We start from the raw sequence: 56,427 nt of genomic DNA, 5'->3' as shown, positions 1-56,427 counted from the left end.
CGCGCCGACGCCTACGCCGAGCGGGAGCGGGCGAGCGAGGACGCGGGCCGGCTGCGGCGCGAGGCGCAGGACGAGTCGGAGGCCGCCAGGGCGCTCGCCGAGCGGACGACGACGGAGGCCATCGCCGAGGCCGAGCGGCTGCGTACGGAGGCGGCGGCGCACGCCCAGCGGGTGCGGACGGAGGCGTCGGACGCGCTGGCCGAGGCCGACCAGTCCGCGGCGCGCGCCCGTGCGGAGGCCCGGGACGACGCCAACCGGATCCGTTCGGACGCGGCGACGCAGGCGGACACGCTCATCACCGAGGCGCGCAACGAGGCCGAGCGGCTCCAGACCGAGACGATCGCCGAGGCGGAGCGGCTCCAGTCGGAGACGGCCACCGAGGCCGAGCGGGTACGGGCCGAGGCGGTGGCCAAGGCCGAGAAGCTCATCTCGGACGCCTCCGGCGACGCGGAGCGGCTGCGTGCCGAGGCGGCCGAGACGGTCGGGTCCGCACAGCAGCACGCGGAGCGGATCCGCACCGAGTCGCAGCGGCTCAAGGCGGACGCGGAGGCGGAGGCCGAGCGGAGGGTGTCGGCCGCCCGCGAGGAGTCCGAGCGGACGCTGGACGAGGCCCGCAAGGACGCCAACAAGCGGCGTTCGGAGGCGGCCGAGCAGGTCGACACGCTGATCACGGAGACCACGGCCGAGGCCGACAAGCTGCTGACCGAGGCGCAGCAGCAGGCGCAGAAGACCACCGCGGACGCCGAGGCGCAGGCCGACACGATGGTGGGCGTGGCTCGCCAGGAGGCCGAGCGCGTGGTGTCCGAGGCGCGGGTCGAGGGCAACTCCACGGTGGAGAAGGCCCGCACGGACGCGGACGAGCTGCTCGTCGGCGCCCGCCGGGACGCCACCGCGATCAGGGAGCGCGCGGAGGAACTGCGCGACCGGATCACGGCCGACATCGAGGGGCTGCACGAGCGGGCCCGCCGCGAGGCCGCCGAGACGATGAAGTCGACCGGCGACCGCTGCGACGCGCTGATCAAGGCCGCCGAGGAGCAGCACGCCAAGGCGCAGGCCAAGGCCAAGGAGATCGTCTCGGAGGCCAACTCCGAGGCGGGCAAGGTCCGTATCGCGGCGGTGAAGAAGGCGGAGGGGCTGCTCAAGGAGGCCGAGCAGAAGAAGTCCTCGCTCGTCAGGGAGGCCGAGGAGCTCAAGGCCGAGGCGATCCGCGAGGCGAGGCGGACGGTCGAGGAGGGCAAGCGCGAGCTGGAGGTCCTGGTGCGCCGGCGCGAGGACATCAACGCCGAGATCTCCCGTGTCCAGGACGTGCTGGAGGCGTTGGAGTCCTTTGAGACCCCGTCGTCCGGGAAGGACGGCGGAGTCAAGGCGGGTGCCACCGTGGGGCCGCCTCGATCGGGTGGCAAGTCGTCAGACAGCTAGCGGACAGGGTTGGTTCGATGTCTTCTGGGCGCTTTGGTCCGTCCTCGGCGAGATCATTTGCAACTCATCCGGGCGTCAGCCACTCAAAAGAGGTGTCATTCTCCAGATCAAACACGTATCCGCTCGATGACACACCGCTTCGGCCCCTAGGATTCGACCTATCACCTCACCGGTCTCATTCGACAGGAACCCCATGAGCGACACTTCCCCCTACGGCTTCGAGCTTGTGCGGCGTGGATACGACCGCGCTCAGGTGGACGAACGAATCTCCAAGCTCGTCTCCGACCGTGACAGCGCTCTCGCCCGCATCACCGCTCTGGAAAAGCGCATCGAAGAGCTCCACCTCGAGACGCAGAACGCCCAGGCCCAGATCACCGACGCGGAGCCGTCGTACGCGGGTCTCGGCGCGCGGGTCGAGAAGATCCTCCGCCTCGCCGAGGAAGAGGCCAAGGATCTGCGTGAGGAGGCCCGGCGCGCGGCCGAGCAGCACCGTGAGCTCGCGGAGTCGGCGGCCCAGCAGGTTCGCAACGACGCAGAATCGTTCGCTGCGGAGCGCAAGGCGAAGGCGGAGGACGAGGGCGTCCGGATCGTCGAGAAGGCCAAGAGCGACGCCTCCCAGCTGCGCTCCGAGGCGCAGAAGGACGCGCAGTCCAAGCGCGAGGAGGCGGACGCCCTCTTCGAGGAGACCCGCGCCAAGGCGGCGCAGGCCGCCGCCGACTTCGAGACGAACCTGGCCAAGCGCCGCGAGCAGTCCGAGCGCGACCTGGCCTCGCGTCAGCAGAAGGCGGAGAAGCGCCTCGCGGAGATCGAGCACCGCGCCGAGCAGCTGCGCCTGGAGGCGGAGAAGCTGCGCACCGACGCCGAGCGCCGTGCCCGCCAGACCGTCGAGACGGCCCAGCGCCAGGCCGAGGACATCGTGGCCGACGCCAACGCCAAGGCCGACCGCATCCGCTCGGAATCCGAGCGCGAGCTCGCGGCGCTGACCAACCGCCGCGACAGCATCAACGCCCAGCTGACGAACGTCCGCGAGATGCTCGCCACGCTCACGGGCGCCGCGGTGGCCGCGGCCGGTTCGCCGGCCGAGGACGAGCCGATCTCCCGCGGGGTGCCGGCCCAGCAGTCCCGGTAACACCCGGACGCTCGGCGACCGAACACAGCCGAAGCCCTCTGCCACTCCCCCGGTGGCAGGGGGCTTCGTCCCGTTCTAGCGTGACCGCATGATCGAGCTGGACGGGCTGACCAAGCGGTACGGCGAGACGCTGGCGGTGGACGGTCTGAGCTTCGCCGTGCGGCCGGGCATCGTCACGGGCTTCCTCGGGCCGAACGGGGCCGGGAAGTCCACGACCATGCGGATGATCCTGGGGCTCGACCATCCCACCGCCGGGGACGTCCGGATCGACGGCAGGCACTACGACCGGCTGAAGGACCCGCTGACGTACATCGGGGCGCTGCTGGACGCCAAGGCCGTGCACGGGGGCCGGAGCGCGTACAACCACCTGCTGTGCCTCGCGCAGAGCAACGGGGTCCCGAAGAGCCGGGTGCGGGAGGTGCTGGACACGGTCGGGCTGACCTCGGTGGCGCGGAAGAAGGCCAAGGGGTTCTCGCTGGGGATGGGGCAGCGGCTCGGGATCGCGGGGGCGCTGCTCGGCGATCCGCGGATCCTGATGTTCGACGAGCCGGTCAACGGGCTCGACCCGGAGGGCATCCACTGGATCCGCACCCTGATGAAATCGCTGGCCGCGCAGGGGCGGACGGTGTTCGTCTCGAGCCATCTGATGAGCGAGATGGCACTGACCGCCGATCATCTGGTGGTCATCGGGCAGGGGCGGCTGCTGGCGGACACCTCCATGGCCGAGTTCATCCGGCGGAACGCGCGGGCGTACGTGCGGGTCCGCTGTCCCGAACCGGAGCGGCTGCTGGACGTGCTGCACGGGGCCGGGATCACGGTCGTGGAGACGGGCGGCGGGGCGCTGGAGGTGGACGGCGGGAAGGCCGAGCTCATCGGCGAGCTGGCCGCCGAGCACCGGATCGCGCTGCACGAGCTGAGTCCGCAGCAGGCGTCCTTGGAGGAGGCGTTCATGAGGCTGACGGCGGAGTCGGTGGAGTACCACGCGCACAGCGACACCGCGCCCGTGCCGCGAGGCTGGGGCGCCGACCGGCAGAAGGGCGTGTGACGTCATGGCCGCCGTGGAGGTCGTCCGGTCCGAGTGGACCAAGATCCGGTCCGTCGCGTCCACGGTGTGGACGCTGTCCCTCGCCGTGGTGGTCACCGTCGCCCTCGGCGGGCTGATCTCGGCGTTGTCGAGGAGCCAGTACGACAGGATGCCGGTGCGGGAGCGGCTCTCCTACGACCCCACGCTGGTCAGTTTCGCGGGCATGACCCTCGGGCAGCTCGCGCTGATCGTGTTCGGGGTGCTGGTGGTGTCCAACGAGTACAGCACCGGCATGATCCGCACCTCGCTGGCGGCCGTACCGCGGCGCGGCACCTTCCTGTTCAGCAAGATCGCGGTGGCCGCCGGGCTCGCGCTGGTCGTCGCCTTCGCCACCAGCTTCGCCGCCTTCTTCCTCGGGCAGTCCGTGCTCGGCCCCCACCGGGCACAGCTGGGCGACCCCGGGGTGCTGCGCGCGGTGATCGGCGGCGGGCTCTACATGACCCTCATCACCGTCTTCTCCATGGGCGTCGCCGCGATGCTGCGCTCACCGATGCTGTCGCTCGGCATCCTGATGCCGTTCTTCTTCCTCATCTCCAACATCCTCGGCAACGTCGACGCCACGAAGAAGATCGGCCGCTACCTCCCCGACCAGGCCGGCAGCCGCATCATGCAGGTAGTCCCCCGCCTCGGCGACGACACCCCGTACGGCCCCTGGGGCGGGCTGGGGATCATGGCGCTGTGGGTGGTCGCGGCGGTGGCGGGCGGCTATGTCCTGCTGCGGAAGCGGGATGCCTAGCGCCCGCAGCGCCACTGCATCTGGCGCACGCTGCGCACGACTCCAGAAGACCGGCCGACACCCCCCGACCAGCACCGGCAACCGCATCACGCAGGCAGTCCCCCGCCTCGGCGACGACACCCCGTACGGCCCCTGGGGCGGGCTGGGGATCATGGCGCTGTGGGTGATCGCGGCGGTGGCGGGCGGCTATGTCCTGCTGCGGAAGCGGGATGCCTAGCGGTTGTCGGGATATGGGTGGTTAGCCTGCTATGTGCCGCGGAGAAGGCGGGGCGCATAGCGTTCGTAGCTTTACTCTCCCTTGGGCGGAACCGTCAGCGCCCGGATATCCTCCTAACCCTTACGGGGGCGTGTGCCCTGCTGTCCTGATCCTTTCGATGGGTGCGGAGCATGATCGAGGCTGTCGGCCTGACCAAGCGCTACGGCGACAAGACCGCCGTGTACAACCTTTCCTTCCAGGTGCGACCGGGCGCAGTGACCGGCTTCCTCGGGCCCAACGGCTCGGGCAAGTCGACCACCATGCGGATGATCCTCGGCCTGGACAACCCGACCGCGGGCACGGTGACGATCGGCGGCTATCCCTACCGCAAGCTGCCCAACGCACCCCGCCAGGTCGGCGCGCTGCTCGACGCCAAGGCCGTGCACGGCGGCCGGCACGCCCGCAACCACCTGCTGTGCCTGGCCCAGCTGTCGGGCATCCCGGCCCGCCGGGTGGACGAGGTGCTCGGGGTCGTCGGCCTTCAGGAAGTGGCGAAGAAGCGGTCGAAGGGCTTCTCCCTCGGCATGGGGCAGCGCCTCGGCATCGCGGCCGCGCTGCTCGGCGACCCGCAGGTGCTGCTGTTCGACGAGCCGGTCAACGGCCTCGACCCCGAGGGCATCCTCTGGGTCCGCAACCTGATGAAGGCGCTGGCGGCGGAGGGACGGACCGTGTTCGTCTCCAGCCACCTGATGAGCGAGATGGCACTGACCGCCGACCACCTCATCGTCATCGGCCGCGGACAGCTGCTCGCCGACATGAGCGTGAAGGACTTCATCTCGGCCAACTCGGCCGACTTCGCGCGGGTCCGCACGCCGGACACCGAGCCGCAGCTGCGGGAGAAGCTGACCTCCGCGCTCACCGAGGCCGGCGGACACGTGCTGCCGGAGCAGGACGGCGCGCTGCGTATCACCGGGCTGCCGCTGCCCCGCATCAGCGACCTCGCGCACGAGGCGGACGTACGGCTGTGGGAGCTGTCCCCGCATCAGGCCTCGCTGGAAGAGGCGTACATGCGGATGACCCAGGGCGCCGTGGACTACCGCTCGACCATCGACCAGAAGGCGGGCCTCCAGCAGCCGCTGCCGCCCGGCGCCCAGCCGCCCATGCCGGTCCCGGGCCAGGGCCAGCCGGGCTGGTACGCCCCGCCGCCGCCCCAGCAGGGCGGGGCCCCCACGGGGCCGTACGGCGGTCCTGCGGCACCCGCGGGGGCGTACGGCGCTCCCGCTGCCGGTCAGCCGAATCCTTACGCCCAGCCGCCCGCGCAGGCGCCCGCCGCCCCGGCGACCCCGCCCGCTCCGCAGCAGCCGGCCGCAGAATCGTCCAAGCCCGCCGACTCCGCCCCCGCCGACCTGACCAAGCCCGAGGACGCCCGATGAGCACCCACCAGCCCCCGATGCCGCAGGCAGCCGCCGCCGCGCCCGAGTGGCAGGCGGCGCCCGGAGCCTCGTATCCCGGATACACCTCGCCGATCCCGGTGGTGCGCACCCACCTCGGGAACGCGATCGCCTCCGAGTGGACGAAGATCAAGTCGGTGCGCTCCACGATGTGGACGCTGGGCGTGTTCGTGCTGCTCGTGATCGGCATCGGGCTGGCCGCCGGCGCACTGGTGTCGAGCAACTCCTCCTCGTCGGACCTGGAGGGCCAGAACCCCCTCGGCCTCGGCTTCTTCGGGCTGCTGCTGGGCAGCATGTGCCTCATCACGCTCGGCGTGATGACCACGGCCTCGGAGTACGGCACCGGCATGATCCGCACCACGATGGTCGCCTGCCCGAGCCGGGGACGGGTGCTCGCGGCGAAGGCGATCGTGTTCTTCGTCGTCGCCTTCGTGGTCACCCTGGCGTCGGCCTCCTTCGTCGCCATGACCCAGGTGTCCATGCTCGGCAGCACCGGCGCCAAGGACCCGTCCGGCGAGGAGTGGCTGAAGGCCACGGTCGGCGTGAGCCTCTACCTCGCCCTGCTCGGACTGCTCTCGCTCGTGATCGGCTCGATCATCCGGCACTCGGCGGGCGCGATCACCATCATGATCGGTGCCGTGCTCGCCCCGCTGGTGATCGCGCTGTTCATGTTCTCCGACTCGCTGTCGGACCTGCGCGAGAAGCTGGTCGAGTACTCGATCCCGAACGAGCTGAGCGTCTTCTACTCCAACTCCCTCAGCCAGTCCGGCCCGTCCGGCTGGGACCCGCTGTGGATCATGCTGGGCGTGACGGCCGTCGCGTTCGGCGCGGCGTTCGCGCTGCTTCAGAAGCGGGACGTGTGATCTGGGGGTTCTCAGAACCTCGGCGCGTTACGGGACCGCTGCACCCGCGTGGTGCGGCGGTCCTTCGCGTTCCAGCACGCCTTGTGCCAGTGGCGGCGGTCGTCGACGCCCGAGTGCTCCGGCCAGGCCACGAGGTGCGGGACGCCGGAGGAGATCACCTGGTCGCAGCCCGGACAACGGTAGGTCTTGCCCTCCGCGCTGGCCCCGGCCACATGCCGCACGCTCCACTCCTCGCCCCGCCAGTTCTCCGTGGACTGCCAGCCTCCGTACCGGTCGGCGCGGTCGTCCTCGGCGCTCCGGCCGGACGCGGCCGTGTCCTTGGGGCCCTTGGGACGGTTGCGACGCGGGGACACGGGACACCTCACGGGGCTCTACAGGAAGCTCGGGCTGTTTCCAGCCTACGCGTCACGGACGGGGGTACGCGTAGGGAACCAACCCCCACAAGTCCCCCTGCCCGCCGACCCATTCTGCAGACAATCCGCAAATCCCTTCGCCAGGCCGTGTCCTCGGCACGTGTCGCACGGTTATGCCGGGTGGGGGAGCTCCGGGTCGGAGCCAAGGAAGCAGGAAAAAAGCAATGCGCGTAGGAAGTTTTGTGCTGGCCGCCCAGTTCCCTGGGCAGGGCCAGGGAGAGGCGCTGCACCGGGCGGTCCGCTCGGCACAGGTCTCCGAGGAGGCGGGCCTCGACGCGGTCTGGCTGGCCGAGCACCACTTCGTGCCGTACGGCACGTGCCCGTCCGCGATCACCCTGGCCGCCTTACTGCTGGGCCGCACCCACCGCATCCGGGTCGGCACGGCGGTCAGCGTACTGCCCACCGTGCACCCGGTCGCCCTCGGCGAACAGGCCGCGCTGCTGCATGTGACCAGCGGCGGCCGCTTCACGCTCGGCGTGGGGCGCGGCGGCCCGTGGGTGGACCTGGAGGTCTTCGGCGCCGGCCTCGCCGCCTACGAGCACGGATTCCCGGAATCACTCGATCTGCTGGTGCGCTGGCTGCGCGAACCGGCGGTGGCGGCCTCGGGCGAACGGTTCTCCTTCCGTGAGGTCCCCGTCGTACCGCGCCCCTCGGAGGCGCTGACGGACCTCCCCGGTCCCGAGGTCGTCGTCGCCTGCACCTCCCCGTCGAGCGTGCGGCTGGCGGCCGAGCGCGGGCTGCCGATGCTGCTCGGGATGCACGTCGGGGACGAGGAGAAGGCCGAGATGATCGCCCTGTGGCGGCGGCACGCGCGGGAGGCCGGGCGGCCGGCCGGGGAGATCGCCCACGCAGCCCATGTGTCGGCCGGCGTCTGCCAGATCGCGGACACGCGCACCGACGCGGCGGAGACGCTGCTGAAGGCGATGCCGGGCTGGCTGAAGCAGGGCCTGGAGGCCCATGTGACGGTGGACGGCCGGGCACGGGCGATGCGCGACCCGCTGGCCTACACCGAACTGCTCTGCGGACTGCACCCGGTCGGCACCCCCCGGCTGTGCGTCGATCGCCTCACGGCGACCTCGGAGCGCACCGGCATCTCCCGCTTCGCCCTGCTCGTGGAGGGCTCCGGGGACCTGGCGGCCACGGAGGAGAACGTACGAAGGCTGGGTGCCGAGGTCCTGACTCATCTGCGTTGACCGGGCAACTCCCTTTCCCGGTGCGGGGCTTGCCGCTCCAGTACTGATTGCACCTCCCGCGGGTGGAGCGGCAAGCAGCGGCTCACTGCGTCAGCAGCTGGTGGGCTCCGCGTCAGCAGTCCCTGAGGTCCGGGGACTGGTTCAGCAGTTGACTGCGCACCGAGGTGAAGCGGGCCAGACGCGCGTCGACCGAGGCGTCCAACGGGAACACCGCCACCCGGTGGCAGTTCTGGAACGCCAGCCGCACACCGAAGTGCCGCTGGAGCGCGCCGCGTATCGCGTCACTGGCGAGCGCGCGCAGCAGCTGACCGCGTGCCTGCTCGTCCGGCGGGGGCGTCTGGTTGTCGGCGAAGTCTCCGCCATCCACCTTCAGCTGGGCCACCAGGGAGCTGATCATCTCCCATGCGTAGGGCAGGGAGGTCCGGACGCAGTCGACGAAGGCTGCTTCGTCGACCTCGCCTCGCTCGGCCTGTTCGAGTAGGGCCGGTGAGACGTCGAGCGACATGGGTACTCCTCTCGCACCCCCGAACAGCGGGGGTTGCCGGACAGGTAAGGGAGTTCGCGATACCGAACACTCTGAGTACACACATCGCGACCTCCTGTTTACTACGGTAGGCAGCGGACGGTGACGGCACCAGCAGAATGCGTACATGTGCCGATCCCTTTAGGCCCACAATCGGCCAGGTATGAACGCGTGTTTCCAAAGCAAAAGGGGCGGCCCGGAGGGCCTCGGTTGAGGGCGGTGGCGGGAGACGGGAGGGCGAATCGCGTGGGCCCGTGTGGGTCGAGTAGCGTTGCCGACCATGCGTCTCGTCATTGCCCGGTGCTCGGTCGACTACGCCGGCCGGCTCACCGCTCACCTCCCCACGGCCCCCCGCCTGATCCTGGTCAAGGCGGACGGCAGCGTCTCGATCCACGCGGACGACCGGGCGTACAAGCCCCTCAACTGGATGTCGCCGCCCTGCACGCTGAAGGAGGAACCGGCCGACTCCGAGGAGACGCCGGGCGTCTGGACCGTCACCAACAAGGCGGGCGAGAAACTGATCATCACGATGGAGGAGATCCTCCACGACTCCTCGCACGAGCTCGGCGTGGACCCCGGCCTGATCAAGGACGGCGTGGAAGCGCATCTCCAGGAACTGCTCGCCGACCGCATCGAAACGCTCGGCGACGGCTACACGCTGATCCGGCGTGAGTACATGACCGCGATCGGCCCGGTCGACATCCTGTGCCGGGACGCCGACGGCCAGACCGTCGCCGTGGAGATCAAGCGGCGCGGCGAGATCGACGGGGTGGAGCAACTCACCCGCTATCTGGAGCTGTTGAACCGCGATCCGCATCTCGCCCCCGTCCGCGGCATCTTCGCCGCCCAGGAGATCAAGCCGCAGGCCCGCGTCCTCGCCACGGACCGCGGCATCGGCTGCCAGGTGCTGGACTACGACGCGATGCGCGGCATCGAGGACGACAAGCTGCGGCTGTTCTGAGGCGCGCCGCCGTACGGACGGAGGTGAGGGCCGGGCCCGGACGGGGCCCGGCCCTCACCCGTGTCACATCACCGGGCCCGTACCGCTGCTCTCCGGGGCGCTCGCCGAACTGCTCGTCGCCGCCGGGGCGCTGGAGGCGGGGCCGCTCGCCGTGTCCGACGTGGACGGGGTGGAGGTCGCCGTGCCCGTGGGACTGGTCGTCGGCGTCCCGGTCGGCGTCGGTGTCGAGGACTTGGTCGGCGTCGAGGACGGAGTCGACCTGGTCGGCGTCGAGGACGGGGTCGACGGCTTGGACGACGTCGGCTTCGACGGTGTGCTCGGCGAACCGCCGCCGCCCGTCCCCTTCGTACCGCTCGGGTCGTCCGAGGGCCGGGGCGGGTCCGCGGTCGGCGTCGGGTCGTCCGCCGTGCCGTAGGTGCCGTCGGGGCCGGGATCCGTCGGGCGGCTGACCGCCGTGCGGGTGTCGCCCCTGCCGCCGCCGCTGCTCTTCTTCGGCGTGTCCGCGCCCAGGTTGCCCTCGTCGGTGCCCTCGCTGGCGGACGGGTTGACGCTCACGTTGTTCGCCGGTTTGTCCGCGTTGTCGTTCGAGGTCATGCCGAGGGTCACCACGGTGCCGAGGACGGCGGCGAGCAGCGCGCCCGAGCCGGCCGCGACGAGGTTGCGCCGGGCCAGCCGCCGGATGCCGCCGCCGCTGTGGACCTTGGGCAGCTGCGTGGTGGCCGCGACCCGGTGGGTGACCAGCGTGTCGTCGGTGGGCAGCTGGAGCTGCGGGAACGGGGCCAGGATCCCGCCCGGGGGCGAGGCCGACTCCTCGTAGCGGGCGTCGGGCACCTCCTCGCCGGCCATCGCCGCGAACCCGGGCACATCGCCCGCGCGGTCGGCGACCAGGGCGAGGGCGCGGCGGCCGACGACGGTGCCGCGCTTGTCGGCGAGGGCGCCGCGCAGGCCGATGGACGCCTCGAGTTCGGCGCGGGCCCGGTCGAGCTGGCCGGAACAGAGCGCGAAGATGCCCAGTTCGTGGTGGAAATAGGCCTGTTCGGTCACCTCTCCGGCGAGCCGGGAGACCTCGGCGCCGGCGCGCAGCGCCCGCTCCCAGGCGCTCCAGTGCAGTCCGGCGGCGAAGGCGGGCGCGGCGGTGCGGGCGAGCTCGACGGCGATGCTCTCCTCGCCCTCGGCGGGCGGTGTGGTCAGCGGTCCCAGGACGGTCAGCGCGGCGAGCACCGCGTCGGCCTCGGCGCACACCCGCTCGGGCGTGACGGAGGGGTGCCCGGCCCACCAGGTGTAGTGCTGGGCGGCGGCGCGGGCGGCGTCCGTGACCTCGCCGGCGTATCCGGCGGTCTCCAGCTGGGTCTGCACGCCGGCCGCGAGGCGGTAGCGGGGGCCCACCGGGGTGACCAGTCCGCAGGAGGCGAGTTCACCGAGGGCCGCGTCCGCGTGGGTGTCGCCGACCAGTGCGGGCAGATGCGCCTGGTGCGGGACCTCGCCGCCGAGCGCGACGGCGAAGCGCAGGGTGGCGCGGGCGGAGGCGCTCAGCCGGGAGGCGAGCAGCCGTGCGGGCGCGGCGGCCTCGCCGAGCGACGGGAGGGGGATGTCCTCGCCGTCGTCGGCGTCGGTGTCGAGCGGGGTGTCGAAGGGGGCGTCGACCGGGTGCCGTACGTCCTCGAAGACCCCGAGGTCGTCCACGACGCCCGCGCTGGTCCGCAGTTGGTCGCGCTGCATGAGCAGGGCACCGGCCTGGACGAACCGCAGGGGCAGGCCCTCGGACTCGAACCAGAGGTCACCGGCCCAGTTGGCCTCCTCCTCGGTGAGGACGCGGCCGACCGCGCGCTCCAGGATCTCCACTCCCCCGGCGCGGTCCAGGCCGCCGAGGAAGACCTCCTCGACGGCCGAGTCGGCGGACGGGGCGGGCACGTCCGGGGTGGCGGAGATGAGGAAGGCGCACTCGGGGGTGGCGTCGAGGAGTTCGTCGAGGGCGGCGCCGCCGAACTCGATGTCGTCCAGGACGACGACCGCGCCGATCTCGCGCACCAGGTCGAGCAACTCGTCCGGGCCGGGGCGGTGCAGGGGTGCGTCGTAGACGGCGTGGCAGAGGTCGTGCAGCAGGTCGGCCGTCGTGCGGTGGAAGCCGGTGAGGCGGATCACGCCTTCGGGGGCGAGGTCCGAGCAGTCCTCGGCGACCAGGTCGAGCAGGGCGGTGCGGCCGGAGCCCGCCGGCCCGGTGAGGCGTACGGAACGGCCGCGGGCCAGCAGGCGTACCAGGCGCTCGCGTTCGTCCTGGCGTTCCAGGAGCGGCAGCGGGGGCTGGGTGGGTCCGGGCGGTACGGGTGCCCGGGCCGCGCGGTCGGTGGCGGCGCGCTCGGCGGCGGTGAGCTTGGCGGGCCTGCCCGGCTGTTCTCCCGGCGGGCAGGGCTCGATCTCGCTGCCGTCGACCGGGTTGACGGTGAGCAGGAAGTCGCCGGCGACGAGTTGCACCGTGCGGGCGAGCGCCGGCGCGCTCTGGCCGAAGTCGTTGGTGAGGGATTCCCTGGGCGGGCGCTGACGCGGCGCGGAGCCGGCTGTGTCATGGCCGTGGTCCTCGGGTCCCCGGTTGATCGGGTCCATAGGTGTTAGCCCCCCAAAAGCGTCGTGTGCCCGTGTCCGGCCCCTCCCGGCCTGCTGCACACCGCGCTGTCGCTTCTGGTCCGGGCCCGCTCGAGGGTTGCGAGGCAGCGGGCGACCGAACCCTAAACCTTCGCACAGTATCTACGACAGTCCGGGGTGGCGCGCGGTGCGCGACGTCACAGTCTCGTGAGGATTGCACGTGACGTGCGGTTCGGCAGCTCCGCCCGGGTCTCCCTCGTCGCCCGTTTCACACCCGGTCGCGGCGTCCCACGCGGGTGTCACACCCGGGGCAGCGACTCCACGCCGATGCCGCCCTCGATCGCCAGGATCCGGTGCAGCCGGGTGGCCACCAGCAGGCGCTGCATCTGCGGCGGTACGCCGCGCAGCACCAGGCGGCGGCCGCAGCGGCCGGCCCGCCGGTGGGCACCCATGATCACCCCGAGTCCGGTGGCGTCCCAGGAGTCCAGCTCGGACAGGTCGAGCACCAGGTCGCCGACTCCGTCGTCGACGGCCGAGTGGAGGACCGTACGGGCGTCCGCCGCGCTGCGGACGTCGAGGCGGCCCCCGACGACCAGCTCGGCGTGGTCGCCCCTGATGTACATATGCGCTCCCCGTGAGTGCGTCTCGTGCTCGGTGATGTCTGGTGATGCAACCTCTGACGGCGTTCAGCGGTCAGAGGTTGCCGTCTGTGAGCGAACCGATACCGAATTCACCCGCGGGAGTGAATCCCCCAGGTAGAGCTCAGTACTTGTAGAAGCCCTGCCCGCTCTTGCGCCCGATGTCACCGGCGTCCACCATCCGGCGCATCAGCTCCGGCGGGGCGAACTTCTCGTCCTGCGACTCGGTGTAGATGTTGCCGGTGGCGTGCAGCAGGATGTCGACGCCCGTGAGGTCGGCCGTGGCGAGCGGGCCCATGGCGTGGCCGAAGCCCAGCTTGCAGGCGATGTCGATGTCCTCGGCGCTGGCGACGCCCGATTCGTACAGCTTCGCCGCCTCGACGACGAGGGCGGAGATGAGCCGGGTGGTGACGAAGCCGGCCACGTCCCGGTTGACGACGATGCAGGTCTTGCCGACGGACTCGGCGAACTCCCGTGCGATGGCGAGGGTTTCGTCGCTGGTCTTGTAGCCGCGCACCAGCTCGCACAGCTGCATCATCGGGACCGGGGAGAAGAAGTGGGCGCCGACCACGCGCTCCGGGCGCTCCGTCACGGCCGCGATCTTGGTGATCGGGATGGCGGAGGTGTTGGAGGCGAGGACGGTGTCGTCGCGCACGATCTTGTCCAGGGTGCGGAAGATGTCGTGCTTGACTTCGAGCTTCTCGAAGACGGCCTCGACGACGATGTCCGCGTCGGCGACGGCGTCCAGGTCGGTGGTCGCGGTGATGCGAGCCAGGGCGGCGTCGGCGTCGTGCGCCTCCAGCTTGCCCTTGCTGACGAACTTGTCGTACGAGGCCTTGATGCCGTCGGTGCCACGCCCCAGTGCCTCGTCGGTGACGTCGCGCAGGACGACCTCCCAGCCCGCCTGAGCGGATACCTGGGCGATGCCGGATCCCATGAGACCGGCCCCGATGACGGCGAGCTTCCGTGCCACTCCGACTCCCCTTACACGCTGTTTACGGTTGCCTCTTCGGCGGACCATAGCGCTCGTGAGGGGCCGTGTGACCGGTAAGTAATGCGCGTCACGTCTCAATTGACGGACATCACACCGGCAGGGGTCAGGCCTCGCCTCGGACGGCGTAGTTGAGCACCTTCTCTCCCAACAACTCCTCTATGTCGTCGAGGAGGTCCAGTACCTCTCGTGACACTTCGCGTGGATCGCGCCCCTTGACCATCTCGCGCCCGATGACCGCCATGACCGCACTGTTGACCCACCCGATCTGACCGGCCATCAGGTACGGCTCCTCGTCGCCGTCCGCCGCACCGGTCTCCTCCCGCAGGGCCTGCTCCAGGTTGGCCTGGGCCTCCTGCATGACGCCCCACAGCCGGGAGCGCAGCGCGGGCGCCTCCTCGATGACCCGCATGAAGCGGGCATATCCGGGCATCAGCCCGACCCGGGGCGAAACCGCCTCGACCTCCTCGCGCAGTTCGCGCAGGACGGCCCCGGCCGCGGATTCACCCACGCCCCGACCGCGCACCCAGCGGGCGAGCCGGTCGATGAGGCCGGCGGAGCGGTCGAGGAAGAGGTCCTCCTTGGCCGGGAAGTAGTTGTAGACGGTGTTGACGGAGACATCGGCGGCCTCGGCGATCTCCGCGACCGTCACCGCGTCGAATCCGCGCTCGACGAACAGCCCCGTGGCGACATCCGAGATGTACTGCCGGGTCTGCCGCTTCTTCCGCTCCCTGAGTCCCTCGGCCATGTCCGAATCCTAGCTTCCTTGGCCTCCCTGAAATTTTGGTGTCGTTGCAAAATTTCAGAGACTCTGTTTTTCTGCTGCCATGACAGCAGTCATCAGCGCGGCCGGACTGGCCCGCACCTTCCGGACCAAGGCCGGCACGGTCGAGGCCGTACGCGGCATCGACCTCACCGTCCACGAGGGCGAGATCCTCGGCTTCCTCGGCCCCAACGGCGCCGGCAAGACGACCACCCTGCGGATGCTCACCACCCTGCTGGCTCCCACCGGCGGCACGGCCACGGTCGCGGGCCGCGACCTGGCGACCGACCCGGGCGGGGTGCGCAGGGCGTGCGGATACGTGGCGCAGTCCGGCGGCGTCGACCCGCAGATCTCCGTACGCGAGGAACTGGTCACCCAGGGCCGCCTCTACCGTCTGACAAGACGACAATCAGCCGAACGGGCCGAGGAATTGGCACGGGAACTCGGCCTGACCGAACTGCTCGACCGCAAGGCGGGCGCCCTGTCCGGCGGCCAGCGGCGGCGGCTGGACATCGCCATGGGCCTCACGCACCGCCCGCAGATCCTCTTCCTCGACGAACCGACCACGGGCCTCGACCCCGGCAGCCGCGCCGACCTGTGGGCCCTCATCCGCCGGCTGCGCGACGAACTCGGTACGACGGTCTTCCTCACCACCCACTACCTCGACGAGGCGGACGCCCTCGCCGACCGGCTGGTCGTCGTCGACGGGGGCGTGGTCGTGGCCGAGGGCACGCCGACCGCGCTCAAGCTCCGGTACGGCGGCTCGATCGACGCCTCGCTCCAGGACACCTTCCTCGCCATCACCGGCCGCGGGCCCTCCCCGGCCGACACCGCCCCCGTAGCCGTATAGGACCGCCAGGATGCTTCTCCACGACACCGCGCTGATCTACGGCCGCTACCTCCGCCAGTCCCTGCGTTCCCGCTTCGCGCTGCTCTTCGGCGTCCTGATGCCGCTCCTCTATCTGCTCTTCTTCGGGCCGCTCCTCACGGACCTGCCGCTCGGTGCGCGGGGCACCTCCTGGCAGGTGCTGGTGCCCGGACTGCTGCTCCAACTCGGCCTGTTCGGCGCGGCCTTCGCGGGCTTCACGATCATCATGGAGAACGCGCAGGGGGTGGTGGAGCGGATGCAGGTGACGCCGGTCAGCCGGCTCGCGCTGCTCCTGGGGCGCGTGCTGCGCGACGCCACGGTCTTCGTGTTCCAGGCCGTACTGCTCGTGCTCGCCGCGGTGGTCATGGGCCTGCACGCGCCGCTGCCCGGCGTCCTCATCGGCTTCGCGTTCGTCGCGCTGCTGACGGTCTCGCTCGGGTCGCTGTCGTACGCGCTGGCGATGAAGGTGCGCACCCCGCAGGAGTTCGGGCCCGTGATCAACGCCCTGACCATGCCGTCCATGCTGCTGTCCGGCCTGATGCTGCCCATGACCCTGGCACCGGCGTGGCTGGACGTGCTCTCCCACTTCGTCCCGTTCCGCTATCTGGTGGACGCGGTGCGGGACGCGTACGTGGGCTCGTACACGTCCGCCCACATGCTGTACGGCGCCGCGGTGGCCGTCGGCTTCGCCGCGCTGGCCGTGACAGTGGGCACACGGGTCTTCCGGACCACCGGGGCGTAATTACGCTGGTGGCATGGTCAATCTGACGCGCATCTACACCAGGACCGGCGACCGGGGCACCACCGCCCTCGGTGACATGAGCCGGGTCGCCAAGACCGATCTCAGGATCTCGGCGTACGCGGACGCCAACGAGGCGAACGCGGTGATCGGCACGGCGATCGCGCTGGGCGGACTCGACGAGGAGATCGCCAAGGTCCTCACCCGCGTCCAGAACGATCTGTTCGACGTGGGTGCGGACCTGTCGACGCCGGTGGTGGAGGATCCCGAGTTCCCGCCGCTGCGGGTCGAGCAGTTCTACATCGACCGGCTGGAGGCGGACTGCGACCACTTCAACGAGCAGCTGGAGAAGCTCCGCTCCTTCATCCTGCCCGGAGGCACGCCCGGCGCGGCCCTGCTGCACCAGGCGTGCACGGTCGTGCGGAGGGCCGAGCGCTCGACCTGGGCCGCCCTGGAGGTGCACGGCGAGGTGATGAACCCGCTCACGGCCACCTACCTCAACCGCCTCTCCGACCTCCTCTTCATCCTGGCCCGCACGGCGAACAAGGAGACCGGCGACGTGCTGTGGGTACCGGGCGGTGAGCGTTAGCGGTCGCGCTTGGGGAACAGCGTGTAGCTGCCGGCGATGACCACGTTGATGCCGATCAGCCACAGCATGCGCTGCTGCCACTCCCGTAGGGAGCCGGTCTCGCCGGCGCCGCCGACGTACCAGACCGCGGCCTGTAGCAGGGCCATGGCGACCAGCGCCGCGAGGATCCAGCGGCCCGCGACCCTCCATTCGTGGACGGCGCGGGCCGCGCCGTACTTCGGGGGCCGGACGGGAGGCGGACCGCCCGCGAAGCGGTGGGCGGCCCGGGCGTCCGCCCACTTGATCGTGGAGTGACCGAGGCCGACGGTGAAGCCGATGTACACGGCGGCGAGGCCGTGCCGCCAGTCGGGCTCGGCGCCGTTCCTCAGGTCGATCGCCGTGACGACGAACAGCACGACCTCCAGGAGCGGCTCGCACAGCAGCAGCGCGAGGCCCACGCGGGGCATCCGGAAGACGTACCGGAACACCAGCCCCGCGGCCAGCAGTACCCAGAAGGCCACCTCGCAGGCGACGACCAGTCCGACGATCACGGCTCGCTCCCTTCGCTCACCCCACCAGGCTCGCCCCGACGGCCGCGCGGATCGTCGTCACCGGTGACGAATCCGCGGTAATCGAAAGATGCAGCCCGAGACCCTTCCGGAGGAGCACGCGGGCGGCACCGGCCCCGTGTTGGATGGGGCCATGCCCGTACCGCTCCCCCGTCCGCACCGCGACGACGTGCTCATCGCCGTGGGCGGGCTGCTCGGGGGGCTGCTGCTGTGGACGCTGGGCATCTCTCCGCGCGTGCCCTCGGACGACCTGGTGCTGTGGCCGCAGCGCTGGGCGGCCCTGGTGCCGCTGGTCGTGACCGCCGCGTGCGAGCCCCTGCGCCGCACCCGGCCCCGGGCCGGTCTGCTGGTCGGCACGGCGGCGCTGGTCGTGGACACGCTCACCCTGGGCAGCATCGTCACCATCGTGCTGTACACGGACCTGATGTACGCGGCCGTCCTGTACGGCAGCCCCGCCGCCGCCCGCCGCATCCCATGGATCACCGGTCTGCTCACGGTGATCGGCGGGGTGGTGCCGGCCGCGCTGTGGCGCGATCCGCAAGGCCTGCTGATCGGCGTGGGCGTCGGAGTCGTGGCGCTCGCCCCCGCCGCGACCGGCTGGGTCGTGCGCAACCATCGCGACGCCGCCGAGGCCGCCCGGCTGCGTGCCGAGCAGACCGCGCTGCTCGCCGAGATGGACCGGGTCCAGGCGGTCACCGCCGAGCGGGCGCGGATGGCGCGGGAGCTGCACGACCTGGTCGCGGGCCATCTGTCGGCGATCGCCATCCACTCCACGGCCGCGCTGTCCATCGACGAACCCGGCACCTCGAAGCGGGCCCTGTCCGTCATCCGTGAGAACAGCGTGGACGGGCTCGCCGAGATGCGGCGGCTGATCGGCATCCTCCGCGAGCCGGACGACGCGCCGGCCGCGACCCCGACCCTCGACGGTCTCGCCGCCCTGGTGGACGGCGCCCGCGCGAACGGCCTCGACGTCCGGCTCGACGCCGACCCCGGCCGGGTGCCCGTCCCGGTCGGTCTCGCCGCCTACCGGATCGTGCAGGAGTCGCTGACCAACGCCCTGAAGCATGCCGCGCGCGGTCGCGTCCACGTGGTGCTGAAGCAGGCCGACGGCGCCCTGCGGGTCCGGGTGAGCAGCCCGTACGCCGACGCCGACGAACCCCGTGCCCCCGGCTCCGGCGCCGGTCTCACCGGTATGCGGGAGCGTGCCGCGCTGCTGGGCGGCAGCTTCGACGCCGGGCCCGACGGCGCGCTGTGGACCGTACGGGCCGCCCTCCCCGTGACCGAAGGAGACCCCGAGTGATCCGTGTCCTGGTCGCCGAGGACCAGTCGGCCGTCCGGTCCGGGCTGGTGCTCATCCTGGGCAGCGCGCCCGACATCGAGGTGGTCGGGGAGGCGGCGGACGGCCTGCGGGCGGTGGCGCTGGCCCGGGAGCTCAGGCCGGACCTGGTGCTGATGGACGTGCAGATGCCCCGGCTGGACGGGGTGTCGGCGACCCGGGAGGTGGTCGCGGAGCGGCTCGCGGACGTGCTCGTGCTGACCACCTTCGACCTCGACGAGTACGTCTTCGGGGCGCTGCGGGCCGGTGCGGCCGGCTTCCTGCTGAAGAACGCGGAGGCGAGGGATCTGCTGGAGGCCGTGCGGACCGTGGCGCGCGGCGAGGGGATCGTGGCCCCGGCGGTCACCCGGCGGCTGATCGCCGAGTTCGCCGCCCGGCCGGTGCGGGCGCCGTCCGTCGACCCGGCGGTCCTCCAGGCGTTGACGCGCCGTGAGCGCGAGGTGCTGGCGTGCGTCGGCGAGGGATTGTCGAACGCCCAGATCGCGGAGCGGCTGGAGCTGGCCGAGGGGACGGTGAAGACCCACGTCAGCCGTCTGCTGGGCAAGCTGGAGCTGCGCAGCCGGGTGCAAGCAGCCGTGCTGGCTCAGGAGTTGGGGATCTAGCGCAACCCGAGGCCAAGTGGTCCAGACCTATTGACCGGTGGTCCAGACCTTTCTATTCTCGCGGCACCGTGGGCATGAAGGCTCAGTCATGCCCCTGACATCCCCACAGAGGAGGCGCAGCATGCGCTTCGTACACAGAGCCGCGGCAGGGTTCGCGACCCTGTTGCTCCCCGTGGCCGGGCTGGTCGGCCTGGCGGGTCCCGCCCAGGCCGCCACGACCGCGACCGCCACCTACGCCAAGGCGTCGGACTGGGGCACGGGCTTCGAGGGCAAGTGGACGGTGAAGAACACCGGCACCGCGGCCATCAGCTCCTGGACCGTCGAGTGGGACTTCCCCTCCGGCACGTCGGTCACCTCGGCCTGGGACGCGGACGTCACGTCCTTGGGCACCCACTGGACCGCCAAGAACAAGTCCTACAACGGCAGCCTCGCCCCCGGCGCCTCCGTCTCCTTCGGCTTCAACGGCGCGGGCTCCGGCTCGCCGTCCAACTGCAAGCTGAACGGCGACAGCTGCGACGGCACGACGGTCCCCGGCGACGCGGCACCCTCCGCGCCCGGCACGCCGACCGCCTCGGGCATCACCGACACCTCGGTGAAGCTCAGCTGGAGCGCGGCCACCGACGACAAGGGCGTCAAGAACTACGACGTCCTGCGGGACGGGGCGAAGGTCGCCACCGTGACCACCACCTCGTACACCGACACCGGCCTGAGCGCCGGCACCGACTACTCCTACACCGTCCAGGCCCGCGACACCGCCGACCAGACCGGCCCGGTCAGCGGCGCGGCCGCCGTGCACACCACCGGGGGCACCACCACTCCCCCGACCACCGGCTCCAAGGTCAGGCTCGGGTACTTCACCGAGTGGGGCATCTACGGGCGCAACTACAACGTCAAGAATCTGGTGACCTCCGGATCGGCGTCCAAGATCACGCACATCAACTACGCCTTCGGCAACGTCACCGGCGGCAAGTGCGCGATCGGCGACTCCTACGCCGACTACGACAAGGCCTTCACCGCCGACCAGTCCGTCAGTGGCGTCGCCGACACCTGGGACCAGCCGCTGCGCGGCAACTTCAACCAGCTGCGTGAGCTGAAGGCCAAGTACCCGAACATCAAGGTGCTGTGGTCCTTCGGCGGCTGGACCTGGTCCGGCGGCTTCGGCGAGGCGGCCAAGGACCCGGCGGCCTTCGCGCAGTCCTGTTACGACCTGGTCGAGGACCCGCGCTGGGCCGACGTGTTCGACGGCATCGACATCGACTGGGAGTACCCGAACGCCTGCGGGCTGAGCTGCGACACCAGCGGTGCCGCCGCCTACAAGAACGTGATGGCCGCGCTGCGCGCCAAGTTCGGCTCGAAGAACCTGGTCACCGCGGCGGTCACGGCCGACGGCTCCTCCGGCGGCAAGATCGACGCGGCCGACTACGCCGGCGCCGCGAGCTCCGTCGACTGGTACAACGTGATGACGTACGACTTCTTCGGCGCCTGGGACGCGCAGGGCCCCACCGCCCCGCACTCCCCGCTCACCTCGTACAGCGGCATCCCGAAGGCCGGCTTCACCACGGCCGACGCGATCGCCAAGTACAAGGCCAAGGGCGTGCCCGCGAGCAAGCTGCTGATCGGCATCGGCTTCTACGGCCGCGGCTGGACCGGCGTCACCCAGGACGCCCCGGGCGGCACGGCCACGGGCCCGGCGGCGGGCACGTACGAACAGGGCATCGAGGACTACAAGGTGCTCAAGACGTCCTGCCCGGCCACCGGCACCGTCGCGGGCACGGCCTACGCCCACTGCGGCAGCAACTGGTGGTCCTACGACACCCCCGCCACCATCGGCACCAAGATGTCGTGGGCCAAGAACCAGGGGCTGGGCGGTGCGTTCTTCTGGGAGTTCAGCGGTGACACCGCGAGCGGCGAGCTGGTGAGCGCCATCAACAGCGGACTGTCGTAAGCCGCAGCCCAAGCGACGTTCACTCTCCTCCGGACGTCACTTCGTCTGGGGGAGAGTGAACGTGGCTACGCCACATTCACTCGCTGTCCGGGCGGGGCTGCCTCCAGCCACGCGAGGAAACCGGTCAGCGCGTCCTCGCTCATGGCGAGTTCCAGGCGCGTGCCCCGGTGCGTACAGGCGAGGACGACGGCGTCGGAGAGCAGGGCCAGCTCCTCCTCGCCCTCGGGAAGGCGACGGCCGGCCACCTCGATCTGCGCCCGCTCCAGGATGCGGCGCGGGCGGAGGGCGTAGGAGAAGACGCGGTACCACTCGATGCGGTCGCCGTTGTAGCGGGCGACGCCGTAGCTCCAGCCCTTGCCGCCGGTGTCGGGTTTCTCCGGCACGTCCCAGCGCAGGGAGCAGTCGAAGGTGCCGCCGGAGCGCTGGATCAGCCTGCGGCGCAGGCCGAACAGGAACAGTCCCACCACCACGAGTACGACCACGATCCCGCACACAGTCAGAGCGAGGACCATCGGCACCGACCTCCTCGTCTCCTAGGTAACGGAACGGAAAAAAGACCCTGATTCACCTCAGCCGCGGCCGGCACCGGATCGCTCCGGTCCCAGCCGCGGCTGAGGTGCGTCATCGCGCGCTCTCCCAGAGCCTAAAGGGCCTGGGAGGGGCCTCCAGTTCAGCGCGCCGTCGCGGCGCGCAGGCGGACGTCCGCCCGACGCTCGGCGGTGGCGTCGCCTTCGGCCTTCGCCCGCTCGAGCTCGCGCTCCACGCGCTGGACATCGATCTCGTCCGAAAGCTCGGCGATCTCGGCCAGCAGCGACAGCTTGTTGTCCGCGAACGAGATGAAACCGCCGTGCACCGCGGCGACGACCGTTCCACCATCACTCGTACGGATGGTCACCGGGCCCGACTCCAGCACACCGAGCAGCGGCTGGTGACCGGGCATGACGCCGATGTCGCCGGAGGTGGTGCGCGCGACGACCAGGGTGGCCTCGCCGGACCAGACCTCTCGGTCGGCCGCGACCAGCGCGACGTGCAGCTCAGCAGCCAATGTGGCTCCTCGGGTCACCACCCGGCAGAGGTGCCGGGTGTTGGGGTCAATTCTAGTAGGCGTGGGTGAGGGGGCGGGACGCGCCCGCCCCCTCAGCCGAACTCATGCCGAGTTCAGGAGACGCCCAGCTCCTTGGCGTTGGCCTTGAGGTCCTCGATGCCACCGCACAGGAAGAACGCCTGCTCCGGGAAGTGGTCGTACTCACCGTCGATGATCGCGTTGAACGCGGCGATCGACTCCTCCAGCGGCACGTCCGAACCGTCGACGCCGGTGAACTGCTTGGCGACGTGGGTGTTCTGGGACAGGAAGCGCTCCACACGACGGGCACGGTGGACGACGAGCTTGTCCTCCTCGCCCAGCTCGTCGATACCGAGGATCGCGATGATGTCCTGGAGGTCCTTGTACTTCTGGAGGACCGTCTTGACGCGCATGGCGGTGTTGTAGTGGTCCGCCGCGATGTAGCGCGGGTCCAGGATCCGGGACGTGGAGTCCAGCGGGTCCACGGCCGGGTAGATGCCCTTCTCCGAGATCGGACGGGAGAGAACCGTCGTCGCGTCGAGGTGGGCGAAGGTGGTGGCCGGGGCCGGGTCGGTCAGGTCGTCCGCGGGGACGTAGATCGCCTGCATCGAGGTGATCGAGTGACCACGGGTCGAGGTGATGCGCTCCTGGAGGAGACCCATCTCGTCGGCCAGGTTCGGCTGGTAACCCACCGCGGACGGCATACGGCCGAGCAGCGTGGAGACCTCGGAGCCGGCCTGCGTGAAGCGGAAGATGTTGTCGATGAAGAACAGCACGTCCTGCTTCTGGACGTCACGGAAGTACTCGGCCATGGTGAGGCCGGCCAGCGCGACGCGCAGACGGGTGCCCGGGGGCTCGTCCATCTGGCCGAAGACCAGGGCGGTCTTGTCGATGACGCCCGAGTCCGCCATCTCCTCGATGAGGTCGTTGCCCTCACGCGTGCGCTCGCCGACACCGGCGAACACGGAGACACCGTCGTGGTTGTTGGCGACGCGGTAGATCATCTCCTGGATGAGCACCGTCTTGCCGACACCGGCACCACCGAACAGACCGATCTTTCCACCCTTGACGTACGGGGTGAGAAGGTCGATGACCTTGACGCCGGTCTCGAACATCTCGGTCTTCGACTCGAGCTCGTCGAAGTTGGGGGCCTTGCGGTGGATGGACCAGCGCTCGCCCTCGTACTGCTCGTCGACGTTCAGCACCTCACCGAGGGTGTTGAACACCTTGCCCTTGGTGAAGTCGCCGACCGGGACGGTGATGCCGTCGCCGGTGTCGACGACCGGGGCCTGGCGGACCAGACCGTCGGTGGGCTGCATGGAGATCGTGCGGACCAGGCCGTCACCCAGGTGCTGGGCGACCTCCAGGGTCAGCGTCTTCTTCTCGCCGGCGTTGGCCGGGTCGGCCACCTCGACGTGAAGGGCGTTGTAGATGTCCGGCATCGCGTCGACGGGGAACTCCACGTCGACGACCGGGCCGATGACCCGGGCGACGCGGCCCGTGGCCGTCGCGGTCTCAACAGTGGTGGTCATTAGCGGTCACTCCCCGCGGTCGCGTCGGCCAGGGCGCTGGCGCCACCGACGATCTCGCTGATTTCCTGGGTGATTTCGGCCTGGCGGGCCGCATTGGCAAGACGGGAGAGCGTGTTGATCAGCTCGCCCGCGTTGTCGGTGGCCGACTTCATCGCGCGCCGTGTGGCGGCGTGCTTGGAAGCCGCCGACTGCAGGAGCGCGTTGTAGATCCGGCTCTCGACGTAGCGCGGCAGCAGGGCGTCGAGGACGTCCTCCGCCGAGGGCTCGAAGTCGTACAGCGGAAGGATCTCGCCCTGGGGCTTCTCCGCGGCCACCTCTTCGAGGCGCAGCGGAAGCAGCCGGGCGTCGAGCGCAGTCTGCGTCATCATCGACACGAACTCGGTGTAGACGATGTGGAGTTCATCCACCCCGCCGTCCGCCGTCTCCGTCTCGATGGCCTCGATCAGCGGCGCCGCGACCTTCTTGGCGTCCGCGTACGAGGGCTCGTCGGTGAAGCCCGACCACGACTCCACGACCTTGCGCTCGCGGAAGTTGTAGTGGGACAGACCGCGGCGGCCGACGATGTAGGTGTCGACCTCCTTGCCCTCCGCCTCGAGGCGCGCCGTCAGCTGCTCGGCGGCCTTGATGGCGTTGGAGTTGAAGGCACCGGCCAGACCGCGGTCGCTCGTCAGGAGCAGCACCGCGGCACGCGTCGGCGTCTCCGCCTCGGTGGTCAGCGGGTGCTTGGTGTTCGACCCGGTACCGACCGCCGTGACCGCGCGGGTGAGCTCGGTCGCGTACGGCGCGGAGGCCCGCACCTTGCGCTGCGCCTTGACGACACGCGAGGCGGCGATCATCTCCATCGCCTTGGTGATCTTCTTGGTCGCGGTGACGGATCGGATGCGACGCTTGTAGACCCGGAGCTGGGCTCCCATGAGTCAGGTCCCTTCCTTACGTCACTTGGCCGCGGCGGCCGGGGTGTCCTCGCCGAGAAGCTTGCCGTCCGAGGTCTCGAACTGCTTCTTGAACTCGGCCACGGCGTCGTCGATCGCCTGGATGGTGTCGTTCGACATCTTGGCGCCCTCCTTGATGGAGGTCATGAGGCCCTGCTCCTTGCGGTGCAGGTACTCCAGCAGCTCCTTCTCGAAGCGGCGGATGTCGCCGACCGGTACCTCGTCCATCTTGCCGTTGGTGCCGGCCCAGATGGAGACGACCTGGTCCTCGGTGGCCATCGGCTGGTACTGAGCCTGCTTGAGCAGCTCGACCAGACGCGAACCGCGCTCCAGCTGCGACTTCGACGCGGCGTCCAGGTCGGAACCGAAGGCGGCGAACGCCTCCAGCTCACGGTACTGGGCGAGGTCCAGACGGAGACGCCCGGAGACCTGCCGCATCGCCTTGTGCTGCGCGGAACCGCCGACTCGGGAGACGGAGATACCGACGTTCAGCGCGGGACGCTGACCGGCGTTGAACAGGTCCGACTCCAGGAAGCACTGGCCGTCGGTGATGGAGATGACGTTGGTCGGGATGAACGCCGAGACGTCGTTGGCCTTGGTCTCGACGATCGGCAGACCGGTCATCGAGCCGGCACCCATGTCGTCGGAGAGCTTGGCGCAGCGCTCCAGCAGACGGGAGTGCAGGTAGAAGACGTCACCCGGGTAGGCCTCACGGCCCGGCGGGCGGCGCAGCAGCAGGGAGACGGCGCGGTAGGCGTCGGCCTGCTTCGAGAGGTCGTCGAAGATGATGAGGACGTGCTTGCCGTCGTACATCCACTGCTGGCCGATGGCCGAACCGGTGTACGGCGCCAGGTACTTGAAGCCGGCCGGGTCGGACGCCGGGGCGGCGACGATGGTCGTGTACTCCAGCGCGCCGGCCTCTTCGAGGGCGCCACGCACGGAGGCGATGGTCGAGCCCTTCTGGCCGATGGCGACGTAGACGCAGCGGACCTGCTTCTTCGGGTCGCCCGAGCGCCAGTTGTCGCGCTGGTTGATGATCGTGTCGACGGCCAGGGCGGTCTTGCCGGTCTGGCGGTCACCGATGATCAGCTGACGCTGGCCACGGCCGATCGGGGTCATCGCGTCGACGGCCTTGTAGCCGGTCTCCATCGGCTCGTGCACCGACTTACGGGCCATGACGCCCGGAGCCTGAAGCTCCAGGGCGCGGCGGCCGGACGTCTCGATCTCGCCGAGACCGTCGATCGGGTTGCCGAGCGGGTCGACGACGCGGCCGAGGTAGCCCTCGCCGACCGCGACGGAGAGGACCTCACCGGTGCGGTGCACCGGCTGACCCTCCTCGATGCCGCTGAACTCACCGAGGACGATGGCGCCGATCTCGCGCTCTTCCAGGTTCAGCGCGAGGCCGAGGGTGCCGTCCTCGAACTTCAGCAGTTCGTTGGCCATGGCCGAGGGGAGACCCTCGACCTTCGCGATGCCGTCGCCGGCAAGGGTGACCGTACCGACCTCCTCGCGCGAGGCCGCGTCCGGCTTGTACGACTGGACGAAGTTCTCCAGCGCGTCCCGGATCTCCTCCGGCCGGATCGTGAGCTCCGCCATCTGGGTTCCCTGCTCTCCTTGTTGGGCCCGAAGTTTCACTTGGGGGTTGGGGGACTCCCCCCAATAAGAGGTGAATCCTCTGCACGGCCCAACCAGGGCCGTCGTGTACGTCTTGCGTGTTGAGTTGCGGCTAGCTCGCCATGCGGCGGGCGGCGTCTTCCAGCCGGTCCGCGAGGGAGCCGTTGATGACCTCGTCACCGACCTGCACCCGGATCCCGCCGACGACCTCGGGGTCGACGTCCAGGTTGAGGTGCATCCGGCGGCCGTAGAGCTTCGCGAGAGCGGCGCCGAGGCGCTGCTTCTGCGTGTCGCTCAGCGGCACCGCCGAGGTGACGACGGCGACCGCCCGGTCCCGCCGCTCGGCGGCGAGCCTGGACAGGGACTCGAGTCCCGCCTCCAGGCTACGTCCCCGCGGCGCGGTCACAAGGCGCGTCACCAGACGCTCGGTGGTCACCTTGGCCCGGCCGCCGAGCAGCCGGTGCAGCAGCTCGACCTTGGCGGAGGCGGTGGCCTTGCGGTCGGTCAGCGCGGCGCGCAGCTCGTTGTTCGAGGAGACGATCCGGCCGAACCGGAACAGCTCGTCCTCGACGTCGTCGAGCGTGCCCGCCTGCTGCGCGGCGGTGAGGTCGGCGACGTTCGCCAGCTCCTCCAGCGCGTCCACCAGGTCGCGGGGCTGCGACCAGCGGGAGCGCGTCAGGCCGGACACCAGGTCGGCGGTGTCACCGCTGACCTGGCCGCCGATCAGGCGCTGGACGAGCGTGGCCTTGGCCTCGCCGGGCTGCGCCGGATCGGTGAGGACCCGACGCAGCGACACCTCGCGGTCGAGCAGCGCGGTGACGGCCGCCAGCTCGTCGGCGAGCTGCGTCGCGTCCACGGACGTGGCGTCCGTCAGCGCGTCGAGCCGCTCACGTGCGGCTGCCAGTGCCTCGCGGCTCGCTCCGTTCATCGCGTGGCCTCGGCCTTCTCCTCGAGCTCGTCGAGGAAGCGGTCGATCACACGGCTCTGGCGGGCGTGGTCCTCGAGGGACTCGCCGACGAGCTTGCCGGCCAGTTCGGTGGCGAGCTTGCCGACGTCCTGGCGGAGCGCGGACGCGGCGGCCTTGCGGTCGGCCTCGATCTGCGCGTGACCGGCGGTGATGATTTCCTCACGCTGCCGCTGGCCTTCCGCGCGCATCTCGGCGATGAGCGTGGCGCCCTGCTCCTGAGCCTCCTGGCGCAGGCGCGCGGCCTCGTGCCGGGCCTCGGCGAGCTGGGCCTTGTACTGCTCGAGGACGCTGTGGGCCTCGGTCTGCGCGGCCTCGGCCTTCTCGATACCGCCCTCGATCGCCTCGCGGCGCTGCTCCAGAACCTTGTTGATGTTCGGAAGGAGCTTCTTGGCGAGGAAGCCGAAGACGATGACGAAGGCGATCAGGCCGATGACGAGCTCTGGGATCGGCGGGATGAGGGGGTTTTCGGCCTCCTCCGCCGCCAGCAGAACCAGGGGGCTCATATCAGTGCCTTTCGTCTATGGGTGCGCGACGGTCGGGTCAGGAGGTCGGGTAGACGAACGGCATGACCAGACCGATCAGGGCGAGCGCCTCACAGAAGGCGAAGCCGAGGATCTGGTTGGCACGGATGAGGCCGGCCGCCTCGGGCTGGCGGGCGAGAGCCTGCGTGCCGTTACCGAAGATGATGCCGACGCCGACGCCCGGGCCGATCGCGGCGAGGCCGTAACCGATCGAGCCGAGGTTGCCCTTGATCTGGGTGGCGGCGAGGGTGGCCTGCGCAAGAGCGGACATGCCGGTTCTTCCTTCTCTTTCAAGTACCGGTGGGGGTTGGCCACCGGATGTCTCTGGGTGGGAGGTCGGGGTGCTCAGTGGTGCTCGGCGAGCGCGCCCTGGATGTAGCTGCAGGTCAGCAGTACGAAGACGTACGCCTGGACAGCCTGGATGAAGAGTTCGAAGGCGGTCATCACGATGACCATCACGAACGAGACACCGGAGTAGGCGATGCCGATGCCGTTCAGCATGTACCAGCTGGCGATCGTGAAGAGCAGCAGCAGCGTGTGACCGGCGAACATGTTCGCGAAGAGTCGCACGGCGTGCGTGAAGGGCCGGACCAGCAGGTTCGAGAAGAACTCGATGGTCATCGACAGCGGGAGCACTCCGCCGAGCGTCTTGTCGTAGCCGGTGAAGTTCTTGAAGGCACCGACGAAACCCTGCCGCTTGAAGGTCAGCGAGACCCAGGTGATGTAGACGAGGCCGGCCAGGACGGCGGGGTACGAGATGATCGCCGTGACCGGGAAGGCCGCGATCGGGATGATCGACCAGAGGTTCATCATCCAGACGAAGAAGAACAGCGAGACGACGAACGGAACGTACTTCTCACCCTCCTTCTTGCCGATGGTCTCGTAGACGACACCGCGCCGCACGAAGTCGTAGCCGGCCTCGGCGACCAGCTGGAGCTTGCCCGGGACGATCTTCGGGCGAGCGAAGGCGGCCCAGAAGAAGCCGACGATGATGATCGACCCGAGCAGCGCCAGCAGCATCGTCTTGTTGAAGTACAAGTTGCTGTCCGCGTCGCCCCAGAGCGGCTTGAACAGGAACGAGTGCAGGCCCGGAGCCGGGAAGCCGCACCCGTCGAACAGGTGACAGCTCGTGTCGAAAGCGAGCGTCTGCGTCGGGTCAGCACTCACCGCGGGCTCCTTCATCGTGGCGCATAGGTACGGCAACCTCGTTGTGTCGGCGCGGCGCGGAGCCGCGGTTCGGCACGGGACTGGTGTTACGGATGTGGGGGCGGCTGGGGGGCATCTCGCCTCGCGATTGAGCAGGCGTCAGCTCGGATGCCCGCGCCCGCGATGCCGCAGTTGGCACCGGACGATAGCAGGATCTCTCGTGTGTCTTTATCCCGGGCCTACCTCTCACGACGAGTGCCCCGACTTCTCGGGCTTGTCACCCTTCGCGGAGGCATTCGAGTCGGGCTCGACATAGAGGATCTTGGCCTTCATGTGAGCCCGCGTCTGGGCGGCGATCCACGTGAGGGTGCCGGCCACCAGCACGATGGCGAAGGCCCGGGGGCTGAACAGCGTCGTGTTCTTGAAGATGGAGAGGAAGATGAAGAGCAGCAGCAACTGGGCCGCGTAGAGCATCAGGCCCATCATCTGGAACAGCTGCGGAAGCGCTTTGGCGGTGCGCTGGAGCACATAGAGCCCGATCCCCATGAAGAGGACCACGATCACCGTCGCGACGGCCGCTCCGATCGCACCCTTGCCGCCCGCGACCACGCCGCTCACGACGGCGGCGATCACGCCGACGGCAGCCGTGGGTACGGCGGCCTGGGCCAGCATCCGGGCGTCATTGGACGGCATGGCGGCAACTCCGCTTTCACAGGGGGCAGGGTGTCGTCATGGACGAGCGTAGTCCCGGACTGAGTGTTGGAGACCTCACGCCAAGGGACCGTCGCATCGCGGTCCTTCGGCTCTATCCGGGGTTCTCGTGAACCGTATCACAAACTATTTGATGAGGTCTTTACCTCTAGGGTGTGCTCGCTGTCACACATGAGAGTGACAGTGCGCGTCTGTGCAAAAACCAGGGTGTCTTGTCTGGTATTAGGGGGCTTTGCTCCCCCACGACTTGGCAATGCTCTCGTCAGATTCTTACCTTGAGCCGCCGCCGACGCGGGGCCGCGAGCGGGCGCCGAGGGCGGTCGATCCGTTGGCCCGGGACACCGCGGCGCCGACCGGAGCGGGGTGCGCCGCGGCCTCCTCCTCGCCGTGTTCGACGGCCTGCGCGTGCTCGTACGTCGTCTCCGCCGCCGCGCTGCGGCGCCGGTACCGCGGCGGCACGAAGTGCTCGGCCCAGCGCGGGGTGCGCGGGGTGAACCGCGGCAGCAGGAGCAGCACGAGGCCGATCGCGCTGAGGAACACCACACCGAGCACGATCCACATCGACGCGGAGTTCACCGAGTAGGCCAGCGCGCCGAAGCCGATCAGCGCCGACCAGAAGTACATGATCAGCACGGCCCTGCTGTGCGAGTGGCCGATCTCCAGCAGCCGGTGGTGCAGGTGCCCGCGGTCGGCGGCGAACGGCGACTGACCGCGCCAGGTGCGGCGCACGATGGCCAGGACCAGGTCGGCGGCCGGCACGGCGATGATCGTCAGCGGCAGCAGCAGCGGGATGTAGACCGGCACCGTCTGGTGCACGGCCGCCTTCTCGGATCCCGCGTACAGGTTCAGCGCGTCCGGGTCGACCTGCCCGGTGATGGAGATCGCGCCCGCCGCCAGCACCAGGCCGATCAGCATCGAGCCGGAGTCGCCCATGAAGATCCGCGCCGGGTGCATGTTGTGCGGCAGGAAGCCCAGGCACATGCCCATCAGGATCGCCGAGAACAGCGTGGCCGGGGCGGCGGCCTCGATGCCGTACGAGTACCAGATCCGGTAGGCGTACAGGAAGAACGCGGCGGCGGCGATGCACACCATGCCGGAGGCGAGGCCGTCGAGGCCGTCGACGAAGTTGACCGCGTTGATGGTGATGACGACCAGCGCCACCGTCAGCAGCGTGCCCTGCCACTGGGTGAGCGCCACGTTGCCGACGCTCGGGATGGGCAGCCACAGGATCGTCAGACCCTGCATGACCATCACACCGGCGGCGATCATCTGACCGCCCAGCTTGATCAGGGCGTCGATCTCGAACTTGTCGTCCAGGACACCGATCAGCCAGATCAGGGCCGCCCCGGAGAGCAGGGCGCGCGGCTCGTTGGACTTCGTGAACGCCTCACTGAGGTTCGTGAGGTGGTCCGCGACCAGCAGGCCCGCGCACAGGCCGAAGAACATGGCGATACCGCCGAGCCGCGGAGTGGGTTCCCGGTGCACGTCACGGGCCCTGATCTCCGGCATCGCCCCGGCCACGATCGCGAACTTCCGTACCGGCCCTGTCAGCAGATACGTCACCGCGGCCGTGATGCAGAGCGTCAGCAGGTATTCACGCACGGGCTTCCCCACAGGTCTCGCTGGCCATCTCAGCCCCACACCCTAGCGACGTACGCATATCTGTGGGGACTGCCGGGTAGCGACGATGGTTGCACGTAAGGCTGTGTGCTCGGGCGCACGTCGGCGTCCACGAGGGTGCGGCTACCCGCGCTCAGCCGGAATACGGCCCGGATACGGCGGGAATCCGCCGGTCAGTTCCCGCACCTCGTCCCGCGCCGCCGTGAGCTGTGTCGCACCGCGCAGCACGCCGGCGAGCAGCGCCGAGATCCGCGCCATCTCCCGCTCCCCCATGCCCTGCGTGGTCACGGCGGCCGTGCCCAGGCGCAGGCCGCGGGCGTCGCCGTGCGGCAGCGCGCAGCAGTCCAGGACGATCCCGGCGGCGGCGAGCCGGCCGCGGGCGGTGCGTCCGTCGACGCCCAGCGGGGCCGGGTCGGCGGTGATCAGGTGGGTGTCGGTGCCGCCGGTGGTGACGGCCAGCCCCTCGGCGGCCAGCCCGGCGGCGAGGCTGCGCGCGTTGGCGACCACCTGGTGGGCGTACGCGGTGAACGCCGGTGTCGAGGCCTCGCCGAACGCCACGGCCTTCGCGGCGATGGTGTGCATCTGCGCGCCGCCCTGGGTGAAAGGAAACACAGCACGGTCGACGCGCTCGGCCAGCTCGCTGCCGCAAAGAATCATCCCGCCGCGGGGACCGCGCAGCACCTTGTGGGTGGTGGCGCACACGATGTCCGCGTACGGCACCGGGCTGGGCGCCGCCCGGCCCGCGACCAGCCCTATCGGATGCGCGGCATCGGCGATCAGATAGGCGCCGGCCTCGTCGGCGACCTCGCGGAAGAAGGCGTAGTCGATGTGGCGCGGGTAGGCGATCGACCCGCACACGATCGCCTTGGGCCGGTGCGCGCGGGCCAGGGCCCGCACCTGGTCGTGGTCGATGAGCCCGGTCTCCGCGTCCACCCCGTATCCGACGAAGTCGAACCAGCGGCCGGAGAAGTTGTGGGGCGAGCCATGGGTGAGATGCCCGCCGTGGGTCAGCCCCAGGGCGAGGACGGTGTCGCCGGGCCGCAGCAGGGCGGCGTAGGCGGCCAGCACGGCGGACGACCCCGAGTGGGCCTGTACGTTCGCGTGCTCGGCCCCGAACAGCCGCTTGGCCCGGTCGACCGCGAGGCGCTCCGCGACGTCGACGATCTCGCAGCCGCCGTGGTGCCGGGCGCCCGGATACCCCTCCGCGTACTTGTTCGCCAACGGCGAGCCCAGCGCGGCCAGCACCGCCGGTGACGTGAAGTTCTCCGCCGCGATCAACTGCAACGACGTCGCCTGCCGCTCCACCTCACCCAGCAGTATCCCGGCCAGCTCCGGATCCTGCCGCCGCAGGACATCGGCCTCGATGGTATGGGTGACCGACATGACACACTCCGGACGGTCGACGGTGACGTCACTCCAATGTAGGCCCGGCACGAACACCCTGCGCAGCGTGGCCCCTGGCCGGGGGAGCCTCGGGGGGTGGGGCTGACCCGCCGGCGTTCAGGGGCGCAGCCCCCTGGCGAGGTCGAAAGGGCGGAGCCCGGCACGGAGCGCAGGAGCGGAGCCCCGGCGGGGTTCAGGGGGCGGAGCCTCATCAAGGTCGTAGGGGCGCAGCCCCAGCAGGGTTCAGGGCGCACAACCGCTGACGGGGTGCAGGGGCGAGCCCCGCAAGGCTTCGGGGGCGTAGCCCCGCCGGACTCAGGGGCATCCCCAGCGGGGTGCGGGGACGCAGCCCCGCAGGGGTGCAGGGGCGGAGCCCCGCGGAGGTTCGGGAGCACAGCCCCGCCGGACTCAGGGGCATCCCCAGCGGGGTGCGAGGGCGCAGCCCCGCAAGGGTTCGGGGGTGCAGCCCCGCCAGCCTCGGGGGCGCAGCCCCGGCAGGGCTTCGGGGGCGCAGCCCCGCAGGGGTTCTGGGGCGCAGCTCCGCAGGGGTTCTGGGGCGCAGCCCCGCAGGGGTTCTGGGGCGCAGCCCCGCAGGGGTTCTGAGGCGCAGCCCCGCAGGGGTTCTGAGGCGCAGCCCCGCAGGGGTTCTGGGGCGCAGCCCCGGCGGGGTGCAGGGGCGGAGCCCCGCGGGGGTTCAGGGGGCGGAGCCCCCGGCGGGGTCGAAGGGGCGGAGCCCCTGGGGACGGGAATGGGTAGGGGCGGCGGGGGCGGACCCCCTGCGGGTGCTACGCCCGCGCCGGTACCCCCGTCAGCGCCGTCACCACCGGGTCCAGCGCCTCGTGTATCTCGTCGCCGATCGAGCGGAAGAAGGGCAGGGGCGCGCCGTACGGGTCGTACACCTCGTCCGCCTCCGCGGTCGGGGCCAGCAGCCACCCCCGCAGCGCCGCCGCCGCCCGGACCAGCGCCCGCGCACGCGCGACCAGCCCGTACTCCAGCGGAGGCAGCGTCGCCGGGTCTATGGCCCGCACCAGGCGGGTGAACTCCTTCAGGGTGAAGGTGCGCAGGCCCGCAGAGTGCCCCATGGAGATCACCTGCGCCCGGTGGTCCCGCGTAGCGGTCAGCACCAGGTCCGCCATGATCACGTGCTCGTCCAGCAGCTCCCGCCCGACGAAGCCGGAGGCATCCGCGCCGAAGTCGGCCAGGACCGCCTCCGCGTTGGCCTCCATCGGCGCGCCCTCATGACCCCAGGTGCCCGCGCTCTCCACGATCAGCCCGCCGCCCAGTACGCCGAGCCGCTCCGCCACGAAATGGCGGGTCAGCCGCTCGGTGATCGGCGAGCGGCACACGTTGCCGGTGCTGACGTGGAGGATGCGGAAGGTGTCGCGCGGAAACCCGAACGTCGTCGTCTCTTCCGCGTTGTATCCACCGCCGCCTATGCCACGCCCCGCGTCAGGGGCCGTCAATTCGCCACCTCGAGGTCGGGTACGACCTTCCGCAGCTCGTCCGGTGAGATCGCGCCCTCGCGCAGCAGCAGCGGCACCTCGCCGGTGACGTCGACGATGGACGACGGCACGTTGCCGGGGGTCGCCCCGCCGTCGAGGTAGACGGAGACGGAGTCGCCCAGCATCTCCTGCGCGGCGTCGCAGTTCTCCGGCGCCGGGTGGCCCGTGAGGTTCGCCGACGACACGGCCATCGGACCGACGTCCGTCAGCAGCTCGATCGCGACCGGGTGCAGCGGCATGCGCACGGCCACCGTGCCACGGGTGTCCCCCAGGTCCCACTGGAGGGACGGCTGGTGCCTGGCGACCAGCGTGAGGGCCCCCGGCCAGAACGCGTCGACCAGCTCCCAGGCCAGCTCGGAGAAGTCGGTGACGAGACCGTGGAGCGTGTTCGGGGAGCCGATCAGCACAGGGGTGGGCATGTTGCGGCCCCGGCCCTTGGCGTCGAGCAGGTCGGCCACCGCCTGCGAGGAGAACGCGTCGGCGCCGATGCCGTACACGGTGTCGGTGGGCAGCACCACGAGTTCGCCCCGGCGGACGGCGGACGCGGCCTCGCGCAGACCGGTCGCGCGGTCGGTCGCGTCATTGGTGTCGTATCGCCGTGCCATGTCTAGCGGGCCTCCTCGTACACGTGGTGCTGGTGGTGGTGGGTCGTGGTGGTCACGGCAGCGCCTTGCGCGCGGTCGCGAACCGGGGACGGTTGTTGAGGTCCGGGTGGTCGGCCGCGTCGGCCCAGCCCCGCTCCTCGGTGAAGATCCACGGCACCTGTCCGCCCTGCGTGTCGGCGTGCTCGATGACGACGACACCGCCGGGCCGCAGCAGCCGGTGCGCGGTGCGTTCCAGTCCGCGGATGAGGTCGAGGCCGTCCTCCCCGGAGAACAACGCCAGTTCGGGGTCGTAGTCGCGGGCCTCGGGGGCGACGTACTCCCATTCGGTGAGCGGAATGTAGGGCGGGTTGGAGATGACCAGGTCGACCTGGCCGTCGAGGTCGTGGAAGGCGTCCAGGGCGTTACCCTGGCGCAGGTCGACCCTGGACCCCTCCACGTTCTTGCGGGTCCACTGGAGCGCCTCCTCGGAGAGCTCCACGGCGTGCACGCGGGAGCGCGGGACCTCCTGGGCGAGGGCGAGCGCGATGGCGCCGGATCCGGTGCACAGATCGACGATGCACGGCCCGACCACGTCCATGGCGCGTACCGCGTCTATGGCCCAGCCGACCACGGACTCGGTCTCGGGCCGGGGTACGAACACGCCCGGCCCGACCTGGAGTTCCAGGTACCGGAAGTAGGCCCGCCCGGTGATGTGCTGGAGCGGCTCGCGCTGCTCGCGCCGGGCGATGACCTCCCAGTAGCGGGCGTCGAAGTCGGAGTCCTTCACCGAGTGCAGCTGGCTTCTCTTCACCCCGTGCACGAACGCGGCGAGTTCCTCCGCGTCGTTGCGCGGCGAGGGCACGCCGGCGTCGGCGAGCCGCTGGGTGGCCTGCGCCACCTCCGCGAGCAGCACGCTGCGGGGGCTTGGGGGTCGCCCCCCAAAATCTTGCTGCACGCTCGTCCTCCGGTGTTCAGTACTTCGTCACGTGCGTGACCTGCGTAACGTGCCTTACGCGGCCGCGAGCTTCGCCGCCGAGTCCGCGTCGACGCAGGCCTGGATCACCGAGTCGAGGTCGCCGTCCAGTACCTGGTCCAGGTTGTACGCCTTGAAGCCGACACGGTGGTCCGAGATGCGGTTCTCCGGGAAGTTGTAGGTGCGGATCTTCTCGGAGCGGTCGACGGTGCGGACCTGGCTGCGACGGGCGTCGGCGGCCTCCCTCTCCGCCTCCTCCTGCGCCGCGGCGAGCAGCCTGGAGCGCAGGATACGCAGTGCCTGCTCCTTGTTCTGAAGCTGGCTCTTCTCGTTCTGGCAGGAGGCGACGACTCCGGTCGGCAGGTGCGTGATGCGCACCGCGGAGTCGGTGGTGTTCACGGACTGGCCGCCCGGTCCGGAGGAGCGGTAGACGTCGATGCGGAGGTCGTTGGGGTTGATCTCCACGTCCACCTCCTCGGCCTCGGGGGTGACGAGGACACCGGCGGCGGAGGTGTGGATACGGCCCTGGGACTCGGTCGCGGGCACCCGCTGCACGCGGTGCACACCGCCCTCGTACTTCAGCCGGGCCCACACGCCCTGGCCTGGCTCGGTGGCACCCTGGCCGCCCTTGGTCTTCACCGCGACCTGGACGTCCTTGTAGCCGCCGAGTTCGGACTCGGTGGCGTCGATGATCTCGGTCTTCCAGCCGACGCGCTCCGCGTAGCGCAGGTACATGCGCAGCAGGTCACCGGCGAACAGGGCGGACTCGTCGCCGCCCGCGCCCGCCTTGATCTCCAGAATGACGTCCTTGTCGTCACTCGGGTCGCGCGGGACGAGCAGCAGGCGCAGCTTCTCGGTGAGTTCCTCGCGCTGCTTCTCCAGCTCCTTGACCTCGGCCACGAAGTCCGGGTCGTCGGCGGCGAATTCGCGCGCGGTGTCGATGTCGTCGCCGGTCTGCTTCCAGGAGCGGTACGTGGCGACGATCGGGGTGAGCTCGGCGTAGCGCTTGTTCAGCCTGCGCGCGTTGGCCTGGTCGGCGTGGACCGACGGATCGGCGAGCTTCGTCTCCAGGTCGGCGTGCTCGGCGACGAGTTCCTCGACGGCCTCGAACATCTTGGGCTCCTGATACTGCGGGGTGAGGGCTGGCGGGCGACCAAAAACGCCGGTCCCGGCGCGGCGCCCTCCGGGGAGGGGACGCGGCCGTGGACCGGCGGATTGGGGCTCGCTACTTCTTGGAGCCGGCGGCAGCCTTGCCGAAGCGGGCCTCGAAGCGGGCCACACGGCCACCGGTGTCGAGGATCTTCTGCTTGCCCGTGTAGAACGGGTGGCACTCGGAGCAGACCTCGGCCCGGATGGTGCCGGACTCGATGGTGCTACGGGTGGTGAACGACGCCCCGCAGGTGCAGCTGACCTGCGTCTCGACGTATGCGGGGTGGATGTCGCGCTTCAAGGTGTCTCCTAGGTTTCGGGAGGGCACCGGGTCGCTTCCGCGGGGTGCGGCGGCGTGAACCGGGGCCGACGTACCAGTCTGCCAGGACTGGGGCCATCCCCCAAAACCGGGGGTTCGCGTTTTCTATTCCCCGGGGGTGCGGTCCCCCTACGAGGACGTCACGACGCCCTTGGCCTCGCCCGTCGCCGTGCCCTTCACGGCGCTCGCCGGGATGGGCTGGTCGTTCTTGAGGGCCGTCCACACCTGCTTGGCCTTGGTCTGCTGGACGATGACGCGGTTGGGGTTCGCGGGGTCGTACTGGACCGGCATCGTGACCATGTGCATGTGCGAGGAGCTGATGCCCTTGAGGCCGTCGGCGAAGTCCGACAGGGAGTTCACCGAGCCCAGGTCGGAGTCGGCCGTGACGGCCTTGGTCGCGGTGTCGGCGAGGTCGAGCAGCTTCTTCGGGTTGGTGAAGACGCCGATGTGCTTGACCTGGTCGACCAGGGCCTTGACGAAGGCCTGCTGGAGCTGGATGCGGCCGAGGTCGGAGCCGTCGCCGACGCCGTGCCGGGTGCGGACCAGGCCGAGGGCCTGCTGACCGGTGAGCTGGTGCGCGCCGGCCTTGAGGTCCAGGTGGCTCTGCGGGTCCTTGATGTTCTTGGTGGTGGTCACCGGGACGCCGCCGAGCTCGTCGATGAGCTTCTGGAAGCCGGCGAAGTCGACCTCGAGGTAGTGGTCCATGCGCAGGCCGGTGAGGGTCTCCACGGTCTTGACGGTGCAGGCGGCACCGCCGGTGGAGTACGACTCGTTGAACATGACCCCCTTGGCCGCGGGGTGGGTGGCGCCCTTGGTGTCGGTGCACTCGGGGCGGTCGATGAGGGTGTCGCGGGGCATGGAGACCACGGCGGCCTTCTTGTGGCCCTTGTAGACGTGCACGATCATCGCCGTGTCGGAGCGGGCGCTGCCGTCGTCGGTGCCGCCGCCGAGCTTCTTGTTGGAGCCGGAGCGGGTGTCCGAGCCGAGGACCAGGATGTTCTCGGAGCCGTTGTCGGCCTTGGCGGGCCGGTCCGTGCCGAGCGCCTGGTTGATGTCGACGCTCTTGATGTTGCCGTTGAGCTTGAAGTACACGTAGCCGATGCCCGTGCCGCCCAGCACCAGCACACCGCCCGCGGTCCAGGCGGTGATCAGCAGCGCTTTGTGGCGCTTGCCGGGGGCCTTGCGGCGGCGCCCCTTGGCTCGGCGGCCCTTCGTGCCGGGCTCGGTTATCGCGGGCTCCGGCGTGCTCTCGGCAGACATGTGCTCCTCGAATTCTCGTCCGGTCGGTTACCCCCTGTTTTCAGGGACAGGCCTGGTCTTTCGACCCTTACCGCACCATCGTCGCTCCGCCTGGTCAGACGGGGAAACTCGGCAAAGGGTTGCACAACGGACTGTGCCCACCGCGCACGACGGTGGGCACAGTCCGTAGCCGGGCGAGCGGGACACCACCCGCTCACCTGCGGGTTCAGCCGAAGATGTCGTACTTGTCGAAACCGGTACCGACCGAGACACGTGTGGCAAAGATCTCGCTGGTCGCCTTGCCGGTGCCCTTGTACAGGTACAGCGTGCCGCCGGGCGTGCGGGCCAGGAAGTCCGCCTTGCCGTCGCCGTTCACGTCACCGATCGCGTCGAAGGCGTTGTACGTCGTACTGCTCCACGTGCGGACCTTGACCCGGGTGGAGAACGCCCCGGTGCCCGACTTGCCGGTGCCCTTGTACAGGTACACGTCGCCCGTGCTGCTCTGGCGTGCGAGCAGGTCGGCCTTGCCGTCGCCGTTGAAGTCGCCGTGGCCGCGTACCGAGTTGTACTGGTTCCAGCCCGTGCCGACCTCCACGCGGGCGGCGAAGCTGCCGTTGCCCTTGCCCGGGTAGAGCCACATCGTGCCGCCGGAGTCGACGGACAGCAGGTCGGGCAGGTAGTCGCCGGTGAGGTCGCCGGGGGCGATGACGCGGGTGCGGGTCTTCCAGTTGTCGAAGATCTGCTGCGTGGACCAGGATCCGCTGGAGACCACGTAGTGGGACCAGAAGACGGCGCCGGTGGTGCTGTCGCGCACGATCAGGTCCTGGTAGCCGTCACGGTCGAGGTCGGTCTGGAGGACGACGTTGACGCCGCTCCAGCCGCCCCAGGACTGGCGGGCGCCGAACGCGCTGCCCGTGGAGTCCTTCTCGTAGCCGGTCTTGGTGGAGGACTCGCGCACCCACAGGTCGGCCTTGTGGTCACCGCTGAGGTTGGTGTCGTCGATGCGCGGGTAGGCGGCGCCGACGTACGTGCTGGCCTTGGTGAAGACGCTGTAGGAGCCCTTCGCGACGCAGTCCTTCACGCCCCAGGAGACCACGCCCACGATCCGGTTGTTCACGATCAGCGGGCCGCCGGAGTCGCCGTTGCAGGAGGCGGTGGTGCCGGTGTCGCTGCCGGTGGCGGGCTTGCCCGCGCAGACCATGTGGCCCTTGACGAAGTCCGTGCCGTAGGCGCCGGCACAGGTGCTGTCCGACTGGATGGGCAGCGTCGCCGTCTTCAGCGTGTCGGAGATGTCCTGGCTGGTGGAGCTGGTGCGGCCCCAGCCGTACAGCTTGGCGTTGGTGCCGGCGGCGTACGAGGTGGTGTCGCCGGAGGTCGTCATCCGGATCGGCGTGGCCTTGATCGCGACCGGCAGGGTGAGCACGGCGAGGTCGTTGTCGATGGTGGCCGCGCTGTACGACGGGTGGTTCCACTGCCGCCAGACGCCGGTGGCGGTCCCGCCGTGCAGGTCGGTGTTGCCCGCGTCGTCGGTGGTGGCCAGCTGGGAGGTGCCCGTGATGACGGTGCCGTGGGTGTGCCAGTCGTAGCCCTTGGCGCAGTGCGCGGCGGTGAGGATCTTCGTCGGCGCGACGACGGCGCCGCCGCAGAAGAAGCCGAGGTCGTCGGTCTTGTCGGTGGTGCCCTTGTCGTCGTAGTACCAGAGCTGGGCCATCCACGGCGCCGAGGTGACGGTGGTGTCGGTGCCGCCGATGATCTTCGGGTCGGCGGTGGCGGTGTTCGTGCTCGCGCTCAGGGACGACTTGTTCGTCGTCTGCCCCGGGGTGTCGTCACCGGCGAGGGCTCCCGCGACCCGCTTCTCCAGCTCACCGAGCGACGGCGAGCTGATGGCCGGCTTGACCGTCGGTGTCGGCGGAGTGGTGGCCGCACCGGCGGACGAGGTCATCACCGCGGCGGTGACGGCCGCGGCCACACCGGCGGCGGCGAGGGGAAGGACGATGCGTATCCGGCGTCTGTGCCGGCCGCTGCCGGGCGTGGCTGTGCTCAAGGGAGTCCCCAGGGAGGCAAGAGGTGGAAGGGACGCATGATGCGTCCCTTCCTACACAGCGCCAAAAGGCCGCCCCCCGTCACTCGTGTGACGGGGGGCGGCCCGGAAAAACGCCTGGCGAGGCCCTGAGCGAGGCCCTGCCTCAGTCTCCGTTGCCGGGGGTCGGCGTCGTCTTCTGGATCTGCATCAGGAACTCGGCGTTCGACTTCGTCTGCTTCATCTTGTCGAGCAGCAGCTCGACCGCCTGCTGCTGGTCGAGCGCGTGCAGCACCCGGCGCAGCTTCCAGACGATGGCGAGCTCGTCGCTGGCGAGCAGGATCTCTTCCTTACGGGTGCCGGACGCGTCGACGTCCACCGCCGGGAAGATGCGCTTGTCGGCGAGCTTCCGGTCGAGCTTGAGCTCCGCGTTGCCGGTGCCCTTGAACTCCTCGAAGATCACCTCGTCCATGCGGGACCCGGTGTCCACCAGGGCGGTGGCGAGGATGGTCAGCGAACCGCCGTCCTCGATGTTGCGGGCCGCACCGAAGAAGCGCTTCGGCGGGTACAGGGCGGTCGAGTCGACACCACCGGACAGGATGCGGCCGGAGGCCGGCGCGGCCAGGTTGTACGCACGGCCCAGACGCGTGATCGAGTCGAGCAGCACGACCACGTCGTGGCCCAGCTCCACCAGACGCTTGGCGCGCTCGATGGCGAGCTCGGCGACCGTGGTGTGGTCCTCGGCCGGGCGGTCGAAGGTCGAGGAGATGACCTCGCCCTTGACCGACCGCTGCATGTCGGTGACCTCTTCCGGACGCTCGTCGACGAGGACGACCATCAGGTGGCACTCGGGGTTGTTGTGCGTGATCGCGTTGGCGATCGCCTGCATGATCATGGTCTTGCCGGTCTTCGGCGGGGCCACGATCAGACCGCGCTGGCCCTTACCGATCGGCGACACGAGGTCGATGATGCGGGTGGTCAGCACGCCCGGGTCCGTCTCCAGGCGGAGGCGGTCCTGCGGGTAGAGCGGGGTCAGCTTGTTGAACTCCGGGCGGCCACGGCCGTGTTCGGGCGCCATGCCGTTGACGGAGTCCAGACGGACCAGCGCGTTGAACTTCTCGCGCCGCTCGCCTTCCTTGGGCTGACGGACCGCGCCGGTGACGTGGTCGCCCTTGCGCAGGCCGTTCTTGCGGACCTGGGCGAGGGAGACGTACACGTCGTTCGGACCCGGCAGGTAGCCCGACGTACGGATGAAGGCGTAGTTGTCGAGGATGTCCAGGATGCCCGCGACGGGGATCAGGACGTCGTCCTCGGCCACCTGCGGCTCGGCGATCTCGTCGCGGCCACGACGGCCACGGCGGTCACGGTAGCGGCCGCGACGGCCCCGGCGACCGCCGTCGAAGTCGTCGTCGTCCTGCGGACCGGCGTTGCGGTCCTGACGGCCGCCGCCCTGCTGCTGCCCCTGCTGCTGGCGGTCCTGACGGTCCTGTCGGTCCTGACGGCCGCCGCCCTGGCCCTGCTGCTGGTCGTCGCCCTTGCCACCACGGCGGTCGCCGCGGTCGCGGTCCCGGCCGCGCTCGCGGCGGTCGCGGCGGCCACGGCCGTCGCCGTCACCGGCGTCACCCTTGGCGGCGTCGCCCTGCGGCTGAGCCTGCTGGGCGGGCGTCTCGGCCTTGGGCTCGCTCTTCGCCTCGGCGGCGATCGTCTCGGTGCCGTTGCTCGCCGGGGCACCCGCCTCGGCGGTGGCACGGCGACGGCGGCGCTCGGTCGGGGCGTCGTCCCCACCACGCTCGGCCTCGCCGCCACGGGCGGTGTCCCCGGCAGGCTGGCCGGGAATCTCGATCTGCTGCTGGGCCACGGCCTTCTCGGCGGGCGCCTCGGCGGCCTTGGCGGCCTTCTTCTCGGCGGCCTCATCGCCCGTACGGGCCTTGGAGGTGGCCCGGCGCTTCGGCTTGGCCTCGGCGGGGGCGTCGGCCTTGGCGGCCGGGGCGGCGCCGCCTCCCGCCTGCGCCTCCTTGATGACCTCGATCAGCTGGCTCTTGCGCATACGCGCGGTGCCCCTGATGCCGAGGCCGGATGCGACCTGCTGCAGCTCGGCCAGCACCATGCCCTCGAGGCCGGTACCGCGGCGCCGCCGGGAGCCGGCACCGGTGGCAGGCGCGGAGGCGTCCGTGGCGGGCGCGGCAGCGGTCTCCTCGACACGTGCGCCCATCAGATCGGTGGTGTCGCTCACGAAGGGTCCTTCCCTGGAGCGGACGTCGGCCTGTCTGGCTCGGCGACCGTTTGTGCTGTCCGGCTTCGGTTCTGTCTCTGTGAACCAAGCCGGGGCGGTGGTCCGCCTAAGCGGCGGAGGAAATTTCTGGTGATGGCGCTTCCACGAGCCGTGACACCCAGTGTCACGTGGCGTGGGAGCACCAATTCCGGAGCGTGCCCAGCGGCCCGCTCAGTGCCCGCGTACGAGGTGCTGCCCAGGTACGACGCACGGAACACGGAGTGGCTTGGGAGGATCCCGGAAGAATGTCTGTCCCGGACGGGGACACGAAGCACCTCGCCATGGTGGGGTCGGGTGCAGACTTGAGATTAACACTACCGGATCCAACAAACATTCCCCCTCTCCAAATCCGGCAACCGGACGCTTTTAGATATCACCGGGGTTGGCGAGCGGCAGGACGCTCGCTCCCTGGGCATCCAGGCTCAGCCGGTTGGCGGCCCAGCCGGCCCCCGCCAGCTGTTCCACCTTGTCCGCGGTTCCCGGGTCGGTCAGCGCCATGACGGTGGGCCCGGCGCCGGAGATCACCGCGGGGATCCCGTCCGCCCGCAGCCGCTCCACCAGCGCGGCGCTCTCCGGCATCGCGGGGGCGCGGTACTCCTGGTGGAGACGGTCCTCGGTGGCGGGCAGCAGCAGCTCGGGGCGCCTGGTCAGGGCCTCGACGAGCAGGGCGGCGCGGCCCGCGTTGACGGCGGCGTCGACATGCGGCACGGAACGCGGCAGCAGGCCGCGCGCGGTTTCGGTCAGTACCGGTTTTCCGGGCACGAAAACCACCGGAACGATGGAATCCTTGGGCTCCATCCTGATCGCCCGCGCGGCGCCGGCCTCCATCCAGGAGAGCGTGAAGCCGCCGAGCAGACAGGCCGCCACGTTGTCGGGGTGCCCCTCGATCTCGGTGGCCAGCTCGAGCAACGCGGTGTCGTCGAGCTTGGCCTCGCCGCCTATGGTCACCGCCCGGGCGGCGACGATGCCCGCGCAGATGGCGGCGGAGGAAGAGCCCAGGCCGCGGCCGTGCGGAATGCGGTTCGCGCACACGATCTCGAGGCCGCGCGGCTGGCCGCCGAGCAGGTCGAAGGCGGTGCGCAGGGAGCGTGCGAGGAGATGGCTCTCGTCACGCGGCAGCGTCTCGCTGCCCTCCCCCGCGATGTCGATGTGCAGCCCGGAGTCGGCCACCCGGACGACCACGTCGTCGTACAGCCCCAGCGCGAGGCCGAGGGCGTCGAAGCCCGGGCCGAGGTTGGCGCTGGTGGCGGGGACGCGCACCCGGACGGCGGCGGCGCGGAAAGCTGGACCGGCCATCGCTCGATGACTCTCCTTGAGCTGCGTGATGGTCGAATGACATTCGATAGGTACGTGAAGGCCCTCCGGCCGCGCAGACGGCGCGGCATCCTGCCATATGCGGGGCATATGCAGTGGGCGGGTTGACTACAGCCTATCGAAGGAAGGTTCTGTGGCGACATAGGGCGCACAGGAGGCGCACGATGCGTGTCGTGGGCCCCTTGTGCCCCCTTCCCAGGGAGTCCCCAGGTTCAGACGCCGCGGGGAGCCGCCGGGTTGCCCGGTGCGGGCGGGTTCTCCGGCGGATCCGGAGCGGGTCTCTGCGGATCCTCGGGTCTCCGCGGATCCTCGGGTCTCCGCGGATCCTCAGGTCTCCGCGGATCCTCAGGTCTTCGCGGATCCTCAGGTCTCCGCGGATTCTCGGGCGAGGCCGAGCCGGGATCCACAGGCCCTCAGGCGAGGCCGAGCCGCTCGGCGGCCGTCGCGGCGTCGACCGGGACGGTGACCGGCTGCGGGGCGCCCGCGACGGCCCAGTCGGGGTCCTTCAGGCCGTTGCCGGTGACCGTGCACACGATCCGCTGCCCCGGGTCGACCTTGCCCTGCTCGGCCGCCTTCAGCAGACCGGCCACGGACGCGGCGGACGCGGGCTCCACGAAGACGCCCTCCTGCGCGGCCAACAGCCGGTAGGCGCGCAGGATTTCACGGTCCGTCACCTCGTCGATGAAGCCGCCCGACTCATCTCTCGCCGCCAGTGCGTACTCCCAGGAGGCGGGGTTGCCGATGCGGATCGCGGTGGCGATGGTCGACGGGTCCTTGACGATCTCGCCGCGCACGATCGGGGCGCTGCCGGAGGCCTGGAAGCCCCACATCCGGGGGGTCTTGGAGGCGACGCCGTCCGCGGCGTACTCCGTGTACCCCTTCCAGTACGCGGTGATGTTGCCCGCGTTGCCGACCGGCAGGACGTGTATGTCCGGGGCGTCGCCCAGCATGTCCACGATCTCGAAGGCGGCCGTCTTCTGCCCCTGGATGCGCACCGGGTTGACCGAATTGACCAGCGCCACAGGGTAGTTCTCGCTCAGGGCGCGGGCGAGCGTGAGGCAGTCGTCGAAGTTGCCGTCGACCTGGAGGATCTTCGCGCCGTGGACGAGGGCCTGGCCCATCTTGCCGAGCGCGATCTTGCCCTGCGGCACGAGCACCGCGGAGACCATCCCGGCGCGCACCGCGTAGGCGGCCGCGGAGGCAGAGGTGTTGCCCGTGGAGGCACAGATGACGGCCTTCGCCCCCTCCTCCTTGGCCTTGCTGATGGCCATGGTCATGCCGCGGTCCTTGAAGGACCCGGTGGGGTTCGCGCCCTCCACCTTCAGGTGGACCTCGCAGCCCGTGCGCTCGGAGAGCACCTGCGCGGGCACGAGGGGCGTGCCGCCCTCGCGGAGCGTCACGACCGGCGTGGTGTCGGATACCGGCAGCCGGTCCCGGTACTCCTCGATGATTCCGCGCCACTGGTGGGTCATTGCTGGTTACTCTCCTTCAACCCGCATGATGCTGGCGACACCCCGCACGGTGTCGAGCTTGCGCAGCGCCTCGACGGTCCCGGTCAGGGAGGCGTCGGACGCAATATGGGTGACGACGACGAGGGAGGCCTCACCGCCACCGTCCTGTCGTCCCTGCTGCCGAACGGTATCGATCGACACCCCGTGCTCGGCGAACACCGTGGCCACCTGGGCGAGAACGCCCGGTTTGTCGGCGACGTCGAGGCTGATGTGGTAACGCGTGACGACATCGCCCATGGGCGAGACCGGCAGCGCGGCGTACGCCGACTCGCCGGGCCCGGTGGAGCCGCTGAGCCGGTTGCGGCAGACGGCGACGAGGTCGCCGAGCACGGCGGAGGCGGTGGGCGCGCCGCCGGCGCCGGGACCGTAGAACATCAGCTGCCCCGAGGCGTCCGACTCGACGAACACGGCGTTGTAGGCGCCGCGCACGGAGGCGAGCGGGTGGCTCAGCGGGATCATCGCCGGATGCACGCGCGCGGTGACGGAGGCGCCGTCCTTCGAGCGCTCGCAGATGGCGAGCAGCTTGATGGTGCAGCCCATCCTCTTGGCGGAGGCGAAGTCGGCCGCCGTCACCTCGGTCATGCCCTCGCGGTAGACGTCGTCGAGGCGCACGCGCGTGTGGAAGGCGATCCCGGCGAGGATGGCGGCCTTGGCGGCGGCGTCGAACCCTTCGACGTCGGCAGTCGGATCGGCCTCCGCGTACCCCAGGGCGGTGGCCTCGTCGAGCGCCTCCTGATACCCGGCGCCGGTCGAGTCCATCTTGTCGAGGATGAAGTTCGTCGTCCCGTTGACGATCCCGAGCACCCGGTTGACCTTGTCGCCGGCGAGGGACTCGCGCAGCGGCCGGATCAGCGGGATGGCACCGGCGACGGCGGCCTCGTAGTACAGATCCTTGTCGTTCGCCTCGGCCGCCGCGTGCAGGGCGGCGCCGTCCTGGGCGAGGAGGGCCTTGTTGGCGGAGACGACGGAGGCGCCGTGCTCGAAGGCGGTCGTGATGAGCGTACGGGCGGGCTCGATCCCGCCGATGACCTCGATGACGACATCGAGGTCGCCGCGTTTGACGAGGGCGGTGGCGTCGGTGGTGACGAGCGCCGGGTCGATGCCCTCGCGCACCCTGGAGGGCCGCCGCACGGCCACGCCCGCGAGCTCCACCGGAGCACCGATGCGGGCGGCGAGGTCGGCGGCGTGCGTCGTCATGATGCGCGCCACCTCTGAGCCGACAACCCCACAGCCCAGCAGCGCCACCTTCAGCGGACGCGTACGCATCATCCGACCTCGTTTCCTCATACCGTCTACGGTTGGACCAGTCTCACTCACCGGACGGGACTTTCTATCCCATGTCCGGATCGTGAGACATCTATTTCATTTCGAGGCGCGGGAAAGACCGTAGATCTTCCGGCCCCGCCCTCTCGTTTCGTTTCCGGTCGTTCCCGGGCCCTCACCCGACGTCGAGCCGCAGGAGGTCCTCCTCCGTCTCGCGGCGCACGATCACCCGGGACTCGCCGTCGTTCACGGCGACGACGGGCGGCCGGAGGACGTGGTTGTAGTTGCTGGCCATGGACCGGCAGTACGCCCCCGTCGCCGGGACCGCGATCAGGTCACCCGGTGCCAGGTCGGCGGGCAGGAACGCGTCCTTGACCACGATGTCCCCGCTCTCGCAGTGCTTGCCGACCACGCGCGCGAGCATCGGCTCGGCGTCGGAGGTCCGGGAGACGAGGGCGACGCTGTACTCGGCGTCGTACAGCGCCGTGCGGATGTTGTCGGACATGCCGCCGTCGACGGAGACGTACGTCCGCAGCCCGTCGAGGGGCTTGATGGTGCCGACCTCGTACAGCGTGAAGGCGGTCGGCCCGACGATGGCACGGCCGGGCTCGACGGAGATACGAGGCGTCCGCAGCCGGGCGGCCTCGCACTCACGGGTGACGATCTCGGTAAGCGCCTTGGCGATCTCGTGCGGCTCGCGGGGATCGTCGTCACTGGTGTAAGCGATACCCAGGCCGCCACCGAGGTCAATTTCAGGCAATTCCACGCCGTGCTCGTCCCGGATGTCCTTGAGCAGCCCGACGACCCGGTGCGCGGCGACCTCGAACCCGGACATGTCGAAGATCTGCGACCCGATGTGGGAGTGGATCCCGATCAGCTCCAGCCCGTCGAGCTGAAGGGCCCGCCGCACGGCTTCGGCGGCCTGCCCGCCCGCGAGCGGAATCCCGAACTTCTGGTCCTCGTGGGCGGTGGCGATGAACTCGTGGGTGTGCGCCTCCACGCCCACGGTGATACGGATCTGCACCCGCTGCCGCTTGCCCAGGGACTGGGCGATGTGGGCGACACGGACGATCTCCTGGAAGGAGTCGAGCACGATACGCCCCACCCCCGCCTCGACGGCCCGCCGGATCTCGCTCTCGGACTTGTTGTTGCCATGGAAGGCGATGCGGTCGGCGGGCATCCCGGCGGACAGGGCGGTGGCCAGCTCCCCACCGGAGCAGACGTCGAGGTTGAGGCCTTCTTCGTGCAGCCACCGCACGACGGCACGCGAAAGGAAGGCCTTGCCGGCGTAGAACACGTCGGCGTCGGCTCCGAAGGCGGTACGCCAGGCACGCGCGCGGGCCCGGAAGTCGGCCTCGTCGAGGATGTAAGCGGGGGTGCCGTACTCCTCGGCAAGGGTCTTGACGTCCGTACCGCCGACGGTGACGACCCCGTCGGCGTCCCGGGTGACGGTCTGGGCCCACACCTTCGCGTCGAGGGTGTTGAGGTCGGTGGGCGGAGCGGAGTAGTGCCCCTCGGGAAGAACGTCGGCGTGGCGGGGCCCGGCGGGGTGTGCGGAACGACTCATCTTGGGCGAGCTCTTTCAGAGGTGGTCGGGTGCGTCGATACCGAGCAGGGACAGGCCACCGGCCAGCACCGTCCCGGCGGCTTCGGCGAGGGCGAGCCGGGCACGGTGGGCGGCCGAGGGTTTCTCCTCGCCACGCGGGAGCACGGTCAGCAGGAAGGGCAGCGCGGCATCGGCGACGGTGACGAGGTGCCGGGCAAGACGGTCCGGGGCACGGTGGGTGGCGGCCGCGGCGAGGATGCGGGGGTGGTCGGCGAGGGCGGTGACGAGCACGACGGCGTCCGTGTGGTCGGGGTCACCGGGTGCTGCGCTGAAGCCGAGACGCACGGCATTACGGGTCAGAGCCCGGGTACGGGCATACGCATACCGGACACGGAAGAGGGGATTGCCCTCACGCTGGACCAGATGATCGGCGGTGATCCGGGGCCGGTCGTGCGGGGCGGGATGGAGCAGGGCCCACTGGGCGGCGTCGGGCCCGAGCGGGGCGGGATCCTCCGGGGCGGGCACGGGCCGCAGATTCACCGGCTCGCCGTGCTCCACTTCAACACGTCCCCCTTGGGTGGCGACAATCCGCACGACCGCATCGGCGATGACCTCGGCCCGGACGTCGTACGGCACGCGCAGGGTGACGACCTGCCCGGCCAGCACGTCACTGTGCCCGTAGGCCGCCCCCCGCTCGCGCACGTCCCGTACGAGGTGGGCCGTGGGATCGGCGTCGGGCCTCAGGCTGATGTTGAGAAACCCCGGCCCGGTGACGACGACGTCCTCGACCCCCGCCACGCTCACGAGATGCGGCCGCAGTATCTCGGCGACCCGGAGCGGCGGCTGCCCTGCCGGCCGGGCGAGCTGAAGCGCGATGTTGGTGGCGTAGTCCCCACACCCGCCCGGCCCGGGAGGCGTGACCACGACCCGCTCCGGCACGGTGACACTCAGCTCCCCTTCATCGACGGCACGACGCACCGCGTGCAACACGGTGCGGGAGAGCTCGACGGGGGTCACGGGACAAGGGTAGGGGAGGAGGGGGGTGGGTAGGCGAGCTGGTTTGGGCCGGTGTCCCGCGATACGGACACGCCCGCTTTCCCTGCCCTACCGCTCCTGATACTCCTGCCGCTCGTGGTGCGGATGCCGATCACCGGGCTCGGCGTCCCCGCCCACCGCCACCGTGTCAGCCCTCCCCCGGTCGATCAACCGCCGGACGAGCTGCACGAGCTCGGCGGGCTCGAAGGGCTTGGCGAGGAAGGCGTCGACCCCGGCATCGAGACCGGCCTCGACCTCGTACGGCGTACAGGCACTCACGATGGCCAGCGGAAGGTCATGCGTCCGCGGATCGGCCCGCAACCGCTCGGCGGTCCGCAGCCCGTCCAGACGGGGCATGACGACGTCCAGCGTCACGACATCGGGCCGCACCTGATGAACGACATCCAGACACTCGGCACCATCGGCCGCGGTCACGACCTCGAGCCCCTCCAGCTCGAGATTGACCCTGATCAGCTGCCGGATGACCTTGTTGTCGTCCACAACAAGCACCCGACCCGACGCGCCTGGCACAACTCGAGAGTAGGTCCGGACCGGCCACCGCGTCCGGGTTTTCCCCACTTCCACCCCGTCCGAGCGACGCGCCCGTTCCCGGCCCCCGGAAACCCGTTCATGGACACCCCATCAGAGCTGGTAGTGTTTCACCCGTCGCCAGGAGCAAACAGCTCCCGACCGACACGCCCCCGTAGCTCAGGGGATAGAGCAACGGCCTCCGGAGCCGTGTGCGCAGGTTCGAATCCTGCCGGGGGCACCCTGTATGAGGTGCCCAAAGACCCCGACACCAGCGGAAACGCTGAGGCCGGGGTCTTCTTGTATGTGCAGGCGTATGCAGCGCTGAGCGGCCCTATGTCGGGGTCTGTGGACTATTCGTGGACAGGATCTTGAGGCGTCTGCCCTGGTCAGCTGCACAAACCGAGCAGCCGCCCACATGTCCACAGGCCGCGTACCAGACGTCAACGACAGGGAGGTCGCCGGCAACGCCACACAGCGGCTCCCTCCTCGGCGATGCCAGGGATTGCACCGAGCCAGGCAGGCGGGTTGGCTACCGTCTGATCGTCAGGGGAAGTCAGTAAGTCCCAGGGGGTGGGGATGTCGAGCGGGACCTTCTCTGTGATCGTTGCGAGCGTTGGCGTATTCGGCACGCTGGCCTCAGCAGTGATCACTCAAGTGCTCGCGCAGCGTGCCGAATCGGCAAGATCGGAGAGGGAGAAGCAGGTCCGTATCGCGGAACAGCGAGCTTCTGAAGATCAGCGGAAGATCGATCAACTCCGAAACTGCTACGTTCAACTGAACGCCAACGATCGCTACTACAGAGATGCGATGCTGGCGTACGCCTACGCGCTCAAGTCGGGATCAGCCGACGCAGAAGCAGCGGAAGTGAATACTGCGCGGCGCGCCCAACGGGACACCCGCGCTGAAGCTCAGCTGGTGGCAAGCGACGCAGTACTAAAGATCGAGAGCCGCGTGAACGCCCAGCTCACGACCGCCTACAGGGACCTGATGGACGCAGCGGGCGAGTCGGACTCATCCGCTCGTCAGGCGAAACTCAGCCGCGTCATCCCTCGCCTGAACTCACTCACCGCGCAACAAGGACACGTGCGAGCACTCATGCGCGTTGAGGTGCGTGCCACTGAAGAACTCCCAGACTGGTACGACCCCGAGATCGGGCCAGCAGCGCATTGGCAACACAGCCACTGATCATCTACAGCCGACGTTGTGAAAGGCGCAGGCCCCCCGGAGAACCCGAGGGGCCCACGCCTGGCACAGCAGTGATCACTCGTACTCGCGCAACAGCTCCTCGATCTTGCGGTTAGCGATCTCTCGCCGACCGCCGATGCACTTCGCGTAACGGCTCAGCAAGACCTCGACACTGTTACCAGCACGCTCGGCAACCTCGGTCGGGTCGACGCCGGAGTTCAGCCACGTCGACAGCGCCGAATGCCGCAGGTCGTACGGACGTGCGGCAAGTGGCGAGGCGACAGCAGCCGGCGGCAGCGCCAGCGCCCGCGCCTCCTGCCACACGCGGTAGTACGTCGAGGAGCCAACCACTCCCCCGCGTTCGTTGGTGAACAACCGCCCGTCCGTCGCACTGCCGAACGTTTCGAGGTGCTGACGAAGGATGGTGACGAGCTGGGGCGGGATCGGTACGAGTCGGACCTCCTCCGTCGGCCGGTTCTTCAGGCCCCGGTGGTCGTGGGTCTCGCCAGAATCCGTCCACTGCTTCCCGACACTGGGGCGCGTCCGGTTCAGCAGGGCTGTTCCCCAGCCGATCTCTGGCAGCTTCAGGTCCGCTATGGCGAGTCCTACAGCCTCAGCGGGGCGGAAGGCCCCGTAGTACATGCAGGCGAACAGGCCGACGAGCCGACGACCACGGGCCCGGCCATAGCCACCGACATACGAGACAGCAGTCAGCAGGGCCCGAGCCTGCTCCGGATTGGCCACCACTCGGGGATCGACTTCCCCGGCCACCTTCGGCTTCTTCCAACGGATACCGGTGATCGGGTTTTCGCTGAATTCTCCAAGGTCGACCGCATAGTGCAGCGCGTTGACCAGGGTCCGACGCTTACGCCGAACGGTTTCCGCAGCTGCCGCCGTACCGTCGAGCTTCAGTTTGAGCGAGTCCAGGACTGCCCTACCGATCGCAGCGTCACCGAGGTCGGAGAGAGGACGCGATGCCTTGGCCGCCCAATGCAGCGTGTTCGCGATTTCGGTCGGCAATTCGCGATCACTAGGACCCGGCAGGACGAAAGCCCAATTCCGTAGTGCCTTCCTGAGCAGATCGTCAGACGGCCGCCCCGGACGATCATCGAGAAGTAACACGGTGACGGCCGTCAGCGACTCGTTGATCCCGTTGCGCGTGTTCGGCGCAGCGTGGGGCCACTTCATGGCGAGGTACCTCAGAGCGAATGCGTACCAGGTAGTCGAAGGCGCCTTCACAACCATCGAGTCAGGCAAACCCGTGCCCGTGTCAAACTCTTCGCCGTCACGGGCGGCTCGAAGGAGCTTGGCCCGGTAATGGTCCGCCAGCCCCTTCGTACGGAACTGTTCGGAGAACACGTTACCGGCGACCGTCCACCTGACGTCATAAGACGACTTCTTGGTGTTCCTCTTCCGGACACCCCACACCTTCACGTCGAGAGACTTCACGCCGTGACCCGCTCTCGGGCATTCAGCCATGCATTGAAGTCGCTGCGCCACACCCGCAATTCCCCGTTGGGCAACTTGAACGCCTGGGGTGCGTCCCCCAACTCACGCCAGCGATAGAAGGTCCGACGCGAAATTCCCTTGAGTTCTGCGCAGACCTCCCGAACGGTCATCAGCTCGTCTTTCACGTCAACACTCCTTCCTGGCTGAGTTGGTCACGTAGGGCTTCACGGGCGGTCTCGCGGTTGAGCTGGAGGCCACGCGCGATCGATGCGGCGAGGGCGGATTCGCCGGGGGTGTGGCCGTGGCCGGCGTACTGCCAGTCAGCGAGGACGAGGACGGTGTCCGGCTCGCGGTCGTCGAGGCCGAGCACGGCGTGTTCCTGTGCGGCTCGGTAGTCGGCACGTGCCTGGCGGAGGGCGCCGAGGGTGGTGGAGTAGCGCCGGGACTTGGACGAGAAGTGCCCGTGGAAGCCGAGCATGTGAGCCCAGGCCCACAGGCGACGATCCGGGTACAGCGCGTCGAGGTCGCGGCATGCGGTGATCAGGCGGCGGGCGTGGTCGGGCACGCCGTGGCGGTCGAGTTCGGACATCTCGCCAATGCGCCGGTCGAGGGTGCCCGTGCTCTCAGCCGCTTTGGTCGCGTACTTGGCGACGTAGGAGGCAACGGCCTGCTCGGTGAGGTCAGAGCCGTCCCCAAACGCCTTCACGGGCCGCACGTCGAGTTGACGGCCCCATTGGAAGGTGCGGGCCGGTTGGTCCCCGGCGGCCGGCACGGTCACGCTGCAGGTGTGCTGAGCTGCCGTAGCAGTCACTCCGCGTGGCGGCCATGGGGTGAGGGCGAGCTGGCTAACGTCACGGTACACCGCTGGTCCAGGACGGCTCTGGATCTCCGCTCCGCGTCGCGGTTGCCACTGACTATGTGGACGAGCAGCCACGGTCGCGGGTACTCGGCACCCATGACCCACACAGATGGCTAGGACACAATCGCTCTCCGGAGCGCCGTTGCGAACGGCAGCCATGACAGCCACGGATGCCTCGTCATCACCGACCAGCAGCCGCAACAGGTGCCCGCCATAAGACCGCACCGAGGTCCGAGGCCGCGGAGCTGCCGAGTGGACCGCGCATACCGCCCGGCAGAGCCCCCGTCAAATTGGGAAGCGCTTGAACCGTTAACTCCTCCATGATGGTCACATGAATGTAGATGAGGCATCAGATGACGCCACAGCATGGCTCTGGCCGCAGCCTGGCCAAGATTTGCTGACCGACCAGGGCCATTGGTCACAAATTGCGTGCGTCGGCTGGCTGAAGGACGACTGGTATGGACATGCCCACGCATTTCGCAGGTCTGCTGAAATCCTTCACCAACAAGCATCGCAGGACACATGCGAGCTTGACACTGCTTTCTTCCCAATGGCCTTCCTTTGGCGTCACTATGTGGAGTTGACGCTCAAGCGGTTGATCACGGATCTCCAGCACCTCCTAAATGAACCATCTCAAGAAGTGATGCGCACTCACAATATCGAAGTGCTGTGGCGGGTGTTTAGGCCGCTCGCGGAGCGAGCCCACCCTAACGAACCAAGTACTGACCTGGATAACGTTGAAGCAACGCTCCGTCAGCTTCATGGACTGGACCCAACGTCCGAAGGCTTCAGATACCCCATACGCGCCAACGGTTCTCCAACTCTGGAAGGAATCGATCGCATCCATTTAGGAACATTTCACGACGCGATGGTACGCACAGCAAACTGGCTGGATTCCGGCGTCGATCTCGTGGATGAGGAACTGCAAATGAAGGCGGAGTACGATAGGGAAATGAGCGCGGAACAGGACTGGTACTAAAATGGGGGCCTCGCGCAGCGTCCTCTATTGCCTCGAAGCCTTCCGAGGCCGGCACCGCGACGAGGCAGCACATCACTCACCACAGACCCCGTGGACTATCCGTGGACTGGGGGCATACCAAACTGCCTCGCCGAAGCGTTTACCTGCACGTATGGCAGGCATTCAAGGGGCCCCCGGAGCCCTATGCGCAAGTTGCCGGGGCCCTCGCCGCACGGCCAGCAAAAATCAAGCACTGAGCTGGGCGGACGCCGACATGAGCGAGCGGGAGTCAGTCCCACTGACTCCCGCCCTTTCTTGCTGACCCTCACTGTTCGCGACACACCTGCGACTGCCGCAGACCTAGCTAACCTCGGCCTCGGGGGCGTCGTCGACGTCACCGATAAGCGACTTGCCGATCCCCAGGGGCACAGCCTTGTCGAGGGCAATCAGGGCGACCGCAGCGACGCCAGCGCGGACGTACATGCCCGGACCCCCATCTCCGGCCACCCAGTCGATCATCTCTTTGCGGAGCTTCTTGAACACAGGCTCACCTCACTTGATTCAACCGATGTCAATATGAGGAGAACTTTGCTCAGGGCAGTGTAGACAGGGTGCATTGGGCGCAGTGGCGCGCTTCAGGGGGCACAACCGGGCGCATCAAAATTGCAATGTGTGACTCGTGGGGCGCGTGCGTAGTCAGCATCTGCCGGAGCAGTTTGGGATCTCGGACCGCCGCGGCAGGTGATCCACTGCTACGCCGCGTTGCCGGGACCGTCCTTCGGTGGTGCGACGTTGCCCGATGGTCGCCGTCCCCCCAAGTTGCTTGGGGACGAAGTGGCCGTAGCCCCCACTCAGTACGGCCGAGGGATCTCGTGCTGCTGTAGTGCATCCTCGTAGCGCGTCAGCAGAGCGTCGAAGCCTGTCAAGAGCAGGCTGACAGAGTCCCGAGCCTCGGCCAGATCGCCACGCCCGCACACCTCCACCACCTCGGCCAAATCGCTACGAAGGATGTGAAGGGAGTCGCCCTGTATCAGCACCCCCGGGAACCTCCGGCCAGGCAGGCGGACCACAGCGTCGTTGCCACCATCAGTGAACAGCTCTGCTTCAACGCGCTCCATCGCACCATCCAACCTGACATCACCAGCTGACATCAACGACGGCGTACGCAGGCAGCCTTGAGCGACCGAGCGCACAGGGCGAACGAGAGCGTCAAGTCTCCAGGTTGGTCGATGGATCGAACTCCTAAAGCGGTGGTCAGCCCCTGTTCCAGCCGTTGACGGTTGACGTCGTGGCCGACTGGCCGAGCGTAGGGTGGAATCATGGCCATAGCAGCAGGCGAGTACGCGATTGGCAAGCAGGTCGGTCGGTTGCTGGTGCGCACCACTCGCCAGGGCGTGGCCGCAAGGGTTGGACATGACCTGCTCATCGAGGCCACCGAGTGGGAAGGCCACGTCACCGTGCCGGCGGACCCCGCGACCCAGCCGACGGTGGTGTCGGTACGCGTGGACCTGGGCGCGCTGAAGATCCTGGAAGGCACCGGCGGGGTCAAGCCGCTCAGCGACGGCGACAGGCAACAGATTCAGCAAACGATGCACAAGTTGCTGCGTGTCGATCAGCACCGATATGCGACCTTCACCTCCACAGGCGTGGAGATCCACGATG

At 69.6% G+C, this 56,427-nt stretch carries 54 protein-coding genes, 1 tRNA gene and 2 pseudogenes (2 of these 57 running past the window's edge); 19 read left to right on the top strand and 38 right to left on the bottom strand.

Annotated features, from left to right (window positions below; all coding sequences use genetic code 11):
- The 7 genes and pseudogenes from scy to ABZ915_RS31045 form a co-directional block, all read left to right on the top strand.
- Window positions 1–1,419 carry the 3' portion of a polarized growth protein Scy gene (scy, locus tag ABZ915_RS31075; protein WP_361810092.1) on the top strand. Its footprint begins 2,463 nt before the window's first position, so the window shows 1,419 of its 3,882 coding nt (coding positions 2,464–3,882); its start codon lies beyond the left edge, outside the window; its stop codon occupies window positions 1,417–1,419.
- A 193-nt stretch (window positions 1,420–1,612) separates the two neighbouring features.
- On the top strand, window positions 1,613–2,548 hold the full coding sequence (locus ABZ915_RS31070; protein WP_361810090.1) for a cellulose-binding protein: 936 nt from the start codon (window positions 1,613–1,615) through the stop codon (window positions 2,546–2,548).
- Window positions 2,549–2,636: 88 nt separating this feature from the next.
- The gene (locus ABZ915_RS31065; RefSeq protein ID WP_361810088.1) at window positions 2,637–3,593 is read left to right on the top strand and encodes an ATP-binding cassette domain-containing protein; all 957 of its coding nucleotides are present in this window, start codon (window positions 2,637–2,639) and stop codon (window positions 3,591–3,593) included.
- Window positions 3,594–3,597: 4 nt separating this feature from the next.
- The gene (locus ABZ915_RS31060) at window positions 3,598–4,368 is read left to right on the top strand and encodes an ABC transporter permease (RefSeq protein WP_361810086.1); all 771 of its coding nucleotides are present in this window, start codon (window positions 3,598–3,600) and stop codon (window positions 4,366–4,368) included.
- A gap of 76 nt (window positions 4,369–4,444) precedes the next feature.
- A pseudogene (locus ABZ915_RS31055) lies at window positions 4,445–4,585 on the top strand (ABC transporter permease); the annotation flags it as partial.
- Window positions 4,586–4,755: 170 nt separating this feature from the next.
- Window positions 4,756–5,997: an ABC transporter ATP-binding protein gene (locus ABZ915_RS31050; protein WP_361810084.1), complete on the top strand. Its 1,242-nt coding sequence runs from the start codon at window positions 4,756–4,758 to the stop codon at window positions 5,995–5,997.
- On the top strand, window positions 5,994–6,878 hold the full coding sequence (locus ABZ915_RS31045) for an ABC transporter permease subunit (protein ID WP_361810082.1): 885 nt from the start codon (window positions 5,994–5,996) through the stop codon (window positions 6,876–6,878). The genes ABZ915_RS31050 and ABZ915_RS31045 overlap by 4 nt, the downstream gene beginning before the upstream one ends.
- A gap of 11 nt (window positions 6,879–6,889) precedes the next feature.
- Here the strand turns inward: ABZ915_RS31045 and ABZ915_RS31040 are convergent, their stop codons facing one another.
- Window positions 6,890–7,231, bottom strand: coding sequence for an ATP/GTP-binding protein (locus tag ABZ915_RS31040; protein ID WP_361810080.1), 342 nt, complete (start codon window positions 7,229–7,231; stop codon window positions 6,890–6,892).
- A 224-nt stretch (window positions 7,232–7,455) separates the two neighbouring features.
- On the opposite strand from ABZ915_RS31040, the gene ABZ915_RS31035 reads away from it, so the two are divergent.
- Entirely contained in the window at window positions 7,456–8,484 is a 1,029-nt protein-coding gene (locus tag ABZ915_RS31035; protein ID WP_361810078.1) for an LLM class flavin-dependent oxidoreductase, read from the top strand.
- A 112-nt stretch (window positions 8,485–8,596) separates the two neighbouring features.
- Here the strand turns inward: ABZ915_RS31035 and ABZ915_RS31030 are convergent, their stop codons facing one another.
- Complete coding sequence (locus ABZ915_RS31030; RefSeq protein WP_361810076.1) at window positions 8,597–8,989, bottom strand: SCO5389 family protein; 393 nt, start codon at window positions 8,987–8,989, stop codon at window positions 8,597–8,599.
- 298 nt (window positions 8,990–9,287) lie between these two features.
- Between ABZ915_RS31030 and nucS the strand changes: the two genes are divergently transcribed.
- Complete coding sequence (nucS, locus tag ABZ915_RS31025; protein WP_361810074.1) at window positions 9,288–9,968, top strand: endonuclease NucS; 681 nt, start codon at window positions 9,288–9,290, stop codon at window positions 9,966–9,968.
- A gap of 63 nt (window positions 9,969–10,031) precedes the next feature.
- On the opposite strand, the gene ABZ915_RS31020 is transcribed toward nucS, so the two are convergent.
- From ABZ915_RS31020 to ABZ915_RS31005, 4 genes are all read right to left on the bottom strand, one after another.
- Complete coding sequence (locus tag ABZ915_RS31020; RefSeq protein ID WP_361810072.1) at window positions 10,032–12,569, bottom strand: ATP-binding protein; 2,538 nt, start codon at window positions 12,567–12,569, stop codon at window positions 10,032–10,034.
- Window positions 12,570–12,847: 278 nt separating this feature from the next.
- Entirely contained in the window at window positions 12,848–13,171 is a 324-nt protein-coding gene (locus tag ABZ915_RS31015) for an STAS domain-containing protein (RefSeq protein WP_030672301.1), read from the bottom strand.
- A 139-nt stretch (window positions 13,172–13,310) separates the two neighbouring features.
- Window positions 13,311–14,159 (bottom strand): 3-hydroxyacyl-CoA dehydrogenase family protein, encoded by an 849-nt coding sequence (locus ABZ915_RS31010; protein ID WP_361810070.1) that lies wholly within the window; start codon window positions 14,157–14,159, stop codon window positions 13,311–13,313.
- Between the two features lie 124 nt (window positions 14,160–14,283).
- A complete protein-coding gene (locus ABZ915_RS31005; protein WP_361810068.1) occupies window positions 14,284–14,925 on the bottom strand; it encodes a TetR/AcrR family transcriptional regulator in 642 nt (213 codons plus the stop codon).
- Between the two features lie 79 nt (window positions 14,926–15,004).
- Between ABZ915_RS31005 and ABZ915_RS31000 the strand changes: the two genes are divergently transcribed.
- Genes ABZ915_RS31000 through ABZ915_RS30990 form a run of 3 tightly spaced genes read left to right on the top strand, consistent with a single transcriptional unit; the run spans window position 15,005 to window position 17,136 of the window.
- Window positions 15,005–15,790, top strand: a complete 786-nt coding sequence (locus ABZ915_RS31000; protein WP_361810066.1) for an ATP-binding cassette domain-containing protein — start codon at window positions 15,005–15,007, stop codon at window positions 15,788–15,790.
- A gap of 10 nt (window positions 15,791–15,800) precedes the next feature.
- Complete coding sequence (locus ABZ915_RS30995) at window positions 15,801–16,550, top strand: ABC transporter permease (RefSeq protein WP_361810064.1); 750 nt, start codon at window positions 15,801–15,803, stop codon at window positions 16,548–16,550.
- 13 nt (window positions 16,551–16,563) lie between these two features.
- Window positions 16,564–17,136, top strand: coding sequence for a cob(I)yrinic acid a,c-diamide adenosyltransferase (locus ABZ915_RS30990; protein WP_361810062.1), 573 nt, complete (start codon window positions 16,564–16,566; stop codon window positions 17,134–17,136).
- Here the strand turns inward: ABZ915_RS30990 and ABZ915_RS30985 are convergent.
- The gene (locus ABZ915_RS30985) at window positions 17,133–17,666 is read right to left on the bottom strand and encodes a hypothetical protein (protein WP_361810060.1); all 534 of its coding nucleotides are present in this window, start codon (window positions 17,664–17,666) and stop codon (window positions 17,133–17,135) included. The genes ABZ915_RS30990 and ABZ915_RS30985 overlap by 4 nt on opposite strands.
- 151 nt (window positions 17,667–17,817) lie before the next feature.
- On the opposite strand from ABZ915_RS30985, the gene ABZ915_RS30980 reads away from it, so the two are divergent.
- From ABZ915_RS30980 to ABZ915_RS30970, 3 genes are all read left to right on the top strand, one after another.
- Window positions 17,818–18,984, top strand: a complete 1,167-nt coding sequence (locus ABZ915_RS30980) for a histidine kinase (RefSeq protein WP_361810058.1) — start codon at window positions 17,818–17,820, stop codon at window positions 18,982–18,984.
- Complete coding sequence (locus ABZ915_RS30975) at window positions 18,981–19,622, top strand: response regulator transcription factor (protein ID WP_361810056.1); 642 nt, start codon at window positions 18,981–18,983, stop codon at window positions 19,620–19,622. Before ABZ915_RS30980 ends, ABZ915_RS30975 begins: the two co-directional genes overlap by 4 nt.
- A gap of 121 nt (window positions 19,623–19,743) precedes the next feature.
- Window positions 19,744–21,567, top strand: a complete 1,824-nt coding sequence (locus ABZ915_RS30970) for a glycoside hydrolase family 18 chitinase (protein WP_361810054.1) — start codon at window positions 19,744–19,746, stop codon at window positions 21,565–21,567.
- Between the two features lie 65 nt (window positions 21,568–21,632).
- Here the strand turns inward: ABZ915_RS30970 and ABZ915_RS30965 are convergent, their stop codons facing one another.
- The 26 genes from ABZ915_RS30965 to ABZ915_RS30840 all read right to left on the bottom strand — a co-directional run bounded on the left by ABZ915_RS30965 (window position 21,633) and on the right by ABZ915_RS30840 (window position 50,362).
- Complete coding sequence (locus tag ABZ915_RS30965) at window positions 21,633–22,079, bottom strand: DUF2550 domain-containing protein (protein ID WP_361810052.1); 447 nt, start codon at window positions 22,077–22,079, stop codon at window positions 21,633–21,635.
- A 158-nt stretch (window positions 22,080–22,237) separates the two neighbouring features.
- Window positions 22,238–22,612, bottom strand: a complete 375-nt coding sequence (locus ABZ915_RS30960; RefSeq protein WP_361810050.1) for a F0F1 ATP synthase subunit epsilon — start codon at window positions 22,610–22,612, stop codon at window positions 22,238–22,240.
- Between the two features lie 113 nt (window positions 22,613–22,725).
- The gene (gene atpD / locus ABZ915_RS30955) at window positions 22,726–24,162 is read right to left on the bottom strand and encodes a F0F1 ATP synthase subunit beta (protein ID WP_361810048.1); all 1,437 of its coding nucleotides are present in this window, start codon (window positions 24,160–24,162) and stop codon (window positions 22,726–22,728) included.
- Complete coding sequence (locus tag ABZ915_RS30950; protein ID WP_361810046.1) at window positions 24,162–25,076, bottom strand: F0F1 ATP synthase subunit gamma; 915 nt, start codon at window positions 25,074–25,076, stop codon at window positions 24,162–24,164. The genes atpD and ABZ915_RS30950 overlap by 1 nt, the downstream gene beginning before the upstream one ends.
- Before the next feature lie 21 nt (window positions 25,077–25,097).
- Entirely contained in the window at window positions 25,098–26,690 is a 1,593-nt protein-coding gene (gene atpA, locus ABZ915_RS30945) for a F0F1 ATP synthase subunit alpha (RefSeq protein WP_361810044.1), read from the bottom strand.
- A gap of 130 nt (window positions 26,691–26,820) precedes the next feature.
- The gene (locus tag ABZ915_RS30940) at window positions 26,821–27,636 is read right to left on the bottom strand and encodes a F0F1 ATP synthase subunit delta (protein WP_361810042.1); all 816 of its coding nucleotides are present in this window, start codon (window positions 27,634–27,636) and stop codon (window positions 26,821–26,823) included.
- On the bottom strand, window positions 27,633–28,178 hold the full coding sequence (locus ABZ915_RS30935) for a F0F1 ATP synthase subunit B (protein ID WP_361810040.1): 546 nt from the start codon (window positions 28,176–28,178) through the stop codon (window positions 27,633–27,635). The genes ABZ915_RS30940 and ABZ915_RS30935 overlap by 4 nt, the downstream gene beginning before the upstream one ends.
- A gap of 37 nt (window positions 28,179–28,215) precedes the next feature.
- Window positions 28,216–28,467, bottom strand: coding sequence for a F0F1 ATP synthase subunit C (locus ABZ915_RS30930; RefSeq protein ID WP_361454547.1), 252 nt, complete (start codon window positions 28,465–28,467; stop codon window positions 28,216–28,218).
- Between the two features lie 74 nt (window positions 28,468–28,541).
- Window positions 28,542–29,378, bottom strand: coding sequence for a F0F1 ATP synthase subunit A (gene atpB, locus ABZ915_RS30925; protein WP_361810038.1), 837 nt, complete (start codon window positions 29,376–29,378; stop codon window positions 28,542–28,544).
- A 210-nt stretch (window positions 29,379–29,588) separates the two neighbouring features.
- Window positions 29,589–30,035: a hypothetical protein gene (locus ABZ915_RS30920; protein WP_361454553.1), complete on the bottom strand. Its 447-nt coding sequence runs from the start codon at window positions 30,033–30,035 to the stop codon at window positions 29,589–29,591.
- Between the two features lie 288 nt (window positions 30,036–30,323).
- A complete protein-coding gene (locus tag ABZ915_RS30915) occupies window positions 30,324–31,655 on the bottom strand; it encodes an MraY family glycosyltransferase (protein WP_361810036.1) in 1,332 nt (443 codons plus the stop codon).
- Window positions 31,656–31,796: 141 nt separating this feature from the next.
- Window positions 31,797–33,056: a serine hydroxymethyltransferase gene (glyA, locus tag ABZ915_RS30910; protein WP_361810034.1), complete on the bottom strand. Its 1,260-nt coding sequence runs from the start codon at window positions 33,054–33,056 to the stop codon at window positions 31,797–31,799.
- 785 nt (window positions 33,057–33,841) lie between these two features.
- Window positions 33,842–34,519: a protein-tyrosine-phosphatase gene (locus tag ABZ915_RS30905; RefSeq protein WP_361810032.1), complete on the bottom strand. Its 678-nt coding sequence runs from the start codon at window positions 34,517–34,519 to the stop codon at window positions 33,842–33,844.
- A complete protein-coding gene (locus ABZ915_RS30900) occupies window positions 34,516–35,163 on the bottom strand; it encodes an L-threonylcarbamoyladenylate synthase (protein WP_361810030.1) in 648 nt (215 codons plus the stop codon). Before ABZ915_RS30900 ends, ABZ915_RS30905 begins: the two co-directional genes overlap by 4 nt.
- 52 nt (window positions 35,164–35,215) lie before the next feature.
- Entirely contained in the window at window positions 35,216–36,055 is an 840-nt protein-coding gene (prmC, locus tag ABZ915_RS30895; RefSeq protein ID WP_361810028.1) for a peptide chain release factor N(5)-glutamine methyltransferase, read from the bottom strand.
- 96 nt (window positions 36,056–36,151) lie between these two features.
- Window positions 36,152–37,228 carry a peptide chain release factor 1 gene (gene prfA / locus ABZ915_RS30890; protein ID WP_361810026.1) on the bottom strand — a complete coding sequence of 359 codons (1,077 nt, stop codon included), beginning with the start codon at window positions 37,226–37,228 and terminating at the stop codon, window positions 36,152–36,154.
- 112 nt (window positions 37,229–37,340) lie between these two features.
- Window positions 37,341–37,565 (bottom strand): 50S ribosomal protein L31, encoded by a 225-nt coding sequence (gene rpmE / locus ABZ915_RS30885; protein WP_014675000.1) that lies wholly within the window; start codon window positions 37,563–37,565, stop codon window positions 37,341–37,343.
- Window positions 37,566–37,712: 147 nt separating this feature from the next.
- The gene (locus ABZ915_RS30880; protein WP_361810024.1) at window positions 37,713–38,843 is read right to left on the bottom strand and encodes an LCP family protein; all 1,131 of its coding nucleotides are present in this window, start codon (window positions 38,841–38,843) and stop codon (window positions 37,713–37,715) included.
- A 205-nt stretch (window positions 38,844–39,048) separates the two neighbouring features.
- A complete protein-coding gene (locus tag ABZ915_RS30875) occupies window positions 39,049–40,764 on the bottom strand; it encodes a trypsin-like serine protease (protein ID WP_361810187.1) in 1,716 nt (571 codons plus the stop codon).
- Between the two features lie 244 nt (window positions 40,765–41,008).
- Window positions 41,009–43,075: a transcription termination factor Rho gene (gene rho, locus ABZ915_RS30870; RefSeq protein WP_361810022.1), complete on the bottom strand. Its 2,067-nt coding sequence runs from the start codon at window positions 43,073–43,075 to the stop codon at window positions 41,009–41,011.
- 405 nt (window positions 43,076–43,480) lie between these two features.
- A complete protein-coding gene (thrB, locus tag ABZ915_RS30865; protein ID WP_361810020.1) occupies window positions 43,481–44,410 on the bottom strand; it encodes a homoserine kinase in 930 nt (309 codons plus the stop codon).
- Window positions 44,411–44,841: 431 nt separating this feature from the next.
- Complete coding sequence (thrC, locus tag ABZ915_RS30860) at window positions 44,842–45,900, bottom strand: threonine synthase (RefSeq protein ID WP_361810018.1); 1,059 nt, start codon at window positions 45,898–45,900, stop codon at window positions 44,842–44,844.
- A 6-nt stretch (window positions 45,901–45,906) separates the two neighbouring features.
- Entirely contained in the window at window positions 45,907–47,205 is a 1,299-nt protein-coding gene (locus tag ABZ915_RS30855; protein ID WP_361810185.1) for a homoserine dehydrogenase, read from the bottom strand.
- 172 nt (window positions 47,206–47,377) lie between these two features.
- On the bottom strand, window positions 47,378–48,769 hold the full coding sequence (lysA, locus tag ABZ915_RS30850; protein ID WP_361810016.1) for a diaminopimelate decarboxylase: 1,392 nt from the start codon (window positions 48,767–48,769) through the stop codon (window positions 47,378–47,380).
- Between the two features lie 15 nt (window positions 48,770–48,784).
- Complete coding sequence (gene nrtL / locus ABZ915_RS30845; protein ID WP_361810014.1) at window positions 48,785–49,765, bottom strand: ArgS-related anticodon-binding protein NrtL; 981 nt, start codon at window positions 49,763–49,765, stop codon at window positions 48,785–48,787.
- A gap of 87 nt (window positions 49,766–49,852) precedes the next feature.
- Complete coding sequence (locus ABZ915_RS30840) at window positions 49,853–50,362, bottom strand: response regulator (RefSeq protein ID WP_361810012.1); 510 nt, start codon at window positions 50,360–50,362, stop codon at window positions 49,853–49,855.
- A 118-nt stretch (window positions 50,363–50,480) separates the two neighbouring features.
- On the opposite strand from ABZ915_RS30840, the gene ABZ915_RS30835 reads away from it, so the two are divergent.
- Window positions 50,481–50,552: transfer RNA gene (locus ABZ915_RS30835), tRNA-Arg, on the top strand.
- A gap of 338 nt (window positions 50,553–50,890) precedes the next feature.
- On the top strand, window positions 50,891–51,499 hold the full coding sequence (locus ABZ915_RS30830) for a hypothetical protein (RefSeq protein WP_361810010.1): 609 nt from the start codon (window positions 50,891–50,893) through the stop codon (window positions 51,497–51,499).
- A gap of 75 nt (window positions 51,500–51,574) precedes the next feature.
- On the opposite strand, the gene ABZ915_RS30825 is transcribed toward ABZ915_RS30830, so the two are convergent.
- The 3 genes and pseudogenes from ABZ915_RS30825 to repSA all read right to left on the bottom strand — a co-directional run.
- On the bottom strand, window positions 51,575–52,948 hold the full coding sequence (locus ABZ915_RS30825; protein WP_361810008.1) for a tyrosine-type recombinase/integrase: 1,374 nt from the start codon (window positions 52,946–52,948) through the stop codon (window positions 51,575–51,577).
- Window positions 52,945–53,118, bottom strand: a complete 174-nt coding sequence (locus ABZ915_RS30820; RefSeq protein ID WP_361810183.1) for a helix-turn-helix domain-containing protein — start codon at window positions 53,116–53,118, stop codon at window positions 52,945–52,947. The genes ABZ915_RS30825 and ABZ915_RS30820 overlap by 4 nt, the downstream gene beginning before the upstream one ends.
- Window positions 53,119–53,129: 11 nt before the next feature.
- Window positions 53,130–53,747, bottom strand: a pseudogene (repSA, locus tag ABZ915_RS30815) (replication initiator protein RepSA); the annotation flags it as partial.
- A 391-nt stretch (window positions 53,748–54,138) separates the two neighbouring features.
- On the opposite strand from repSA, the gene ABZ915_RS30810 reads away from it, so the two are divergent.
- Entirely contained in the window at window positions 54,139–54,786 is a 648-nt protein-coding gene (locus tag ABZ915_RS30810; RefSeq protein WP_361810006.1) for a hypothetical protein, read from the top strand.
- A 339-nt stretch (window positions 54,787–55,125) separates the two neighbouring features.
- Here ABZ915_RS30810 and ABZ915_RS30805 read toward each other — a convergent pair whose 3' ends face one another.
- Window positions 55,126–55,308, bottom strand: a complete 183-nt coding sequence (locus ABZ915_RS30805) for a hypothetical protein (RefSeq protein WP_361810004.1) — start codon at window positions 55,306–55,308, stop codon at window positions 55,126–55,128.
- Between the two features lie 308 nt (window positions 55,309–55,616).
- Window positions 55,617–55,883, bottom strand: a complete 267-nt coding sequence (locus ABZ915_RS30800; protein WP_361810002.1) for a hypothetical protein — start codon at window positions 55,881–55,883, stop codon at window positions 55,617–55,619.
- A 201-nt stretch (window positions 55,884–56,084) separates the two neighbouring features.
- On the opposite strand from ABZ915_RS30800, the gene ABZ915_RS30795 reads away from it, so the two are divergent.
- Window positions 56,085–56,427, top strand: partial view of a YceI family protein gene (locus ABZ915_RS30795; RefSeq protein ID WP_361810000.1) — the 5' portion only. 224 nt of this gene lie beyond the right edge of the window; only the first 343 of its 567 coding nucleotides appear in the window; its start codon is at window positions 56,085–56,087; its stop codon lies off the right edge, out of view.

The sequence above is a fragment of the Streptomyces sp. NPDC046915 genome (assembly GCF_040644935.1).
Taxonomy (GTDB): domain Bacteria; phylum Actinomycetota; class Actinomycetes; order Streptomycetales; family Streptomycetaceae; genus Streptomyces.
The sequence above is the reverse complement of the archived record's forward strand: the minus strand, read 5'-3'. Positions and strand labels throughout refer to the sequence as shown.

Coding starts and splice junctions, on each gene's coding strand:
- ABZ915_RS31070 (WP_361810090.1), top strand. CDS start 1,613: ATGAGCGACACTTCCCCCTACGGCTTCGAGCTTGTGCGGCGTGGATAC.
- ABZ915_RS31065 (WP_361810088.1), top strand. CDS start 2,637: ATGATCGAGCTGGACGGGCTGACCAAGCGGTACGGCGAGACGCTGGCG.
- ABZ915_RS31060 (WP_361810086.1), top strand. CDS start 3,598: ATGGCCGCCGTGGAGGTCGTCCGGTCCGAGTGGACCAAGATCCGGTCC.
- ABZ915_RS31050 (WP_361810084.1), top strand. CDS start 4,756: ATGATCGAGGCTGTCGGCCTGACCAAGCGCTACGGCGACAAGACCGCC.
- ABZ915_RS31045 (WP_361810082.1), top strand. CDS start 5,994: ATGAGCACCCACCAGCCCCCGATGCCGCAGGCAGCCGCCGCCGCGCCC.
- ABZ915_RS31035 (WP_361810078.1), top strand. CDS start 7,456: ATGCGCGTAGGAAGTTTTGTGCTGGCCGCCCAGTTCCCTGGGCAGGGC.
- ABZ915_RS31030 (WP_361810076.1), bottom strand. CDS start 8,989: ATGTCGCTCGACGTCTCACCGGCCCTACTCGAACAGGCCGAGCGAGGC.
- nucS (WP_361810074.1), top strand. CDS start 9,288: ATGCGTCTCGTCATTGCCCGGTGCTCGGTCGACTACGCCGGCCGGCTC.
- ABZ915_RS31020 (WP_361810072.1), bottom strand. CDS start 12,569: ATGGACCCGATCAACCGGGGACCCGAGGACCACGGCCATGACACAGCC.
- ABZ915_RS31015 (WP_030672301.1), bottom strand. CDS start 13,171: ATGTACATCAGGGGCGACCACGCCGAGCTGGTCGTCGGGGGCCGCCTC.
- ABZ915_RS31005 (WP_361810068.1), bottom strand. CDS start 14,925: ATGGCCGAGGGACTCAGGGAGCGGAAGAAGCGGCAGACCCGGCAGTAC.
- ABZ915_RS31000 (WP_361810066.1), top strand. CDS start 15,005: ATGACAGCAGTCATCAGCGCGGCCGGACTGGCCCGCACCTTCCGGACC.
- ABZ915_RS30995 (WP_361810064.1), top strand. CDS start 15,801: ATGCTTCTCCACGACACCGCGCTGATCTACGGCCGCTACCTCCGCCAG.
- ABZ915_RS30990 (WP_361810062.1), top strand. CDS start 16,564: ATGGTCAATCTGACGCGCATCTACACCAGGACCGGCGACCGGGGCACC.
- ABZ915_RS30980 (WP_361810058.1), top strand. CDS start 17,818: ATGCCCGTACCGCTCCCCCGTCCGCACCGCGACGACGTGCTCATCGCC.
- ABZ915_RS30970 (WP_361810054.1), top strand. CDS start 19,744: ATGCGCTTCGTACACAGAGCCGCGGCAGGGTTCGCGACCCTGTTGCTC.
- ABZ915_RS30965 (WP_361810052.1), bottom strand. CDS start 22,079: ATGGTCCTCGCTCTGACTGTGTGCGGGATCGTGGTCGTACTCGTGGTG.
- atpD (WP_361810048.1), bottom strand. CDS start 24,162: ATGACCACCACTGTTGAGACCGCGACGGCCACGGGCCGCGTCGCCCGG.
- ABZ915_RS30950 (WP_361810046.1), bottom strand. CDS start 25,076: ATGGGAGCCCAGCTCCGGGTCTACAAGCGTCGCATCCGATCCGTCACC.
- atpA (WP_361810044.1), bottom strand. CDS start 26,690: ATGGCGGAGCTCACGATCCGGCCGGAGGAGATCCGGGACGCGCTGGAG.
- ABZ915_RS30940 (WP_361810042.1), bottom strand. CDS start 27,636: ATGAACGGAGCGAGCCGCGAGGCACTGGCAGCCGCACGTGAGCGGCTC.
- ABZ915_RS30935 (WP_361810040.1), bottom strand. CDS start 28,178: ATGAGCCCCCTGGTTCTGCTGGCGGCGGAGGAGGCCGAAAACCCCCTC.
- ABZ915_RS30930 (WP_361454547.1), bottom strand. CDS start 28,467: ATGTCCGCTCTTGCGCAGGCCACCCTCGCCGCCACCCAGATCAAGGGC.
- atpB (WP_361810038.1), bottom strand. CDS start 29,378: ATGAAGGAGCCCGCGGTGAGTGCTGACCCGACGCAGACGCTCGCTTTC.
- ABZ915_RS30920 (WP_361454553.1), bottom strand. CDS start 30,035: ATGCCGTCCAATGACGCCCGGATGCTGGCCCAGGCCGCCGTACCCACG.
- glyA (WP_361810034.1), bottom strand. CDS start 33,056: ATGTCGGTCACCCATACCATCGAGGCCGATGTCCTGCGGCGGCAGGAT.
- ABZ915_RS30900 (WP_361810030.1), bottom strand. CDS start 35,163: ATGGCACGGCGATACGACACCAATGACGCGACCGACCGCGCGACCGGT.
- prfA (WP_361810026.1), bottom strand. CDS start 37,228: ATGTTCGAGGCCGTCGAGGAACTCGTCGCCGAGCACGCCGACCTGGAG.
- ABZ915_RS30880 (WP_361810024.1), bottom strand. CDS start 38,843: ATGTCTGCCGAGAGCACGCCGGAGCCCGCGATAACCGAGCCCGGCACG.
- ABZ915_RS30875 (WP_361810187.1), bottom strand. CDS start 40,764: ATGACCTCGTCCGCCGGTGCGGCCACCACTCCGCCGACACCGACGGTC.
- thrB (WP_361810020.1), bottom strand. CDS start 44,410: ATGGCCGGTCCAGCTTTCCGCGCCGCCGCCGTCCGGGTGCGCGTCCCC.
- thrC (WP_361810018.1), bottom strand. CDS start 45,900: ATGACCCACCAGTGGCGCGGAATCATCGAGGAGTACCGGGACCGGCTG.
- ABZ915_RS30855 (WP_361810185.1), bottom strand. CDS start 47,205: ATGCGTACGCGTCCGCTGAAGGTGGCGCTGCTGGGCTGTGGGGTTGTC.
- lysA (WP_361810016.1), bottom strand. CDS start 48,769: ATGAGTCGTTCCGCACACCCCGCCGGGCCCCGCCACGCCGACGTTCTT.
- ABZ915_RS30830 (WP_361810010.1), top strand. CDS start 50,891: ATGTCGAGCGGGACCTTCTCTGTGATCGTTGCGAGCGTTGGCGTATTC.
- ABZ915_RS30820 (WP_361810183.1), bottom strand. CDS start 53,118: ATGACCGTTCGGGAGGTCTGCGCAGAACTCAAGGGAATTTCGCGTCGG.
- ABZ915_RS30810 (WP_361810006.1), top strand. CDS start 54,139: ATGAATGTAGATGAGGCATCAGATGACGCCACAGCATGGCTCTGGCCG.
- ABZ915_RS30800 (WP_361810002.1), bottom strand. CDS start 55,883: ATGGAGCGCGTTGAAGCAGAGCTGTTCACTGATGGTGGCAACGACGCT.